Annotated in this window: 42 protein-coding genes; 30 read left to right on the plus strand and 12 right to left on the minus strand. The window is 42.8% G+C overall.

Annotated elements, in window-relative coordinates:
- Positions 1-298 precede the first annotated feature (298 nt).
- Both Q5076_RS11390 and Q5076_RS11395 read left to right on the plus strand, forming a co-directional pair.
- Positions 299-976 carry a response regulator transcription factor gene (locus tag Q5076_RS11390; protein ID WP_303013348.1) on the plus strand — a complete coding sequence of 226 codons (678 nt, stop codon included), beginning with the start codon at positions 299-301 and terminating at the stop codon, positions 974-976.
- 22 nt (positions 977-998) lie between these two features.
- On the plus strand, positions 999-2,270 hold the full coding sequence (locus Q5076_RS11395) for a HAMP domain-containing sensor histidine kinase (RefSeq protein ID WP_303013350.1): 1,272 nt from the start codon (positions 999-1,001) through the stop codon (positions 2,268-2,270).
- 84 nt (positions 2,271-2,354) lie between these two features.
- Here the strand turns inward: Q5076_RS11395 and Q5076_RS11400 are convergent, their stop codons facing one another.
- The 3 genes from Q5076_RS11400 to Q5076_RS11410 are packed head-to-tail and all read right to left on the minus strand — an operon-like array spanning position 2,355 to position 5,202.
- Positions 2,355-3,311, minus strand: coding sequence for an ABC transporter permease (locus Q5076_RS11400; protein WP_303013435.1), 957 nt, complete (start codon positions 3,309-3,311; stop codon positions 2,355-2,357).
- Entirely contained in the window at positions 3,304-4,047 is a 744-nt protein-coding gene (locus Q5076_RS11405; RefSeq protein WP_303013352.1) for an ABC transporter ATP-binding protein, read from the minus strand. Before Q5076_RS11405 ends, Q5076_RS11400 begins: the two co-directional genes overlap by 8 nt.
- Positions 4,048-4,050: 3 nt before the next feature.
- Positions 4,051-5,202: an NEW3 domain-containing protein gene (locus Q5076_RS11410; protein ID WP_303013353.1), complete on the minus strand. Its 1,152-nt coding sequence runs from the start codon at positions 5,200-5,202 to the stop codon at positions 4,051-4,053.
- 229 nt (positions 5,203-5,431) lie between these two features.
- Between Q5076_RS11410 and Q5076_RS11415 the strand changes: the two genes are divergently transcribed.
- Together Q5076_RS11415 and Q5076_RS11420 are read left to right on the plus strand one after the other, a co-directional pair.
- Positions 5,432-5,869 (plus strand): PepSY-like domain-containing protein, encoded by a 438-nt coding sequence (locus Q5076_RS11415; RefSeq protein WP_303013355.1) that lies wholly within the window; start codon positions 5,432-5,434, stop codon positions 5,867-5,869.
- Positions 5,870-5,888: 19 nt separating this feature from the next.
- Positions 5,889-6,794: a PepSY-like domain-containing protein gene (locus tag Q5076_RS11420; RefSeq protein WP_303013358.1), complete on the plus strand. Its 906-nt coding sequence runs from the start codon at positions 5,889-5,891 to the stop codon at positions 6,792-6,794.
- A gap of 215 nt (positions 6,795-7,009) precedes the next feature.
- Here Q5076_RS11420 and Q5076_RS11425 read toward each other — a convergent pair whose 3' ends face one another.
- On the minus strand, positions 7,010-7,609 hold the full coding sequence (locus Q5076_RS11425; protein ID WP_303013360.1) for a hypothetical protein: 600 nt from the start codon (positions 7,607-7,609) through the stop codon (positions 7,010-7,012).
- 234 nt (positions 7,610-7,843) lie between these two features.
- Here Q5076_RS11425 and Q5076_RS11430 point away from each other — a divergent pair, with 234 nt between their 5' ends.
- Genes Q5076_RS11430 through Q5076_RS11440 form a run of 3 tightly spaced genes read left to right on the plus strand, consistent with a single transcriptional unit; the run spans position 7,844 to position 10,069 of the window.
- Positions 7,844-8,758 carry a caspase family protein gene (locus tag Q5076_RS11430; RefSeq protein WP_303013363.1) on the plus strand — a complete coding sequence of 305 codons (915 nt, stop codon included), beginning with the start codon at positions 7,844-7,846 and terminating at the stop codon, positions 8,756-8,758.
- Positions 8,755-9,339, plus strand: coding sequence for an RNA polymerase sigma factor (locus Q5076_RS11435; protein ID WP_303013366.1), 585 nt, complete (start codon positions 8,755-8,757; stop codon positions 9,337-9,339). The genes Q5076_RS11430 and Q5076_RS11435 overlap by 4 nt, the downstream gene beginning before the upstream one ends.
- Complete coding sequence (locus tag Q5076_RS11440; protein WP_303013369.1) at positions 9,332-10,069, plus strand: hypothetical protein; 738 nt, start codon at positions 9,332-9,334, stop codon at positions 10,067-10,069. The genes Q5076_RS11435 and Q5076_RS11440 overlap by 8 nt, the downstream gene beginning before the upstream one ends.
- Positions 10,070-10,150: 81 nt before the next feature.
- Here Q5076_RS11440 and Q5076_RS11445 read toward each other — a convergent pair whose 3' ends face one another.
- The 4 genes from Q5076_RS11445 to Q5076_RS11460 form a co-directional block, all read right to left on the minus strand.
- Positions 10,151-11,047: a hypothetical protein gene (locus Q5076_RS11445; protein WP_303013371.1), complete on the minus strand. Its 897-nt coding sequence runs from the start codon at positions 11,045-11,047 to the stop codon at positions 10,151-10,153.
- Between the two features lie 25 nt (positions 11,048-11,072).
- Positions 11,073-12,446 carry a WG repeat-containing protein gene (locus tag Q5076_RS11450; RefSeq protein WP_303013373.1) on the minus strand — a complete coding sequence of 458 codons (1,374 nt, stop codon included), beginning with the start codon at positions 12,444-12,446 and terminating at the stop codon, positions 11,073-11,075.
- 19 nt (positions 12,447-12,465) lie between these two features.
- A complete protein-coding gene (locus Q5076_RS11455; protein WP_303013375.1) occupies positions 12,466-12,936 on the minus strand; it encodes a hypothetical protein in 471 nt (156 codons plus the stop codon).
- A gap of 106 nt (positions 12,937-13,042) precedes the next feature.
- Positions 13,043-13,759, minus strand: coding sequence for a hypothetical protein (locus Q5076_RS11460; protein WP_303013378.1), 717 nt, complete (start codon positions 13,757-13,759; stop codon positions 13,043-13,045).
- A 192-nt stretch (positions 13,760-13,951) separates the two neighbouring features.
- Here Q5076_RS11460 and Q5076_RS11465 point away from each other — a divergent pair, with 192 nt between their 5' ends.
- Positions 13,952-16,348 carry a CHAT domain-containing protein gene (locus Q5076_RS11465; RefSeq protein ID WP_303013379.1) on the plus strand — a complete coding sequence of 799 codons (2,397 nt, stop codon included), beginning with the start codon at positions 13,952-13,954 and terminating at the stop codon, positions 16,346-16,348.
- Positions 16,349-16,361: 13 nt separating this feature from the next.
- Here Q5076_RS11465 and Q5076_RS11470 read toward each other — a convergent pair whose 3' ends face one another.
- Entirely contained in the window at positions 16,362-20,837 is a 4,476-nt protein-coding gene (locus tag Q5076_RS11470; protein ID WP_303013382.1) for a translocation/assembly module TamB domain-containing protein, read from the minus strand.
- A 201-nt stretch (positions 20,838-21,038) separates the two neighbouring features.
- Between Q5076_RS11470 and tsaD the strand changes: the two genes are divergently transcribed.
- From tsaD to Q5076_RS11565, 19 genes are all read left to right on the plus strand, one after another.
- The gene (gene tsaD / locus Q5076_RS11475) at positions 21,039-22,058 is read left to right on the plus strand and encodes a tRNA (adenosine(37)-N6)-threonylcarbamoyltransferase complex transferase subunit TsaD (protein WP_303013385.1); all 1,020 of its coding nucleotides are present in this window, start codon (positions 21,039-21,041) and stop codon (positions 22,056-22,058) included.
- 225 nt (positions 22,059-22,283) lie between these two features.
- Entirely contained in the window at positions 22,284-23,516 is a 1,233-nt protein-coding gene (locus Q5076_RS11480; protein ID WP_303013387.1) for a competence/damage-inducible protein A, read from the plus strand.
- 122 nt (positions 23,517-23,638) lie between these two features.
- On the plus strand, positions 23,639-23,899 hold the full coding sequence (rpmB, locus tag Q5076_RS11485) for a 50S ribosomal protein L28 (protein WP_004295983.1): 261 nt from the start codon (positions 23,639-23,641) through the stop codon (positions 23,897-23,899).
- Positions 23,900-23,920: 21 nt separating this feature from the next.
- A complete protein-coding gene (gene rpmG / locus Q5076_RS11490) occupies positions 23,921-24,109 on the plus strand; it encodes a 50S ribosomal protein L33 (RefSeq protein WP_002560155.1) in 189 nt (62 codons plus the stop codon).
- A gap of 16 nt (positions 24,110-24,125) precedes the next feature.
- Positions 24,126-24,284 (plus strand): DUF4295 domain-containing protein, encoded by a 159-nt coding sequence (locus Q5076_RS11495; protein WP_004295982.1) that lies wholly within the window; start codon positions 24,126-24,128, stop codon positions 24,282-24,284.
- A gap of 139 nt (positions 24,285-24,423) precedes the next feature.
- Positions 24,424-25,383, plus strand: coding sequence for a signal recognition particle-docking protein FtsY (gene ftsY / locus Q5076_RS11500; protein WP_303013391.1), 960 nt, complete (start codon positions 24,424-24,426; stop codon positions 25,381-25,383).
- Complete coding sequence (gene rimO, locus Q5076_RS11505; RefSeq protein WP_303013393.1) at positions 25,380-26,690, plus strand: 30S ribosomal protein S12 methylthiotransferase RimO; 1,311 nt, start codon at positions 25,380-25,382, stop codon at positions 26,688-26,690. Before ftsY ends, rimO begins: the two co-directional genes overlap by 4 nt.
- Positions 26,683-26,955, plus strand: a complete 273-nt coding sequence (locus Q5076_RS11510; protein WP_303013395.1) for an HU family DNA-binding protein — start codon at positions 26,683-26,685, stop codon at positions 26,953-26,955. The genes rimO and Q5076_RS11510 overlap by 8 nt, the downstream gene beginning before the upstream one ends.
- Positions 26,956-26,967: 12 nt before the next feature.
- Positions 26,968-28,425, plus strand: a complete 1,458-nt coding sequence (locus tag Q5076_RS11515; RefSeq protein ID WP_303013397.1) for an HU family DNA-binding protein — start codon at positions 26,968-26,970, stop codon at positions 28,423-28,425.
- Positions 28,426-28,660: 235 nt separating this feature from the next.
- Positions 28,661-29,656: a MoxR family ATPase gene (locus Q5076_RS11520; protein ID WP_303013399.1), complete on the plus strand. Its 996-nt coding sequence runs from the start codon at positions 28,661-28,663 to the stop codon at positions 29,654-29,656.
- An 84-nt stretch (positions 29,657-29,740) separates the two neighbouring features.
- Positions 29,741-30,610: a DUF58 domain-containing protein gene (locus tag Q5076_RS11525; RefSeq protein ID WP_303013401.1), complete on the plus strand. Its 870-nt coding sequence runs from the start codon at positions 29,741-29,743 to the stop codon at positions 30,608-30,610.
- Positions 30,610-31,698, plus strand: coding sequence for a hypothetical protein (locus Q5076_RS11530; protein ID WP_303013402.1), 1,089 nt, complete (start codon positions 30,610-30,612; stop codon positions 31,696-31,698). Before Q5076_RS11525 ends, Q5076_RS11530 begins: the two co-directional genes overlap by 1 nt.
- 50 nt (positions 31,699-31,748) lie before the next feature.
- The gene (locus Q5076_RS11535) at positions 31,749-32,732 is read left to right on the plus strand and encodes a VWA domain-containing protein (RefSeq protein WP_303013404.1); all 984 of its coding nucleotides are present in this window, start codon (positions 31,749-31,751) and stop codon (positions 32,730-32,732) included.
- Positions 32,733-32,774: 42 nt separating this feature from the next.
- Complete coding sequence (locus Q5076_RS11540; protein ID WP_303013407.1) at positions 32,775-33,803, plus strand: VWA domain-containing protein; 1,029 nt, start codon at positions 32,775-32,777, stop codon at positions 33,801-33,803.
- Between the two features lie 9 nt (positions 33,804-33,812).
- Positions 33,813-34,544 (plus strand): tetratricopeptide repeat protein, encoded by a 732-nt coding sequence (locus Q5076_RS11545; RefSeq protein ID WP_303013409.1) that lies wholly within the window; start codon positions 33,813-33,815, stop codon positions 34,542-34,544.
- Between the two features lie 34 nt (positions 34,545-34,578).
- Positions 34,579-36,405 (plus strand): BatD family protein, encoded by a 1,827-nt coding sequence (locus Q5076_RS11550; protein WP_303013412.1) that lies wholly within the window; start codon positions 34,579-34,581, stop codon positions 36,403-36,405.
- Positions 36,406-36,423: 18 nt separating this feature from the next.
- Positions 36,424-37,257: a tetratricopeptide repeat protein gene (locus Q5076_RS11555; protein ID WP_303013414.1), complete on the plus strand. Its 834-nt coding sequence runs from the start codon at positions 36,424-36,426 to the stop codon at positions 37,255-37,257.
- A 127-nt stretch (positions 37,258-37,384) separates the two neighbouring features.
- Positions 37,385-37,675 (plus strand): DNA-binding protein, encoded by a 291-nt coding sequence (locus tag Q5076_RS11560; protein ID WP_303013416.1) that lies wholly within the window; start codon positions 37,385-37,387, stop codon positions 37,673-37,675.
- A 78-nt stretch (positions 37,676-37,753) separates the two neighbouring features.
- Positions 37,754-38,875 carry a universal stress protein gene (locus tag Q5076_RS11565; RefSeq protein ID WP_303013417.1) on the plus strand — a complete coding sequence of 374 codons (1,122 nt, stop codon included), beginning with the start codon at positions 37,754-37,756 and terminating at the stop codon, positions 38,873-38,875.
- A gap of 345 nt (positions 38,876-39,220) precedes the next feature.
- Here Q5076_RS11565 and Q5076_RS11570 read toward each other — a convergent pair whose 3' ends face one another.
- From Q5076_RS11570 to gyrA, 3 genes are all read right to left on the minus strand, one after another.
- Entirely contained in the window at positions 39,221-39,448 is a 228-nt protein-coding gene (locus tag Q5076_RS11570; RefSeq protein WP_303013420.1) for a hypothetical protein, read from the minus strand.
- A gap of 356 nt (positions 39,449-39,804) precedes the next feature.
- Positions 39,805-41,019: a lipopolysaccharide assembly protein LapB gene (locus Q5076_RS11575; RefSeq protein ID WP_303013422.1), complete on the minus strand. Its 1,215-nt coding sequence runs from the start codon at positions 41,017-41,019 to the stop codon at positions 39,805-39,807.
- 32 nt (positions 41,020-41,051) lie between these two features.
- A complete protein-coding gene (gene gyrA / locus Q5076_RS11580; RefSeq protein WP_303013425.1) occupies positions 41,052-43,631 on the minus strand; it encodes a DNA gyrase subunit A in 2,580 nt (859 codons plus the stop codon).
- 384 nt (positions 43,632-44,015) lie between these two features.
- On the opposite strand from gyrA, the gene Q5076_RS11585 reads away from it, so the two are divergent.
- The 3 genes from Q5076_RS11585 (at position 44,016) to Q5076_RS11595 (ending at position 51,171) form a co-directional block, all read left to right on the plus strand.
- Complete coding sequence (locus Q5076_RS11585) at positions 44,016-46,547, plus strand: ATP-dependent Clp protease ATP-binding subunit (RefSeq protein WP_303013427.1); 2,532 nt, start codon at positions 44,016-44,018, stop codon at positions 46,545-46,547.
- Positions 46,548-46,663: 116 nt separating this feature from the next.
- On the plus strand, positions 46,664-48,709 hold the full coding sequence (gene htpG / locus Q5076_RS11590) for a molecular chaperone HtpG (RefSeq protein ID WP_303013430.1): 2,046 nt from the start codon (positions 46,664-46,666) through the stop codon (positions 48,707-48,709).
- A 167-nt stretch (positions 48,710-48,876) separates the two neighbouring features.
- Complete coding sequence (locus Q5076_RS11595) at positions 48,877-51,171, plus strand: patatin-like phospholipase family protein (protein ID WP_303013432.1); 2,295 nt, start codon at positions 48,877-48,879, stop codon at positions 51,169-51,171.
- Positions 51,172-51,306 lie beyond the last annotated feature (135 nt).

The raw sequence follows: 51,306 nt of genomic DNA on the forward strand, positions 1-51,306 counted from the left end.
TATTACGGGATAATGTTTAACATGTCCAACTTTTTGGGGTCACTTCAAAATAGAAAAACGGGACAGCCTTCCTTATAATCTATAAGCTATAACATAAAAATCCCCGCTATCTTAGCCTTCATTCATCATCATACAAGGCAGAAATAGGGGGATTTTAACTTTTAAAGTTTCAATCCGTAAGCTTTCCGGCTTTCAATTTCCAGTTTGGGACCGCCTCTTTTTTTTATTCATTTCAGTTTTATTTCAGAAATATCCGCTTTCTTTGCAGTATGTAAAAGAAAAAGAGGAGAAGAGCAATATGAAGATATTAATTGTAGAAGACGAACCGTCTTTGCGGGAACTTATCCAGCGTTCGCTTGAGAAAGAGCGCTATGTGGTGGAAACGGCCGGTGACTTCAACGCTGCGCTACGCAAGATTGAAGATTATGATTACGATTGCATCCTGTTGGACATAATGCTTCCTGACGGAAGCGGGCTCGACCTGCTTGAACGCCTGAAAACCCTCCATAAACGGGAGAACGTCATCATCATCTCCGCAAAAGATTCCCTAGAAGACAAAGTATTGGGGCTGGAACTGGGAGCGGATGACTATTTGCCCAAACCTTTCCATCTGGCGGAGTTGAACGCCCGCATAAAAAGCGTTATCCGCCGTAACCAACATGGCGGAGAAATCGATATCCGGCAGGGGAACGTGCGGATAGAGCCGGATAAATACCATGTTTTTGTAAACGGGCAGCCGTTGGAGCTGAACAGGAAAGAATACGATATTTTATTATACTTCATCAACCGTCCCGGCCGTCTGGTCAATAAAAATACGCTGGCGGAATCCGTGTGGGGAGACCACATCGACCAGGTAGACAATTTCGACTTTATTTACGCCCAAATCAAGAACCTGCGTAAGAAATTGAAAGATGCAGGGGCGGATATCGAGATTAAAGCGGTTTACGGATTCGGTTATAAATTGATTGTCGAATGAAAAAGACGGAAAACCATCATCCATGAAATTAATATATTACATCATACTCCGCATCACATTGGCCCTGACCCTTATACTGACAGTATGGGCAATCTTTTTCTATGTGACGATGATTGACGAGGTTAATGATGAAGTAGATGATGCGCTGGAGGACTATTCGGAGACGATTATCATCCGTGCATTGGCGGGAGAGGAGTTACCTGCCAAGAACAACGGGTCCAACAACCAGTATTACCTGACGGAAGTGTCTGAAGAATATGCCGAGAGCCGTGACGATATCCAGTATAAGGACTCTATGGTCTATATCGTGGAAAAAGGGGAAACGGAACCGGCGCGTATCCTGACTACCATCTTTAAAAACGATGAAGACCGCTATTATGAATTGACGGTATCTACGCCGAGCATAGAAAAGAATGATTTGAGAGACGCTATCCAGATATGGATTATTTTCCTATACGTATCTCTCCTGCTTTGCATTGTCATCATATCCGTCTGGGTTTTTTATCGCAATATGCGCCCCTTGTACGTTCTTCTTCACTGGCTGGATAACTATCAGACCGGAAAGAAAAACGAACCGTTGAAAAATAAGACCCGGATTACGGAATTCCGTAAACTGAACGACGCGGCAATACGCTATGCCGAACGTACCGAACAAATGTTCGAACAGCAGAAACAGTTCATCGGCAATGCCTCGCATGAAATACAAACGCCGCTTGCCATCTGCCGGAACCGTCTGGAAATGCTGATGGAAGACGAATCCCTGTCTGAAAGCCAGCTTGAAGAACTGATGAAAACACACCAGACACTGGAATACATCACCAAACTGAACAAATCCCTGTTGTTGCTTTCCAAAATAGATAACGGACAGTTTACAGACACCAGGGAGCTGAACCTGAACGTACTGCTCGGGCAATACCTGGAAGATTATAAAGAAGTTTACGATTACCGCAATATAAAAGTTGACATTGCGGAACATGCCGAGTTCCGTGTCACGATGAATGAATCTTTAGCCGTCGCCCTGCTGACAAACCTTTTGAAGAATGCGTTCGTGCACAATATAGACGAAGGGCATATCCGTATCGTCATTACCTCCGGCAGCATCACTTTCCGGAATTCCGGAATAGACCGGCCGCTGGACAAAGAACATATCTTCGAGCGTTTTTATCAGGGGAACAAGAAAGAAGGGTCTACCGGATTGGGGCTGGCGATAGCCGATTCCATCTGCCGGCTGCAACACCTGAAAATACGGTATTTCTTTGAACAGGAAGAACATTGCTTCGAAATCTCCAAGTGAGAACTTTCCACAGTAAAAAAATAACACTGAATCCTTGTGGAACAAACCAGAAGATTCAGTGTTATTTTATAACGGGAATTTCGGCTACCGGGAACGGATTTCCCTTCTCATGAACATGATATACGAGATTGCGAAACAGATAACCGTTGCCGCAATCAGTCCCGTAAGCTGCGGCCATACCACCAAGAGGCTCTGCCCCAACGGAAGCGGACTCGGAATAGCTCCCTGGACCTGTTCCATCGTAAGCGGTCCCAAGCTTCTGACAGAAGGCATCAGCAATGTCGTAGTGGCTTCATTGAACAGCTCGCTCGGCGCCAGGCGCATCAATCCGAGAATGAACTTCTGGTAGCTGATAATCTGGTAAGGCGAAGCCATTTGCGACGGGCTCAACCCTTTTGCCACCAGATTGACAATCATTGTATAAAATACGCTGAAAAACAGCCAGACGGCAACAGACGCCAATGCGGAAGTTGCAGCCTGACGGAAACGCAGCGAGAATAAAATCGCCAGGTTCAACCAGAAAGCGACGTAAAAGACGCTTGTCACAATGAAGAAAACAATTCGCCAGAATTCCTCGGCCGTAGGGGGGATGCCGATGGCAATCAACCCGAATCCCATGACCAGGAAACCCAATACGAACAGCATGATGCCGATAACAATCAGAGCAGCCACAAATTTTGCATTGATAATGCAGTCACGGTGTATGGGCTGTGACAACATGCGGCTCAACGTTCCTTTATTCTGTTCGGAATTGACCGCATCGAACCCCAAAGCGATTCCCAACAAAGGACCAAGGAAGTTGATGAACAGCACAAACGAAGGAAGTGTCCCGTCCGAAGCCGTGAATAACTTCAAAAAGAGAAACGAGCCGTCCGGATCGTTCGGTTTGACGGCTTCGCCGATATTGGTAAGAGCCGTATATAGCGACCCCATACAAGTCAGTGCGATGATACCGATTAAAATAATGAAACGCCAACTTTTGACATGGTCGGAGATTTCCTTGTTGACGATAACCCAGAAAGGATGATTGACTTTACTCATGCCGTTCTCCTCCTTCCTCAAAATAACGGTTATAGATATCGGACAATTCCTGTTTTTTGTCTTTCAGTTCTGCCATATCGATTAAAGCAAGTAATTTTCCGCCGCTGAACAACCCCACCCGGTCACATACTTTCTGTACCTGGTCTAAATGATGGGAAGAAAAGAGTACGGTAAGCCCTTTCTCTTTGCTCAGCCAATGAATCAGTTCTATAAATTCCTGAACTCCCGCAGGGTCGATGCCGGAAGTAGGCTCGTCCAGAATGATAATCTCCGGATTTTTGACAAGTACATCCGCCAGTCCCAACCGTTGCCTCATTCCGCGGGAATACTTCCCGGTTTTTTTCTTCAACTGGCCTTCGAGTCCTACGCGCTTCAACAGCTCCATCCCTTTCTCTTCGGCCTCCTTATCCGGAATGCCGTTCAACCGTGCTGTATATACCAGATTCTCCAATCCTGTCATATCATCATAGAATCCTACATCTTCGGGCAAATAGCCGATTTTCCTCTTTACTTCGATAGGATGCGTGGTCGAATTGATACCGCATATCTCAACGGAACCCGATGTCGGCTCCGTCAATCCCAGCATCATCAAAATCGTGGTCGACTTTCCGGCACCGTTCGGCCCCAGCAGTCCGAAGATTTCCCCTTTCCGGATATTCAGGCGAATATGATCTACAGCAGTAAAATTACCGTATTGTTTAGTCAAATCGGTAAGTACGATCACTTGTTCGCCCATGATTTACCTCCTTCCATATTTACGGAACAGATAGTAGACAACACCGATGGCAACAGCGATAATCAAAACACCTACCCATCCCCATATCATCGGAGTTTTGACGGCGATTCTGAATTGTGCGTCGGCATTCACCTCAGGCGTTTTCGCCATCATGGTAGTCACGTAATCGCCCGGAAGCGCTTTTTTAGAAGCTTTCAACGTAGCAGTCACCGTTGATGTCTCTCCGGCTTTCAGCGCCTCTATCTTTGAAGGCTCGAAAGTGACTTCCCAGTCTACGGGTTTGTTGGCAGACAACTGAATATCTTTCAGCAGTGACGACCCCGTGTTTTTCACGACCAGTTCAATCCGTTTCACGTCTCCGGCAGTCACGTCGGCGCTCAACAATCCTCTCGGCGTAGTCAATTCCATCTGGTAAGAACCGGTGACAACCACTTCCAGTTCCAACTCCGCCGAAGTGGTTCCCGTAGCGGCACGTACCGGAATCTTATAACTGCCGGCTTCCACATTGGCGGGAGGAGTAATGTCGATACTGACATTCTGGCTGCCGTTGGCTTCCACCTGCGCGGAAGTAGCCTGTTTATAATTAGGTTTGAAAACGACATTCCAGCCTCTCGGCGCGTTAGCCATCAAAGCATACAGTTGCTGGTCGGCTGTCTGGTTTTTCAAAGTAGTGCTAAAAGTAAAAGTAGACTTGGAGTTGCCCTCCATATTGGGCTGGTCGGTTGTGAATTCTGTCTGGTAAGTCCCTTTCTGGGCAACCACGATGTCCAGCGGCAGTTTCGCATCTCCGGCATATACGGTGAAATGATAATTTCCCTTATTCACCTTCAACGGGACCTCGACTTTCAGATTAAATGTCTTTTTTTCTTTGGGAAGCACGGACAACTGGCTAAGGCTCCATCCTCCGGACTTCATCTCATGTTTCCAACTACCGGACAGTCCGCTAACGGAAAGATTGGCGTTTGTCAGTTTGTCGGTGTTGTTGATAAGGTCGATACTGTAATCGATAGATGCTCCCGGCGATACGGAAATTTTGGTGTAAGGAGTGTAGAGAATCACGCTTTCAGGAATGGAATCATTTGCGTGTACGTAGCGCACGGGGATTAGTCCCAATAGAATAGCTAATAATAAAAAACAATTTGTTCTCATAGTCATACAAAAGTTCTGATGGTTATTTAATATGAATATTGTCAAATTCGTGCTTGCAAAAATAAGCGATGCGAATATTAGTAGCTGTTAAAAGAATCAAAAGAATACAACTAGGAAAATTTTTCTTCATTTTTTCCGTTTTTCTCCGAAATTCCCAAATCTTTTCAGATTCTCCCTTCATCTTTGCAATGTGAAATTAATGATAACAGTAAAAACAAGATTAAAAAAGACGATTATGAAAAAGTTAGTATTCTTATTAGTATGCCTATTTACTTTGCAGACAGTAGCACGTGCGGACGACGATAAACCGATTCAGGTCAGCCAGATGCCGCAACCGGCACAACAGTTCATCAAACAGCATTTTGCAGACAGCAAGATTGCTCTGGCAAAAATGGAAAGCGACTTCTTTTATAAAAGCTATGAAGTGATTTTCACCAATGGCGACAAAGTGGAATTCGACAAGAAAGGAAGATGGGAAGAAGTGAACTGCAAATATAGTTCCGTACCCGTCGCCATAATTCCCGCAGCCATCCTGAATTATGTGACGACCAACTATCCTGACGTCAAGGTTCAGAAAATCGAACGTGACAAGAAAGAATATGAAGTAAAGCTTTCCAACCGTACGGAACTGAAATTCGACCTGAAATTCAATTTAATCGATATCGATAACTAAACCTCTAAAAACAATAATTATGAAAACGAAAATCTATACGCTGATACTTGTATTGTGCGCCGCATGGAACCTACAAAGTTGTGACAACGACGATAATGATTCGATTGCTGTTCCCGCCGAACTGCAGAATGCGTTCTCATCCAGGTATCCCAATGCGGCAAATGTGAAATGGGAAGCTAAAGCGGGTTATTACGTAGCGGATTTTTATGACGGCTATGAATCGTCCGCATGGTTCACCCAAAACGGGAAATGGCAGATGACGGAAACGGACATTCCTTACAATGCATTGCCGCAAGCCGTAAAGACCTCTTTTGAAACCGGCGAGTACGCCTCATGGAGAGTAGATGACGTGGACAAGCTGGAACGGGCGGATGTCGAGACCATGTATGTCATTGAGGTAGAAGACCGGAACCGGGAAATCGATTTGTATTATTCCGAAGAAGGGGTACTGGTCAAAAACGTTGTGGATACGGACGGCGACAAGGATGGGGAGTATCTGCCCGAACAGAATGTCCGGCTGACGGAAGCGATGAGAAATTTCATCGATACCCGATATCCCGGAGCCAAACTGATGGAGATAGACATAGAAGATGACGGTCCGAACAGAGGTTTTACGGAAGTGGATATCGTGCATTTCGACAATGACCTCGGACGCAATGTGTCCAAAGAAATCCTTTTCGACAGGAACGGCGAATGGTATTCCACCTCATGGGACGTACGTAAAGGAGAACTGCCTGCAGGTGTATCGGAAACGATAGATACCCAAATCAACACGATATATATAGGATACCGTTTTGACGATGCAGAACGCATTGAGAATGCCGACAGTAAATATTACCGTATCGAACTGGAAGCGAATGACAGGGAGGCCGTCCTGATGATAGCGGACAACGGAGAACTTATTTCCGGCCCGAACCGGAATTAAAAGAATGCAACCCGAACGGGAAACCGGAAGTTGAAAATCTTATGGATGAAAACTTCATTACAGGATAAATCCCCTTGTTCTTGCCCCCTATATTGTGATAAACAGGGCTGAAACAAGGGGATTATTCCGTTTCAACTTATAAGTTATAACTAAAACTGCCTCATTATCTTTATCCGATTCTTTATCTAAAGCTGTTCCGACTCGTTTGCGCCTGTCTATTTCATGACATTTTTCGTTACGAACATCTCCCTTAACTTCTCATTCTTTACATCAACAAATACCCGTTCTATCGGTATCCTGTGTTTTTCTCCCCGTTTGCCGGTAATGCAATATACCTCCATCAGCGAAGCGGGGACCACCACCGAAAGAGTCCTGCGGATTATCGAGCATATCTCATAAATCCGGTTATTGACGGGTTCTACCAGATTCTCCAGGCTACGCCTGATTTTTCCCGCTTCCGTATTTTTCTCCAATGCCACAATCTGATAAATTTCATATAGTTCCTGCACATAATTATACATGCTTTTAAATTCGAGCCCCTCCTCATGAATCAAAAAGAAAATGAATACGGTTTTAGGAAGATAGGGCATCTTCACTTCCACGGATGAATATTCGGGTAAAAAAATCCTTCCCTCTTTATCGATTACAATACGGCTTATTTTCTCTTTGTCATTACTTGTATCATTTGTTTCCTTTTGCACTACCGAACCAAGAATCTTCATAATATCCTCGTCGGTTGAAAAATCATTGTTTTCCAATAACTCCAATAAGATTCTTTTTGCCGTATGGTAGGATATACTCAATTTATCACTCATGTTTCATGTACTTATGTTGGACAAAAATAAGTTAAATAACAGTTATACGTTATCCGACACAAGGTTGTCAGTCAAAATTAACGAACCTTGTTTTGAATCGCTATAACAAACGGTCAACGGCATTCCTCGTAAAAACAAGGTTTGCCTGTTACCTTTTTATACCGGAAAAATGAAAAAGGTAACAAGCCGGAATTAAAAAAAATAATCTATTTTTGCAGAACATACGAAAATGAGATGATTAAACGTTATTCATTACTATTGTTATTCAGCCTTGAAATCATGTCTGCGGCGCGGGCGCAGACGAACCGGGCGCTTGTGGTGACAATCGGACAGTATCCGCGACATAGCGGGTGGGAACGGATTCATGCCGAAAACGATGAGGAGCTGGTGAAACGGATGTTGATGAAATATCAATACCTTCCCCGGCATATCGTCTGCCTTTCCGATTCGGAAGCCACGAAAGAAAACGTAACGGAAGCTATCGCCCGGTTGCATGCCGACGTCTGTCCGGGAGACTACATATACCTGCACTTCTCATGCCACGGACAGCAGATGATGGATGATAACGGCGATGAAGATGACGGACTCGACGAATCTATCGTTTTGTATGACGCTCTTTTCTGGTATATTCCCGGAAAATACGAAGGAGAAAATCATTTACGCGATGACGAACTGGGGGAATGGATAGATAAAATAAGAGAGAAAGCCGGCGAATCCGGACAAGTAATGGTGGTTATAGATGCTTGCCACAGCGGGACAGCCAACAGGGAAAATGAAGAGGAAGACTACATACGCGGGACAAATGCCGTCTTCGCACCTAAAGGATATGTCCCCAAACCCGGCGAACATCAGGAAAGGAGCCGGCTCTTGTTGCCCAAACGGGGATTTTCCCCCGCTATGGTATTCAGCGCTTGCCTGCCGGAAGAAATAAACTATGAATACTACGATATGCGACAAAAGAAATATTTCGGCAAGCTGACCTTTTTCCTGTGGGAGATTATAGAACAGGCGAATAATAACATCGGTATCAATGATTTGACGAGCAGGCTCAAATCAAAAATCTACCATACCCGCAGACGCCAGACCCCTTATATGGAATGCACTTCCGGCAATATGACGGTAAAAACAGGAACGACGAAGAAGCGATGAAAATACTGTTCGGTCACCGGTTTGGAAAAGAGCGTCTTGCCGACGCAAAAGAGATAAGCCGTTTGTATGAATTATACAAATCCCCGTTCATCTCTTTCGCCTTAAAATACTATCCCGTCAAAGAAGAAACGGCGGAAGACATTTATCAGGAAAGCTTTACGATTATGTTCCGGAATGTACGCGACGGCAAATACCGGGACAGGCAGGCGTCTTTGAAAACCTATCTGTTTGAAATCGGAAAACATCGGATATGCACCCACTTAGCCAAAAACAAATTGGAATTTGTCCCGATTCAGACATTGTCGTCCGAATGGGCGGAGGAAAACTACAATACGGAAGAATGGACGGAAGCACAGAATATCGTGAACCAAATGATAGAGGAAGCGGACGATACCTGCAACCGGATACTGAAACTTTTTTATTGGGAACGGCTGAAAATGGAAGAAATAGCCAGGCAGTTGAATTACAAATCGGAACAGGTCGCGAAAAACAAGAAAAGTTCCTGCCTGCGCCGTTTCACTTTTGAACTGAAAAAGAGGTTGGAATTAGTCGGAATTAAATGGAAAGAGAAAAATGGATAAAGAACAGATGGAGATACGGGCAGACCGTTTTATCAATAATGAAATGGAACCTGGCGAACGATATGCGTTTTGCCGGGAAATGGAACAGGACAAGGCGCTCAAAGAATATGTCGCTTACAGGAAACTATTGATAGAAGGAGAATTGATAGCAGCCGAACAGGAGGCCAGAAAAGCGATGGAACAAGCTTTTTCCGGACACGGGAAACTGCGTTGGAAAAGCGTGGCGGCCTGCATCCTCATCCTGTTAATCGCCGGAGGAGGAATATGGGGATATTCATACCGGTATGGTACGGAGGATATCGGCAATGCCTTTTCTTTTATCCCTTCCATCGAGCGTCCTAGGGGTGGCAGCGGACTGTCCGGAGAAGTGTCGGACATAAATGATGCGATTATCGCAGCGTATGACAAAGGGGAGTTTGAAAGCGCCGCCGGTGCTTTTCAGAAGGCTTCTCCTGAAATTGCCGGACAACTACCCGTTTACAGTTCTTTATACGCTGCCGTCTCGTTTATGAAAACCGGCGAGCCGCAAAAAGCAACGGCAGTCCTGTCCCGTTTGCCCGGTTCCGAATATGAAGAGGAAAGGGAATGGTTATTGCTCTGCAGTTACCTGCAGGCGGGCATGCGCGGGAAAGCGGCAGAAACGGCACAGAAGATAGCGGAAGAAAAGGGGAGCTATGCGGACGAAGCGCAGAAGATAGCGAAGGCGTTGAAAGAGAGAAAGTGGTTTTAATATACGGTCAGGCGCCGGTATCGCGATATTATTGGGAGATTGGCAATGAAAACCAAATCATTGCCAATCTTTCGGTAATGTCTAATCATTTCTTCTGACTTTCATTTCCATACCCGATAAAATCATGCTCCAACCCTGGAACACAAACCACAGGGCAACCAAAGAAAGGATTTTTTCTACAATGCCCAACCCCGGTATTATGCCTGTTATGGCGGAAATAAGAAGAATAATCATGCTCGTACGCAGTTTCCCGGCGCCGTTTTGCCCTTCGTCGCCTATTGCCGACGAACCTTTCAGCGCTCCGTATCCCATAAACTCAAAGATGAAAGCGAGAATAGCCAGGATACCTCCCACAATGCCGCCGATTAACGGAATCCATCCTATAACCACACCGGCCAGTCCGAGAATGACAGCTATCTTCAATTTGGAGACACCCTGCTCGCCCGCCGAGTCCAGCGCCGGCTTGATAGTGCCGAGCCCCATCCAATACATGATTAGCCCTATAACAGCGGCTACACCGGTCATGAACGTATCTCCGATACCGTTGTAGACATGCAGCAATATCGCCAGCAGGATGAGGTAAGCTCCCTGTGTCCCCCTGTTTGCCCATTCAATGCCTACGCTGTTTTTGCACAAGTAGACAGCAACCAGCAAAGCAATGAGGGCAATGTAATCCAGCCAGGAAGGTATTCCGGGAATCAATGACAACAAAACCAAAATCATGCCCGCAACTGCCGTCGCCAGAAAAGCCGTAGGAAGCTGTTGCTGTTTGGCTTGTGCTTCCTTATAGAAATAATAGAAAGCCGTTCCGCCGCCGATAAGTCCTATTGCTTTGCAACAGAAGGCCGTAATGTCAAAATTAAACCCGATTAATGCAGAAATAATACTTCCCAGATTAAACTCCGGCAAGACCGTCAGTAACAAGAGCAATAAGCAAAATTGTAGCTGAAGGAATTTTTTTACACTTTTAGTTTCCATAAAATAATAATGTTAAGTCATCAACTTAAAATTCTGATTCTACAAACTCAATGACATATTCCCCTTTACGATTGATATACCCGAAACGGTTATCGTATTCGCAAGGCGCATAATTGCCGTCGAACATGGCACTGACACCATTGAGCAGAGTATCTCCAAGCGGTGACACCCAAGCTGTCTTCCGGGTATATACATCATATACATACAATCCGTTTTCTCCCCAGAGCGCATGGGCATTCTGCGTACTTTTTCCATCCGGGACCGGAGGAACGGGAACCTGGACATCCTCTGCAAACCTCGATACGAACCGCAGTTTTTTATCCATCACATAATAATTCACATGATTATTCGAAGATATGGCAATCCATGCATAACCATCGTGATACTCGGACGCCTTGACAAAAGGCTTGCTTACTATTTTCCCCGTCTTGTCAATATAGAAAAACTCTTCGTTTTTATTCTTTATGGGAGCAAGCCCGTCGCAGAATGACCCCGGACGGATACTGAATATGGGGTCAATCTCGAATTCACCCGCCAAATCGATGTATCCCCACTTTTTCGTACCGTTCTCATCCATGACGGAAACCAGTGCCAGGCTGTCGCTGAACTCGGCGGCGTCTTCAAATTGCTGCGGAATAATGATTCCTCCCGACTCATTGCGGTATCCCCACTTTTTTCTCCGGTAGTCATAAAAAGCGGACAGCCCGTAACGTGACGGACGGACTTCTTTCAGCGATTCCATCGTAGAAGCGCTGGGCAAATCCTTGAAAACCCGTTTCCCTTTCGTGTTGATATAAATGTTGTAATAATCATAACTTTTATATCCGGTCTTGCTCGGATATCCTTTGAGGATTGCGGCTACGCCATCCACAAAATCGGTCACTTTAAGTACTTGAGCCAGTTCACAAACCGTTTCCCCTTTTTTATTAATGATACGGGCGGTATTCTTGGAGTTGTTCAATGAAATGATTACCCCGTGGTTGAATTTCGGAATCGTCCCGTAGCCGACCGGATGATTGAACAGCCTGTTGCCTAAAGTGTCGATGAAAAATCCTCCTTGTTTGCCTCCGGTCTTGACATAAGCGACACCTTCGGAAAAACCGCTCATCACCGGCCTTTTATTTTCGAGCGTAATCAGGCGGGTACTAGCTGTCCGGTGAGGGACAGCCTTACTTGCCGATTCGGTTTTATAGGTGGCTATACGTATCCGGTTGGCAGAGGCGGCCTTTTCCGTCTTCACCTCTGCAGCGGCCCGTGACTCATTGCCGGAAGAAGTCCCCAGCTCTTTGTCCACTTTCTCCAGTACCTTTCCCAGTTTCTTAAAAAACTGCGCATTCGCGTCAGACGGAAAACACCAGACAAGCATAACGGCCCAAACAAATAAAACAAATCTTCTCATACCGTGTTTCCTGTATCGGTTACATATCCGGGCCTACCTGGTCTACAAGCCATTTCCCGTCCTGCTGTTCGAGCAATACTTTCATGTTGTATTTGGAAGGGCTGCTGATATATTTCACCAACTTGCCGCTACTGCCCATTTCACTTACCTGGGAGCGGGTATAGGTCGTGGATTTCAACTGTTCACGCATTTTCCTGATGCCCCGGTCATTTTTCATCTGTTCCTCGATAGCCATGTCTTCGGTCAGGCGTTTATTGCATCTGGCAGTCGTGTACGGCAATAGTTTCCCGCGTTCGTTAGTCCTGAAACACTCTACGGCAAAGTCCGCCAGTTTCAACGGGTCTTCCGTCAGCGAAGCTTCTTCCGCCTGTTTGACATCCGTCACTTCTTCCGTCCCTTCTCCGGTTCCGTTCGTCTTTGATTTTGAAGGCCCGCATGCCACCAGCGATACGGCCAATAAACAATAAGCCAGTTTGATTAATTTATTCATACTGTTTTCTTTAAATTGACAGGCTCTACCATCGGTTTATAATGTCATGCACACCGGGACGAGAGCCTTTTACATCCCGGTACACAACTTGTTTTTTTACAGGTTACTACCTTAGGTGCGACCAGAAACGAACCCTCTGGCTGTATCCGATACCGTTGTCGGTGATGATATACACGCGCCCGTAATAATAGGCCCTCGAATAAGAATTCGGGTCTTGCTGTTCGGCCCTGTATTTTATCGTAAAGCGTGTCATGTCCTGGTTCAGCGAGCTGAAATTGCATACTATCCGTTCGCTGTTCTCTATATCCGGCATGAAATCGTCGCTGATATTCCCCTTGTCGATAATTCTGCAGTAACCTATCTCTTTAATTTCTCCTCCTCCGAGGTCTTTAATCATCACATCAAACTCGTCCTGCATAGTCACTTGAAGGATACTCAGTTCGGGCACTCCGGCAAGCGTGGTGAAAGAGACTGTCTCACCCGTTACCGTAGTCGAACGGTTTTGGGCAAATCCTTTGGCATAATAAGTCGTTCCGCCTTTCAGATTCGTAAGCTCTATCCGGAAATTGCCGTTTATATCACGTTCGGCAATCACCTTTTTATCCGCGTCGGTCGGTTCCCGGTTCGTCTCGCTCCAGTAGATTCCGCACTCCGGGATATCTGTCCCGTCCTCCGTCTCCGGCACGGTTCCATTGATTACAACACTCTTACGCTCGATATCCGATACGGTAATGGTAGGAAGAGCCGTTTCTTCATCTTCCGAACAGGCATACAAAAAAGGCATGGCGCAAAAAGCCCATAAAGCATACATCGTTTTCATCATTATTATATTTATTTTAAAAATATCAGCAAATATACAATCTTCAACAATGGCATTTCATTTCACACAAGGTTGTTCCATCAAAAAACTTTACCTTGTTTTTCCCTTCACTCCTTTAATACGGAAAAATGGGAAAAGGTAACCGGAACAATGAAAAAAAACTTATTTTTGCCGATATAATCAGCCTGCATCACGATGAAATATTTACTGGCCTTTCTATTCGCCCTCACTGCCGTTGCCGAAACAGCGGCGCAATCTCCCGCACAGACCCGGTCATGGACAGAAGAAGGCATGGAACGAATCCGCCGTCTGGAGACCTCAATCGGAGACAGCCTGAAATATGCATCCGAATTATTTTCCACGGCGCAATATTGCAAATCGCTCGGAATGTACCGGCAAAGCAAAGAACTGGCGGAACTTTCCGTACGAATCCTGGAGGAGAAATTAAAGACGACCCCGAAGGAAGCCGCTTATCCCATACATAAAGAGCTGGCGTATGCCTATACGTTTTTAAGCGACCTGTCCGTTTTCCGGAAGAATGTATTGCTGCCCGGAGGAATGTTGGAGAAACTTGCCGCCACAAACCATACGCTTGCCGTCATTTCGGAAAGCATGGGACTGTTAATGAAAGCGATGGACACAAACGATAGCAGGCTGTACCGGCAGGCGGAGAAGATGCAGAAAGACTTGCCGGACAACTGGGATGCGGAATCTGTTTACCATTGGGAACAGAACGACCTCAACTCTGCCGTCAAACTGCTGGAAGAGAGACTGGAAAAACACGAAGATACGCCAGAGACCGCCGCTTCCATAAGGCTTCGCCTGAAAATGCTGTCTCTTCTGAACGACTCCACGCCTGCAGCGGCGGAACAATGCATGGACATAGCGGAAAAGACGTATCGCCCGGCAAGCGTTTCACAAGTGCTCGGTATGCAAAGGCTGCCCGAATGTTTCCTGGTCTTCAGGACCTGCGCGCAAATTTACGCGCAATCCCGGCAACCGGAAAAGGCTTTGGAGACCTACAACAAGATGCTAGAATACCTGTATTCGCTAATGGAAGAAGACCTTCCTTATCTATTCCCTTCCGAACGGAGTGTTTTATGGGACATTGTACAGACATATTATAACGACATGCAACGTTTTGCCTGCCAAAACATGCGGATGCCCGGAATTGCGGAATTCCTGTACGACAGCAATTTATTGAAAAAAGAACTGTTTACGACCGTTCCGCTCCGGCAGCAAGAGCTTTCCATGCCGGAACAGGATAGATACTGCATGGAAATACGGCAAGAGATTGACAGCATCCGCTTTTCGGAAAGCTCTTTCAAAAAAGGAAGGGGCAGAGATTACGTCCGAAGGTTGCGGAACGAGATAACGGTCAGAAACCTGGAACGGGCATTGGGAGCCTATCTGAAAGAGAAACATAAAAACCGGGCTGTCCGGCGTCGCGGGTGGAAAGAAATCGCCGCCTGCCTGTCTCCGGAAGAAGCTGTTGCGGAAATCATCAGCCTGCCCGTCTCACCGGATTTCCTGAATAAGGAATACTGGGCGGTCGTCTTTACCTCTAATGACACGGTTCCCCACATCACCTCATTATGTACATACCTTGAACTGCCTTACCTTATCGTAGACAAACGGGAGGCTTACAACAGACTCTGGACGCCGATAGGAAAACTGGCGGGCGGATGTTCGCACATCTATCTGTCTCTGGACGGGAACCTGAACACGATACCGTTTGCCCGGCTATTTGACGGCAAGCAGTATGTGTGCGAGAAATATGTCCTGCACCACCTGTCTTATACCGGCGACATACCCGCGATAAAGAAACGTCAAGAGAGCCGCAAAGACATTTCCAGGGATATCATCCTTTTCGGGGGAGCGGAATTCAACCTGCCTCCCGACAGCGTCTACGGAGAGAAAAGAGGGCAGGGGTTCGCCTATTTGCCGGGAACGGTTATTGAAATAGACAGCATCAGCCGCCTGCTGTCCGCCTCCAACCGGTGGAATATCCATAAATATACAGGCCGGGAAGCCAATGAAACAGCTTTCAGAAAACTGTCTCGCCGGCCTTTCTCCTCCGCCGTGCTTCACATCGCCACGCACGGGTTCAACCTTCCTTACAATGATACCATCCAAAGCCCCGCAATTGTCTGTAAAGGAGAAAGCGGCCATCAAGACCCGCTTATGCGTACAGGTTTTCTTTTGTCCGGCGCCAACGAAGCCTGGACGGAACATCGCCCTGCCGGCGGAAAGGAAGACGGCATCCTGACGGCGCTGGAAATATCTTCCCTTGACCTTTCCCGCATCGAGCTGGCCGTACTTTCATCCTGCTATTCGGCGGAAGGAGAGATTGAGGAAGCGGAAGGAGTATTCGGATTGCGGCGGGCTTTCCGTCTGGCAGGCGTCGAGTCCATGCTTGTCAGCCTGTGGGAAGTAGGAGATAAAGCCACCGTCGAACTGATGACGGACTTCTACCGGTTCTGGCAGACAGGAATGGGCAAGCAAGAGGCTTTCACCTGCGCCCAGAGAAACATGATACGCAAATACCCCCATAATATCCGGGACTGGAGCGGGTTTATGCTGATAGAATAAACGGGCGGAACCGTTATTGGCGCAACCGCTTTCTTTCTACGGACGGCTGCTGCCAAGTGGTCTCTTCTCCGCCGCTGCCGGGTATGCTGTCTGCCGGTTGTTCTTCCGCTTTCTTTTCAGCTTCTTCCCGCTTGCGTTTATGAAACCACTTGTTCCAGAAGAAAAGCTCGCTCCATTTATTGAAGTCTTTTTTATACATGATACCCACACCCTGGGTTGTAAGGTTGGTTTTCGTATAATAGCGGTCATTGGTTTCGTTATATGCTTTCAGGCGGATATCCCCCGAACGGTTTATCAGCCATTCCGCTTCAAAGTCTCCTACGAAATTGGTGTTTGCCATCGGATTGTCCCGGTAGCCGAAATTCCCGTTAATCAAAAGCCGGTTGTTCAATAACTGGCCGGACAAGATGCCTTCCACCTCCATATCCGTCCACCCTTTCTCACCGGTACTCAGATTCGTCCCGATATTCCAGTTGTTCGTTTCAAAAACCTGCGACAAGGCATTGTTCAACTGTCCGGACAGGGTGGAGGAGAGCACCGACGACATCACATTGGAATTCTGGTTGTTGTTCCGGGCGTCTTCCGTATAGAATTTGCCAATTCCCAGCAAATAAAGAATCTGCATGTTCATCTGTTCCTCCGTACTGATATAGTTGCGCACCAACGTCTGCACTTCATCCCGTTCATTCGGCAGTTCAATCCCCAGTTTGATGGTAGGGCGCACCAGCATTCCGCTCAGGTTCATGATGCAGTTCACCTTCACATTCGGTTGCTGTATGATAGCCGCCGACGCTTCGTCCGGAATTAGGTCATTCAACGAAGCCGAGTTTACCGTATAAGAGGCCTGGATGTCCAGGTTCGCGTCCAGGGGAGCGCCGTTGAAGGTAATCGTACTTCCGTTTTTGATAATAAAGTCTTTACGGATAACTTCCTGCAGGCTGAATTTATATACTCCCTGGTTAATCTGGTAGTTACCGAACATTTTTACGTCTCCCTTATTATAAAATTCCGTGCGGATGTTTCCCGTACCCTTACCGCTGATGTAGTCTCCCGCAATGGGGTCCATGATGATTTTCATCGTCGCGTCGGGAGTGGCGTCAACAAGAATATTCAGGTGTATGTCGGTCTTTTGCTCCTCTTCGGCCTCTTGGCGTTTCTGCTGCAACTGCTCGTAATAGGAAATGACCTGCACGGAATCCTGGATGGTGCGGCGGGGCGTTTTATCGACGAACTTGATAAACTGGTTACTTGTGGCGGACGCGACACTGCCGTTGATATAGGTGAAAGTCGTGTTCCGGTTCGTCGTCATGGCTACGTTTACGTCCAGTCCCTGCACGGCATTTCCGGCAAGCAGCGCATTTCCCGTACCGTACACGGTTCCATAGAAAGGAATGTCCGTCGATTCTTTCGTATTCATCACAAGCATATTGTCTGCCTGTATCTCAAAACGGTAATTCAGATTCTTGAAATGCTGGAAATGCAGATACCCGTTCATCCTCCCCGAATGCCCTTCCATGTCAGAAATATAGATATTATTGAAGGTCAGTCCGGTGGGAGCCAGGCGGATGGTGTCCTTTACGGCAAAATAGGTATTTAAAATATCGAACTTCATCGAGGCGTCCGTCATGACCGCGCCGTCCAGGTTCAATCCTTTAAACTTGCCGTAGAAATGCACCTTTCCGGTTCCCCGTCCTTTAATGTCGTTCGCAATGGACTTCATGTAATGCTCCAGAAACTTCAAGTTCAATTCATTTGCCTCTATATTCAGGTCGAGCCCGCTTTCCGGTTTGAGGGGATAGATGATGCCGGTCACGCGGGAAGGGGCGGGGGCTATATCCTTAATGGAGGCATCCAGGCGAATCCCCCTGTTCTCATTATCCCACTCGCCATAGATATCCAAATCTCCCAAACGGCCTTGATTGAGCGAGAAGTTCTTGATAAACAGGCGGGTATTCATCACGGGCTTTTTCAATACGCCGCATGCGTAAGCCGTCCCCGTCGCATCTCCCTCAAAATTCACGTCATCGGAAATACTTGCGATATCAAACACATATCCCATGTTGATGTCCTTCAAATCAATCTTCACGCTGTCTTCCGGATTGTCGGAAAGACGGCCGTTAATGCGCACATAGCGGTCCTGATGGCTGAAATAGAAGTTGTTCACATCCACCTTGCCCGAGTCCACCACTACCTGCGAAGGGTGTATCTGCCAAAGGGTGTCGTTCAGGATGATGTCCGTCGGCTTCACGTCCACCATCGCTTTCAACAAAGGCTTCTCGCCTTCGGTACGCAGAAATTTGGCCACGGCCGCCAATTGCCCGCTATATGTCACCGCCGCGCTATTTCCCCAGTTCAGCGTCGTACTGACATTGTCTTCCTTCGCCTGTGCATCCAGGGAGAGGTTTACCGTCCCTTTCTTTCTCAAACTAGTCAAACGGACCCGCGCACGGACATAGTCCGACGGAGTCTCGCACAAAACCATGCCCGATTCGATGTAATTGTCCTTATACTGGAAACGGGGGAAATATCCCTCTATCCTCAAACGCCGCAAAGGGTCGTTGAAATATCCCTTTATCGTGGAATGGGTATAGACAGTCAAGGGAATATTAAAGATTGTAGTCAGAATGTCCGTATTGTACAAATTGATGTCGAACTGGAAGTTATTATGCGTCTCTATCGGCTTCTTAGGCGGCAATATCAGAGACGGGACGTATTTTCTCATGGTATTCAGGATGCTGGCAGGCAATGTGTGATACTGGAACTTGCCTTTCACCGTCGCTGTCATGAACTCCGAAACCAGCCTTAACCGGTTTTCATCATCCTGTCTGGTGGCGCGGATATTCATGTTATTCATGAAATACTGCTTGTCCGGAGTCGCAAATTCCAAACTGTCCACATTTATCTCACCAATCATTTCATCCACGGAACCACCCGTGAAATTGGCTCTCAACTTCAAGGAGAATTCCGCATCCGGATACTTCGACGTAAGATTTAAATCGTGCGGCCGTATTTTATGGACGGCAGCCTGGAAATTAAAGGTAGGGATTTCGGAAGAGACATTGACGTCTCCGTTCAAATAGATTGAACCGTTCGGGTCGTCCAATGCCACTTTCCCGTTAAATCCTCCTTGCTTATATTCCCCGTCCAGGGTAATGTTCTCATATTTATACTTGCTGTAATCCACGGAAGATATCAGGCCTTTCAGCTCCACAACGGGAAGCTGGCCGGATACGTGCTGTCCGTGCACATCCAGATTGAAGGTGATTTCCCCCAACCGCCCGTTCGCCAACAGTTCTCCCAGCTTATAGTCGGTTGTTTCGACAGCTCCCGAATAAGCGAACAAGCCTTTGCTTTTGTCCGAACTCAGCTTCAAGTCCATTTTAATGTTCCCCAAATCGGTATGCAACCGGCCGTAGGTTACCAAATCCGTGAAATAACCGGATATGTCTCCCTGGAAACTGACTCCTCCCAGACGTTCGAGAATGGGGGGGACTCCTTTATAGTCGTGGCTCAAATTACGGAGCAGAAAACTGATGCCGGGAGCGCTGGCGGTCAGCTCGGACAGGGTGCCGTACACATACGTATTCTGCGGATGCGACAAATCCTGAAGCGACATGTCGCCTTTCAGACGGAACTGGCGTTCGTCGGCCGTTATCTCCAGGCGCGAACAGGTCAGTTGGTCCACAGTGCCTTTTACCTCCATATCCAGCGTAATCGGCTCTGTGAAATGCGACAACGCCGGCACAAAAGGAGAAATCTCCTTCAACGTGATTTGCGACGGCAACGTGCGGAACGAGAAGCGGACCTGCTCCGTGAAGCGGTTGAAGGCTTTCAGGCTGTCATATGTCAGATGGATTGTGTCCAGCTTCAGCGATGTTTCAGGCAGCTCGACGGTGAAATTATCGACGTTCATCCGCTTGCTGTTCGCAACCAGTTTCAGGCTCATCTTCTTCAAGGAAAAGCCGGACGCCTTCTCGTCGAGACTCAAACGTTTGATGCCCAGGTTCACGGAATCTTTGTTCAACGCCTTCAACGATATGCTGGCTATGATGTTCTGGAGCTGGATATGCCTGGCATTGAACTTTCCCGGTGTCTCCTCTTCGGAAAGCACGTGATATGACATGCGGCCGCGGCGAATCAGGATGGAATTAATCCGCAGGTCTAACGAATTTTCTTTCTTTACCGTATCTTTGGAAGCGAAAGCGTCTAATACGAACTTGAAATTGGGCGGAGAGTCCGGCGTGTCTTTCCGGAGACTGATGTTGAAACCGAATAGCTGGACACTGCTGATGGAAATCTTCCCTTCGAAGAAAGGCATGATGTCGAACGTTGCGGACAGGCGGGTGATTTTGAGCATTTCCCGGCCGCTCCGGTCGTCGAGCAACACATCGTCGATAATGATGCGGTTCAACAGCCCCATATAAATCCTGCCCACCGTGACGCGGGTGTTCAGGGCCTCGGAAAGTTTTTCGGCTACAAATACGCTCATGGCTTGCTGAACATCCGGTATATTCAACAAAACAATAGTCCCGATATATACTCCCAGTACAATACCGACTATCCAGCGTACAGTCTTTTTCAGCGTTCTGATAAGCGATAACTTTTATTTTGCGAACAAAAATATAAAATAGTTCGTTATGAATCGTAGTTTTATGATTACTTTTGCACCGTTTTAAATAGTTTATTACTTATGAGTGCAATAATATTAGGAATCGAGTCTTCCTGTGATGATACGTCGGCAGCCGTTATCAAGGATGGGTATCTGCTGTCGAATGTAGTGTCGAGCCAGGCTGTACATGAGGCATACGGCGGAGTAGTACCGGAACTGGCTTCACGGGCGCATCAGCAAAACATTGTCCCTGTGGTGCATGAAGCGCTGAAACGCGCCGGCGTAACCAAAGAAGAGTTAAGCGCAGTGGCTTTCACGCGTGGGCCGGGCCTGATGGGGTCGTTGCTTGTCGGCGTCTCTTTCGCCAAAGGGTTCGCCCGTTCTCTGAACATTCCGTTGATTGATGTCAACCATCTGAACGGACACGTTTTAGCTCATTTTATTAAAGCGGAAGGAGAAGAGAACAAACAGCCTGTTTTTCCATTCCTGTGCTTGCTGGTGTCCGGTGGCAACTCGCAAATCATCCTGGTGAAAGCCTATAACGACATGGAGATTCTGGGACAGACCATCGACGATGCCGCAGGGGAAGCGATTGACAAATGCTCTAAAGTAATGGGGCTCGGTTATCCGGGCGGACCGATTATCGATAAGCTGGCCCGGCAGGGGAATCCGAAAGCTTTTACATTCAGCAAGCCTCATATCCCCGGACTGGACTACAGTTTCAGCGGATTGAAAACGTCTTTCCTCTACTCGTTGCGTGACTGGCTGAAAGAGGATTCCGATTTCATAGAGCACCATAAAGCGGACTTGGCAGCGTCGCTGGAGGCGACAATCGTGGAAATCCTGATGGACAAGTTGCGGAAAGCGGCTAAAGAATACAAAATCAAGGAAGTGGCCGTAGCGGGAGGAGTCTCTGCCAACAACGGATTGCGCAACGCTTTCCGGGAACACGCCGAAAAATACGGCTGGAACATTTATATCCCTAAATTCAGCTATACTACCGACAACGCCGCGATGATTGCCATCACCGGGTATTTCAAGTATCTGGATAAGGATTTCTGTTCCATCGCTCTTCCGGCTTATTCCCGCGTCACGTTGTAGCCATATCGCGCGCAACGAGCCGTACCGCCGTATGAAACAGGCGGTTTTACCGCACGAAACACTAGTTTCTACTGCACGAAACTTTTGGTTTCACCGTATGAAACTAAATATTCAACAGGTTGAAAATAAAGTTTCGACAGTATGAAACTGATGTATCGTCCGCTCGAAAATACACGGGTTATGCCGAAGCATATACCTTATATATAATAGAAATTCAAAGAAACCATGTTTGCTGAAATTATTACCATCGGCGACGAATTGTTGATTGGACAGGTCGTTGATACCAATTCCGCCTGGATGGGGCAGGAATTGAACAAAATAGGTATTGAGGTTCTCCGCATCGTTTCAATCCGCGACCGGGAAGAGGAGATTACGGAAGCGGTTGACAACGCGATGAAAAGGGTGGATATCGTCCTGGTGACCGGAGGGCTGGGCCCCACCAAAGACGACATTACCAAACAGACGTTATGCAAATACTTTCATACGGGACTGGTATTCAACGAAGAAGTCTTTGAGAACGTGAAGCGGGTATTGGCCGGGAAAATACCGATGAACGCCCTGAACAGGAGCCAGGCGATGGTTCCTGAAGGCTGCACGGTAATCAATAATCCGGTAGGAAGCGCTCCCGTAAGCTGGTTTGAAAGGGAAGGGAAGGTGCTTGTCTCCATGCCGGGGGTTCCGCAGGAGATGAAGGCGGTAATGACGGAATCGGTATTGCCCGGATTACAGAGGAAGTTCCGGACAGATGTCATCATGCACCGGACGTTCCTCGTGCAGCATTATCCGGAATCCGTATTGGCGGAAAAACTGGAGCCGTGGGAAACCGCACTTCCGGAAAGCATAAAACTGGCGTATCTGCCCAAACTGGGGATTATCCGCCTGAGGCTGACGGGACGCGGGCAAGTGAAAGAAGAGGTTGAAGCGCTTCTCGACCGGGAGAAGGCCGGATTGGAAGAAATACTCGGTGAGGACATTTTCTGCGAAGAGGATATTCCGGTCGAAACGATTGTCGGCGAGCTCCTGAAAAAGAAGAATTTAACCGTATCCACCGCAGAAAGCTGCACGGGAGGAAGCATCGCCGCCCGGCTGACTTCCATCGCCGGAAGTTCCGGATATTTCAAAGGAAGCATAGTGGCGTATTCCAATGAGGTAAAAACCGGGCTTCTGCACGTCTCTTCCGAAACATTGGAAAAACACGGGGCGGTGAGCGAAGAAACCGTTGTCGAAATGGTGAAAGGCGCGATGAAAGCGCTGAAAACAGATTGTGCGGTCGCTACCTCAGGAATAGCCGGGCCCGGAGGGGGCAGCCCGGAAAAACCGGTAGGGACAGTTTGGATAGCTGCCGGTTATAAAAACGAAATCCGTACTTACAGGCAGGAAACAAACCGCGGAAGAGCCATGAATATCGAAAGGGCCGGCAATAATGCCTTGCTAATGCTGCGAGATTTGCTCAAATAAGGGAAAATTGGTGTCAGAAAGTGAATTATTTTATGAAATTCTTGTTTTATACGGATAAAAGTGCTTACTTTGCGTCCTGTTTGAAAGAAGTATAGATATAAAACTATAAAAATAAGATAGAAATGTCGAAGATTTGTCAAATTACCGGAAAGAAAGCCATGATTGGCAACAATGTTTCACACTCAAAGAGAAGAACTAAAAGAACCTTTGATTTGAACTTGTTTAACAAAAAGTTCTATTATGTAGAACAAGATTGTTGGATCAGCCTTAGCATTTGTGCTAACGGGTTGCGTATTATCAACAAAAAAGGACTGGATGCTGCGCTGACTGAAGCAGTGGCTAAAGGTTATTGTGATTGGAAAAGCATTAAAGTAATCGGCTAAACGTAGAGGAGAAAACTTACAATGGCAAAGAAAGCAAAAGGTAACAGAGTACAAGTGATTCTGGAATGTACAGAACACAAAGACAGTGGAATGCCGGGAACATCTCGTTATATCACAACTAAGAACAGAAAGAATACTACAGAAAGACTTGAGTTGAAAAAATACAACCCGATTCTGAAGAGAGTAACAGTACACAAGGAAATTAAATAATAAAGTAGTATAACCCATGGCAAAGAAAACAGTAGCAAGTTTGCACGAAGGTTCTAAAGAAGGTCGTGCTTATACCAAGGTTATCAAAATGGTAAAATCTCCGAAAACTGGAGCATACGTTTTTGATGAACAAATGGTTCCTAATGAAAAAGTACAAGACTTTTTCAAAAAATAATCGAAATAGCATATACGCTATAACTGCAAAATCCTCTCATTGGCGAACAATGAGGGGATTTTTTATTGCTTCTTTTTTTACTTTTCCAATCCTTTGTTATATCTTTGTAGCATAATGTATTATACAAACAACTGTTTATATGGGATTTTTTAGTTTTTTTTCAAAGGAAAAGAAGGAAACCTTAGATAGGGGATTATCTAAAACGAAAGAGAGCGTATTCAGCAAAATCGCTCGTGCCGTAGCCGGCAAGTCAAAGGTGGACGACGAAGTATTGGATAATCTGGAAGAGGTATTGATTACCTCGGACGTAGGTGTGGAAACAACCCTGAATATCATCAAGCGCATTGAAAAACGCGCCGCAACAGATAAATATGTAAATACCCAGGAACTGAATCATATCTTACGGGACGAGATAGCCGCTTTGCTGACCGAAAACAATTCGGACGACGTAGCCGACTTCGACGTTCCCGTCCAACGGAAACCTTACGTTATCATGGTGGTAGGAGTCAACGGGGTAGGAAAGACTACGACTATCGGAAAGCTGGCATATCAATTTAAAAAAGCCGGCAAGTCCGTTTATCTGGGAGCCGCCGACACATTCCGCGCCGCTGCCGTGGAACAGTTGATGATTTGGGGCGAACGGGTAGGGGTGCCTGTGGTCAAACAGAAAATGGGGGCGGACCCGGCATCCGTCGCTTATGATACGCTGAGTTCTGCTGTCGCCAATAATGCGGATGTCGTCATTATCGACACGGCGGGGCGTTTGCACAACAAAGTGGGCCTGATGAACGAGCTGACTAAAATAAAGAATGTAATGAAGAAGGTAGTACCTGACGCACCGGACGAGGTTTTGCTGGTATTGGACGGTTCTACCGGACAGAATGCATTCGAGCAGGCCAAACAGTTCACCCTGGCAACGGAAGTCACGGCAATGGCTATCACCAAACTTGACGGAACCGCCAAAGGCGGAGTGGTTATCGGCATCTCCGACCAATTCAAAATTCCCGTTAAATATATCGGCTTAGGCGAAGGCATGGAGGATTTGCAAGTGTTCCGCAAAAATGAATTTGTCGATTCCCTGTTTGGAGAGAATGCATGAAAAGAAAAGGGGTAGATATAATCACTTTAGGATGTTCTAAAAATCTGGTAGACTCGGAACAGTTGATGCGTCAACTGGAGGAAGCGGGATACAGCGTAACGCATGATGCCGAAAACCCGCAAGGGGAAATCGCGGTAATCAACACGTGCGGGTTCATCGGCGATGCCAAGGAGGAGTCTATCAACATGATTCTGGAGTTTGCGGAAAGAAAGGAGGAGGGCGGCCTTAAAAAACTTTTTGTAATGGGGTGTCTTTCCGAGCGTTATCTTAAAGAGCTGGCAATCGAGATTCCGCAGGTAGACAAGTTCTACGGTAAATTCAACTGGAAGGAGCTTTTGCAGGATTTGGGAAAATCGTACCGGGAAGAGTTGTACATCGAACGTACATTAACGACTCCCGGACATTATGCCTATCTGAAGATATCGGAGGGGTGCGACCGCAAATGTTCTTATTGCGCCATTCCTATCATCACGGGACGCCATACGTCCAGACCGATGGAGGAAATCGTGGATGAAGTGCGCTATCTGGTATCGCAGGGCGTGAAAGAATTTCAGGTGATTGCACAGGAATTGACTTATTATGGCGTTGATTTGTATAAGAAACAGATGCTTCCGGAACTTATCGAACGTATCTCGGAAGTGCCGGGAGTGGAATGGATTCGTTTGCATTATGCATATCCGGCGCATTTTCCGGACGATTTGTTCCGTGTGATGCGCGAGCGCGACAATGTATGCAAATACATGGATATCGCCTTGCAGCATATCAGCGACAACATGTTGAAGCTGATGCGGCGCCAGGTAACGAAAGAGGATACATACAGGCTGATAGAGAAATTCCGTAAGGAGGTTCCCGGCATTCATCTGCGGACGACCTTGATGGTGGGGCATCCGGGAGAAACGGAGGAGGATTTTGAGGAGTTGAAAGAGTTTGTGCGGAAAGTGCGTTTCGACAGAATGGGGGCTTTCGCTTATTCGGAAGAGGAAGGCACGTACGCTGCCAAGGCTTACAAGGATTCTATTCCGCAAGATGTAAAACAGGCCAGGCTTGATGAACTGATGGATATCCAGCAGGGTATTTCCGCGGAATTAAGCGCCGGGAAAATCGGCAAACGGATGAGGGTTATCATCGACCGTACGGAAGGCGACTATTATATCGGGCGCACCGAATTCGACTCGCCGGAGGTTGACCCGGAGGTTTTGATTAACCGGCTCGAAAGGAAACTTGAGGCGGGCAGGTTTTACCAGGCGGAGATTGTGGACGCCGACGATTTTGATTTATACGCAAAGATTATAGATGACTATGAATAATAAGGAATTTACATCTGAACTGGCTGAAAGACTGGGATATACCATCAAGGATATGTCTGAACTGATTGCTTCTTTACTGGCTGATATGACGCAGGAACTGGAGGAAGGAAATATTATTGCAATTCAGGGATTCGGCTCTTTCGAAGTAAAAAAGAAGGCGGAGCGTATCTCTATCAATCCGGTAAGCAAGCAACGTACTTTGATTCCTCCCAAACTGGTATTGTCTTATAAACCGAGCAATACACTGAAAGATAAGTTTAAATAAATATTTCCCGTTATGAATGAAAGACTGACAATTCAAGACCTTACTGACTTATTGGCCTCTAAACATAGCATGACCAAGAAGGACGCTGAGGCATTCGTTAAGGAGTTTTTCCTCTTAATCGAACAGGCTTTGGAAAACGAAAAGACTGTAAAAATCAAAGGATTGGGAACTTTCAAACTCATTGATGTGGATAGCCGGGAAAGCGTGAATGTCAACACGGGCGAACGTTTTCAAATCAAGGGACATACCAAGGTCTCATTTTCTCCGGACGCGAGCCTGCGGGATACTATCAACAAGCCTTTCGCACATTTTGAAACTGTCGTATTGAATGAGAATACGATATTGGAGGATACTCCGATAGAGGAATCGGAAGAGGAGGAAACGGGCGAGGAGCTTTCCGAGCCTGTCATGACGGATAACGGGAAAAAGGAGAGGGTGCAGGAAGAGGTTTCCGACGCCATCGTTAAGGAAGAATTTGCTGCGGAAGGGACGTTGCAGGAGGAGAGCCCGGAGGAAGAGGCAACGGGACAGCCTGCCGAGACAGTAGTTGAAGACCCGGTTGAGGAAATTGCCGTGCCGGAATCGATGTCTGCCGAAAAGACGGAGGCGGAACAGCAGCCGAAAGAGCAAGCCGGAACAGACATCGGTATTGAAGAAACGGAAGGCGGGCAATCCGGGAAACAGCAGGCAGATGAAATCAAGGCGGAAAAGAAGACGGAAACGGAAAAAGAAGAAATTCCTCCTGTAACGACCGGGCAATTGCAACCGCAACAGCCTGCCAAAGGGAGAATTACGGCAGAGGAGATTATCGAACGGGAACTTTTAAAGGCGAACCGGAAAACGGAGGTTTCTGCACCGCTGCGGCATAAGGAGATGAAAACGGACAAATCCGCACCGGCTGCCACCGGAAAGGGGGGGAAGGAAAAGAATCCCGATGGAGAGAAATCTCCCGTTCCCTACTTAATCGCCGTTATTGTCATCGTATTATTGCTGTGCGGTGGGGTTGTGCTGTTTATTTATTATCCGGATTTGTTTTCTTCTTCATCCGGCAAGGATACTCTTGACATGCCGGCTGCGACAAGCCAGCCGATTCAACCGGAAATGCAGCTTTCCGACACTATCGCCCGCAAGGATACCGTAGCGGAGGTTTTACCTGCCGCACAGAAAACGGTTGCCGGACCGGTTGCTGAAAAAAAGGAAGCTGTTTCTCCCGTAAAAAATGAAAACAAAACCGCCCGGCAGCAATCTCCGGTCTCCGCCTATTCCGATTCCGCGTCTTACAAGATTACGGGAACCAAAACGAAATATACAATCAAGGAGGGTGAGACATTGACAAGGGTGTCTTTACGTTTTTACGGGACAAAAGCGATGTGGCCATACATCGTGAAACATAATCCGAAGGTTATCAAAAACCCGAATAACGTGCCTTACGGAACTACAATCAAAATACCGGAGCTTACAAAGGAATAGTATGATAATCTTCACCCGGTCAATGCTGGTAATGTGTTGGCCGGGTGAAGTGTTATGCAAGTGCAAAAGCGTATGAAAGTACCTTAATCTAAAGACTTCGCATTGTTTTTTAATAAAAATTAGTTGCAATCGTTAATTATATGGCGTACTTTTGGGAGCAAAATAAGAAGCCCCGCTTGCGCGTTAAGGCTTACATCAAATAAATGGGATTTAAATAATAAAATATTAAGTATTTATGGCTGAATCAATAGATATCCGCGAGTTAAATGAGCGGATTGAAAGACAAAGTGCTTTCGTTACCAATCTTACGACAGGAATGGACCAGATTATCGTTGGTCAGAAACATTTGGTTGAATCACTCCTTATCGGGCTGCTCTCTGACGGTCATGTCCTCCTGGAAGGTGTGCCCGGTCTGGCAAAAACGTTGGCTATCAAAACGCTTGCTTCTCTGATTGACGCCAAATATAGCCGTATTCAGTTTACGCCGGACTTGTTGCCCGCAGACGTTATAGGTACGATGGTTTACAGCCAGAAGGATGAATCTTTCAAGGTGCAAAAGGGACCGATTTTCGCCAACTTTGTATTGGCGGACGAAATTAACCGCGCTCCTGCCAAAGTTCAGAGTGCTTTGCTGGAAGCGATGCAGGAACGTCAGGTCACTATCGGTAAAGAGACATTCGCATTGCCCGAACCTTTCCTGGTACTGGCTACCCAGAATCCTATCGAACAGGAAGGTACGTATCCGCTTCCCGAAGCGCAGGTAGACCGTTTCATGCTGAAAGTGGTCATTGACTATCCGAAACTGGAAGAGGAGAAACTGATTATCCGCCAGAATATCAACGGGGAAAGGGTCAATGTAAGGCCGATTCTGAGAGCGGAAGAAATTATTGAGGCACGCAAGGTGGTCCGTCAGGTATATCTGGATGAGAAAATCGAACGGTATATCGTAGATATCGTGTTTGCGACCCGTTTCCCGGAAAAATACGACCTCAAAGAGCTGAAAGACATGATAGGATTCGGCGGTTCGCCACGTGCGTCTATCAATCTGGCTCTGGCGGCCCGCACATACGCATTCATCAAACGTCGCGGTTACGTGATTCCGGAAGATGTGCGCGCCGTAGCGCATGATGTGCTTCGCCACCGTATCGGACTGACTTATGAAGCGGAAGCTAACAATCTGACTTCGGACGAGATTGTCAGCAAAATCTTAAACAAGGTTGAAGTGCCTTAATCTGTAGTTATGACACAGCCGACAGGTAGCCGGGAACATATCGTGTCGGCTACTTGGCTATTTACTATTTTAACTACTGTATAAATGGAAACAAGTGAAATACTGAAGAAAGTTCGCCAGATTGAAATCAAGACACGGGGATTATCCAACAATATCTTTGCAGGCCAATATCATTCGGCTTTTAAAGGCAGGGGGATGTCTTTCTCGGAAGTCCGTGAATATCAATTCGGCGATGACATACGCGACATTGACTGGAATGTGACGGCACGCTTCAACAAACCTTATGTCAAGGTGTTTGAAGAGGAACGTGAACTGACGGTCATGTTGATGGTCGATGTTTCCGGAAGTTTGGAGTTTGGCACGGTCAAGCAGTTGAAGAAGGATATGGTTACGGAGATTGCCGCAACTCTCGCTTTCTCTGCCATCCAGAATAATGATAAAATCGGCGTGATTTTCTTTTCCGACCGGATTGAGAAGTTTATCCCTCCTAAAAAAGGACGTAAACATATTTTGTACATCATCCGGGAGCTGATTGATTTCCGACCGGAGAGCCGCCGTACCAATATCCGTCTGGCACTGGAATATCTGACGAATGTCATGAAAAGGCGTTGCACAGCATTTATCTTATCCGATTTCATTGACGGGGAGAGTTTCAAAAATGCTTTGACTATCGCTAACCGGAAGCATGATGTGGTAGCATTACAGGTGTATGACAGACGTGTCTGCGAACTTCCTCCGGTGGGATTGATGCGGATAAAGGATGCGGAAACAGGCCATGAACAATGGATAGATACATCTTCCAAAGCGGTGCGCCGGGCACATCGGGACTGGTGGCTGCAGAAACAGGCGGAACTGAATGATACGTTTACCAAGAGTAATGTGGATTCCGTGTCTGTGAGAACCGACCAGGATTACGTAAAGGCATTGTTGAATTTATTTGCCAAACGAAATTAATGGAACCTAAGATGAATAGAAATATTATTCTGATAGCATTGTTATGCCTGCTGTCTATTACTAAAGCAGGGGCGCAATCTGTAACGGTGGAGGCGAAAATCGACTCGTTGCAGATATTGATTGGCGAACAGGCGAAAATACAATTGCAAGTGGCTATGGATGCCGGGCAACGCGCTGTCTTCCCTGTATATACCGATACATTGGTACGGGGGGTGGAAATTATAGAGACTGCCAAACCGGATACGCAATTCCTGAATGACCGCCAACGCATGACGATTATGCAGGAATATACCGTTACTTCTTTTGACTCGGCTTTGTATTATCTGCCTCCAATGCCTGTCACGGTGGACGGAAAAGAATATAAGTCCAGGGCTTTGGCGTTGAAGGTGTATTCAATGCCGGTGGACACGTTACACCCGGACCAGTTCTTTGGACAGAAAACCGTAATGAAGGCGCCTTTTGCATGGGAAGACTGGTATGGATTGATAGCGTGTTCGTTTCTTGCCTTGCCTTTGCTCGGCCTGTTAATCTATCTTGTCATCCGTATCCGGGATAACAAGCCGATTATCCGAAAGATAAAGGTGGAGCCTAAACTGCCGCCGCACCAGGCTGCCATGAAGGAGATAGAGCGTATCAAGAATGAGAAGGTATGGCAGAAAGGACGGTCGAAGGAATATTATACGGAACTGACGGATGCTCTTCGTACTTATATTAAAGACCGTTTCGGGTTTAATGCATTGGAAATGACTTCATCGGAAATCATTGATAAGTTGTTGGAAATGAAGGATAAGGAGGCAATCTCTGACTTGAGGGAGCTCTTCCAGACTGCCGATTTGGTGAAATTCGCCAAACATAGTCCCCAAATGAATGAAAATGATGCCAACCTGATTAATGCTATCGACTTTATTAACGAAACAAAGCAGCCGGAAGAGGAGAACCAGAAGCCGCAGCCGACGGAAATCACAATCATAGAAAAACGTTCTTTGCGTGCTAAGGTACTGCTGATATGCGGAATTACAATTTTGTCCGGTGCATTGATTGGTTGCTTTATTTATATAGGTGTGCAGTTATATAATCTTTTCGCATAGAGGAAGTATAACGTGAATACTAAATAGAAAACCGTTAAATCATAAATAAAATGATTTTTGCCAATATTGAATATCTGTTTTTGCTGTTGTTGCTTATACCTTATATTGTATGGTATATTTTAAAGCAGAAGAAAAGTGAGGCTACTCTCCAGATTTCCGATGCCCGCGTATATGCGCATACACCTAAAAGTTATAAGAATTATCTGTTGCATGTTCCATTTCTGTTGCGTGTCTTTGCCCTGGTATTGGTTATCTTGGTCCTTGCACGCCCGCAGACAACTGACAAATGGCAGAACAGCGAAATAGAGGGAATTGATATCATGCTTGCCATTGACGTATCTACCAGTATGTTGGCTGAGGATTTGAAGCCGAACAGGCTGGAGGCTGCCAAGGATGTGGCTGCCGAGTTTATCAACGGACGTCCTAACGATAACATCGGTATTACTTTATTTGCCGGAGAGAGTTTTACTCAATGCCCGCTCACCGTGGACCATGCCGTATTGCTGGACATGATTCATAACATCAAATGCGGCCTTATCGAGGACGGAACGGCAGTGGGCATGGGGATAGCAAACGCCGTGACCCGGTTAAAGGACAGCAAAGCGAAGTCTAAAGTCATTATCCTTCTGACGGACGGTACGAATAATAAGGGGGATATTTCTCCTCTGACCGCCGCCGAGATAGCAAAGAGTTTCGGTATTCGCGTATATACCATCGGAGTGGGAACCAACGGAATGGCGCCGTATCCGTATCCGGTGGGGAATACTGTACAATATGTGAATATGCCGGTGGAAATCGATGAAAAGACTTTGACTCAAATCGCAGGGACAACGGATGGCAACTATTTCCGGGCTACGAGTAACTCGAAACTGAAGGAGGTATATGAGGAGATTGACAAACTGGAAAAAACGAAACTGAATGTAAAGGAGTATAGCAAACGGGATGAGGAATATCACTGGTTTGCATTGGCTGCTTTCCTCTGTGTACTGGTGGAAGTGTTGTTGCGCAACTCGATACTCAAGAAGATTCCATAATGTTTGTCTGTCGTTATTTGTCAATTGTAAAATAAGAAAAAGATGTTTCGATTTGGAGAACCAACATATTTATATTTATTGTTGCTATTACCGTTTTTAGCAGCTTTCTATTTATATTCTAATTACAGGAGAAGAAAGAATATCCGGCGTTTCGGAGAGCCTGAGTTATTGGCACAGTTAATGCCCGAAGTCTCAAAATACCGCCCGGATATAAAATTCTGGCTTATTTTTGTTGCAATCGGTTTATTCTCCGTATTATTGGCACGCCCTCAATTCGGCTCTAAACTGGAAACCGTGAAGCGTAAAGGGGTGGAGGTTATTATTGCTTTGGATATTTCAAATTCCATGTTGGCACAGGATGTACAGCCAAGCCGTTTGGAAAAGGCTAAAAGGTTAATTTCCAGGTTGGTCGATGAGTTGGATAATGATAAAGTAGGCATGATTGTTTTTGCCGGTGATGCGTTTACCCAACTGCCGATTACCAGTGATTATATTTCGGCTAAAATGTTTTTGGAGTCTATCAATCCTTCTTTAATTTCCAAACAGGGTACGGCAATCGGTGAAGCTATCAATTTGGCTGCGCGGAGTTTTACGCCTCAGGAAGGGGTAGGACGGACTATCATCGTAATCACCGACGGCGAAAATCATGAAGGGGGGGCTGTGGAAGCTGCCAAAGCTGCTGCGGAGAAAGGAATTCAGGTGAATGTCTTAGGGGTCGGTATGCCTGAGGGTGCGCCTATTCCTGTAGACGGCACAAATGATTATCGACGCGACCGGGACGGAAATGTCATTGTCACACGTTTGAATGAGGCGATGTGCCAGGAGATTGCTAAGGAGGGAAACGGTATTTATGTACGTGTGGATAATACTAATTCTGCTCAAAAGGCTATCAACCAGGAGGTAAATAAAATGGCTAAGTCTGATGTTGAGTCGAAGGTATATACTGAGTTTAATGAACAGTTCCAGGCTGTTGCATGGGTTATCTTACTGTTGTTATTGGCTGAATTGCTGATTCTGAACCGTAAGAATCCTTTGTTCAAAAACATTCATCTATTTTCTAACAAGAAATAGTTATGCGTTATGGTAAGAAGTAAATATATCTTATTCGCTATTTTTCTGTTGTCGGCAGCCGGTGTGTCAGCCCAAAAAGCAGAGCGCGACTATATCCGTAAGGGAAACCGCCTGTTCAACGACAGCACGTTCGTAGATGCGGAAGTGAATTATCGGAAGGCTTTGGAAATAAATCCCAAGTCGACGGTATCCATGTATAATCTGGGAAATACACTCTCACAGCAACAAAAGTTCCAGGATGCTATGGAACAATATGTTTCAGCCAGTAAAATTGAAAAGGACAAGATGAAGCTGGCTCATATTTATCATAATATGGGGGTTCTTTTTCAAGCTGGAAAGGATTATGCAAAGGCTGTGGAAGCATATAAGATGTCATTACGCAATAATCCGGCTGACCATGAGACTCGATATAACCTGGCGCTTGCACAGAAGATGCTGAAAGACCAGCAACAAAATCAGCAGAATCAGAATCAGGACCAGGATAAAGACCAGAACAAGGACCAACAACAGAAACAGGACCAAAAGCAGGACCAGAATAAGGATAAACAGAACGACCGGAAACAAGATGAGAAGAAAGACCAGCAACAGCCTCCGAAGTCTGAGAAAAAGGATAATCAGATGTCGAAGGAGAACGCCGAACAACTTCTGAATTCTGTAATGCAGGATGAGAAGAATGTGCAGGATAAGGTTAAAAAACAGCAGAAGGTTATGCAAGGCGGTCGTTTGGAGAAAGATTGGTAATTATATATTAAGTGACGATATAAATTCATAAGCAATGAGAAAATTGATTCTTATATGGATGGCATTGATAGCATATAACACCTTGGCTTTCGCTGATGAGGTGTCATTCACCGCTTCTGCGCCGGATGTAGTGGTGGTAGGCGATCAATTCAGGCTGTCTTATACCATTACTACACAAAAGGTAAAAGATTTTCAGGCTCCCGCTATCAAAGGTTTTGATGTGTTAATGGGACCAAGCCGTTCGCAACAGAGCAGTACGCAGATTGTGAACGGTAATGTTACGTCGACCAGCAGTATTACTTTTACTTATATATTAATGGCAAATACGGCAGGTGATTTTACCATTCCGGGGGCTTCAATCGTGGCTGAGGGTAATCAGATGGTTTCCAATTCTGTGAAGGTCAAAGTATTGCCGCCGGATCAGAATGGTAACGGAGGGGGACAAGGCGGCAGTGCTTCTTCGCAGTCTTCTTCAAACATGAGTGTTTCCAATCAGGATTTGTTTATTAAGGCAATTGCCAGCAAAACAAATGTGTATGAGCAAGAGGCATTCGTATTAACGTACAAAATTTACACCAGGGAGTCTAACTTACAGCTTAATAATGCCAAGTTACCTGACTTTAAGGGATTTCATTCGCAGGAAATTGAAATGACAACGAATGCCAGATGGGTTCCTGAACATTATCAGGGACGTAATTATTATACAACTGTTTATCGTCAGTTCGTACTTTTCCCGCAACAATCGGGCAAGTTGTTTATAGAACCTGCACAATTCCAAATGACTGTAAGCAAACCTGTACAATCGGCTGACCCTTTTGACGCTTTCTTTAATGGAGGCAGCAATGTCATAGAAATCAAAAAGCCTATTGTAACTCCCAAGATAGCAATTAATGTCAGTCCGTTACCGGCAGGTAAACCGGAGAATTTCTCCGGCGGGGTAGGAGATTTCAATATTTCATCTTCTATCAACAGCAAGGAGCTGAAAACGAATGATGCGATTACTATCAAACTGGTAATCTCCGGAACGGGTAACTTGAAGTTGATTTCTAATCCGGAAATTAAATTCCCGGACGATTTTGAAGTGTATGATCCTAAAGTCGACAATCAAGTCAGGCTTACCAGAGACGGGCTTACCGGAAACAGGGTTATCGAATATCTGGCGATTCCCAGACATGCCGGCACATACAAGATTCCGGGAGTGTCTTTCAGTTATTTCGATATCCGTTCCAAATCTTACAAAACGTTGAATACGGAAGAGTATGTGATAAACGTTGAGAAGGGGGCGGGAAATGCCGACCAGGTTATTGCCAACTTTACAAACAAAGAGGATTTGAAAGTATTGGGTGAGGATATTCGTTATATAAAACAAAATAAGGTGACTCTCCAGCCTAAAGGAAGTTTCTTCTATGGCTCTACGACATACTGGCTGTTCTATGTCATTCCTGCTCTTGCCTTTATTATTTTCTTTATGCTTTATCGCAAACAGGCGGCAGAAAATGCGAATGTAGCAAAAATGAGGACGAAGAAGGCTAACAAGGTAGCTGCCAAACGAATGAAATTAGCCGGTAAATTGCTTTCGGAAAATAAAAAGGAGGCTTTCTATGATGAGGTATTGAAAGCGTTGTGGGGATATATAAGCGATAAATTGAATATTCCGGTATCTCGTTTATCTAAAGATAATATCGAGGAAAAATTAAGAAATCACGGAGTGAATGAGGAGTTAATCAAGGATTTCCTGAATGCATTGAACGATTGCGAATTTGCCCGTTTTGCTCCGGGTGATGAAAATCAGGCTATGGATAAGGTTTATTCATCTTCAATAGAAGTGATAAGTAAAATGGAAAATTCAATAAAACGTTAAACCTGAAGAGATTGTGTCATGAAAAAAATATTATTTTTTATATTTTTATCAATATCGGTGACGTGTTTCGGACAAGATTCACTGAATATTGATTCCAAACAAATAAGTGAGATTGATTCTATCCACGCTGCTTCGCATGCGTTTTCTGATAATAATTTGGAAAATGCCACAAAAACGGAAGGTGACTCTGCATATATAAAGGAAGATTATGCTACGGCTATCCAGATATATGAAACTTTGCTGAAAGATGGGGAAGCGGCCGAGGTGTACTATAATTTAGGAAACAGTTATTATAAAACGGGAGAAATTGCAAAGGCTGTACTTAATTATGAACGAGCTTTACTGTTACAACCGGGGAACGGCGATATACGTGCCAACCTGGAAGTGGCACGGGCGAAAACCATAGATAAAGTGGAACCTATTCCTGAGGTTTTCTTTGTTTCATGGACTAAATCGTTAATAAACAGTATGAGTGTGGATGCATGGGCTACATGGGGAATCATTTCTTTCGTTTTGCTAATCGTTGCTCTCTATTTCTTTATATTCTCAAAACAAATCATGCAAAAGAAAATAGGATTTATTTCAGGAATTGTCTTTCTCGTGATTACAGTATGTTCTAATCTTTTTGCTTCGCAACAAAAAGAGAATCTGGTAAACCGGGATGAAGCAATAGTCATGAATCCAAGTGTTACGGTTCGAAGTACGCCGAGTGAAAGTGGTACGAGTTTATTTATTCTCCATGAGGGTCGAAAAGTCGGTATTAAGGACAACTCCATGAAAGAATGGAAAGAAATTCGTTTGGAGGACGGAAAAGTCGGATGGGTACCGGCTTCTGCTATTGAAGTGATATAAAGGCATTAATAGATTTTATCAATTCCAGAAAAAAAGATAAGCAAATAATTTGTTTTATCTTTTTTTTTGCTTAAGTTTATAGCGTGATAAGAGAATCACATAGTATTAACCATTAAATTTATGAGACATGAGAACAATAACATTTAATGAACTTCGTAAGATTAAAGATTCATTGCCTAGCGGTAGCATGCATAGAATAGCAGATGAACTCGGCCTGCACGTAGATACTGTACGTAACTTTTTTGGCGGCCATAATTTTAAGGAAGGAAAAAGTGTCGGAATACATCTCGAGCCCGGTCCGGATGGTGGGCTTGTTATGCTGGATGATACTACTGTCCTTGATCGGGCTTTAAAAATCTTGGATGAGTTGAATATGAATATGCAAAAAGAACAAGCTACCGAATCTGTGCAAATCTAAAATATAATAAAACCGGAATCCCAATTGCTATAAACAATTGGGATTTCTTATTTGTTCACCTTAATAAAAACATCATTTATGGAAGACAAATTAGTAACCCTAGCCATTCTGACATATACAAAAGCGCAGATATTAAAGAATGTCCTTGAAAACGAGGGCATTGAGGCATATATTCATAACGTAAATCAGATACAACCTGTCGTATCTTCAGGGGTACGTCTACGAATTAAAGAAAGTGATTTACCACGAGCACTGAAAATAACAGAAAGTTCTGCATGGTTATCCGAAAGTATAGTGGGAGAGAAGGAACCTAAAATAGAAAGAAAATCAAACAAAATCTTAATTCCGGTTGATTTCTCTAATTATTCAATGAAAGCATGTGAATTTGCTTTTAACTTGGCCAAAGCAGATGATTCAGAGGTTATCTTATTACACGTTTATTTTACTCCTATATATGCATCGTCATTACCATATGGGGATGTATTTAATTATCAAATCGGAGATGAAGAATCTGTAAAGACAATTATCCATAAGGTTCATTCCGACCTTAAAGCTTTATCTGATAAGATAAAAGAAAAAATTGACTCTGCTGAATTCCCCAACATCAAATATAGCTGTATTCTGCGAGAAGGAATTCCAGAAGAAGAAATCTTAAGATACGCCAAGGAACAACGTCCCAAAGTGATTATTATGGGAACAAGAGGAAAAAGCCAAAAAGATATAGACCTTATCGGAAGTGTAACTGCTGAAGTTATTGACCGTAGTCGTACAGCTGTATTAGCTATTCCGGAAAATACCCCTTTCAAGCAGTTTAATGAAGTAAAACGAATTGCCTTTATAACAAACTTTGACCAAAGAGACTTAGTAGCCTTCGACACCTTTTTCAATAGCTGGAAATCATTTCATTTTTCCGTATCTTTAATACATCTTACCGAATCTAATGATACCTGGAATGAAATAAAACTGGCAGGAATAAAAGAATACTTCCATAAACAATATCCAGGACTTGAAATACACTATGATGTTGTAATGAATGATAACTTATTAAAAGGACTTGACCAATATATTAAAGATAATCAGATAGATATAATCACATTAACCTCATATAAAAGAAATATATTTGCACGATTATTCAATCCAAGTATTGCCCGGAAGATGATTTTTCATTCAGATACACCATTATTAGTTATTAAAGACTAATGAAATTATAAATAATGCTATTGTTGTATATGATTATATTTCAAAAAAAAGATATTCAACAATAAAAGACAATTCTAATAGAAGGTGAGTGAATTCATTGTATGAACGTAGGGATATTCATTAAAAATAAAATTAAAGGCAACTACCTTATTGCGAGTTAGTTGCCTTTTTGTATCTTTAAGTATTCCGTACGACAAGAAGTCGTACAAGTACATCACGTAGTTCTTCAGCAACACGGACAGTAGGAAACTCATCAAGCAAGAAACTTGTTACAAATCCTTGGGCTGCACAAAGAAGGACGTTAATAGTCACTTTCAACAAATATTCAGGTTTCCTGTTTAGCCATCAATCAATAATTAAACGGGTAGAACAAATGTAATCACGGGTAGAAGAGATTTTCCTACAAATAGCAGTAGCTTCAAGGACAGAGATACCGAACAGAGAGAAAGAGCCGGCAGGAACAAGAACAGTCTGACGGACACCATTAATAACACGAGGATGAACACGGGCAACAGTAAAATCAAAGTCGCGAGGTTCCTCAAAACGTTCTTTCAGATTTTTACAATTTTTCATATTAAACATTAATTATAGGGATTATCACAATACATCCAATCAACGTTAGAATACTTGTTTTCAAACTTCTTTAGATGTTTCAAGAACTCATTAATAAGCGGCTAAGCCTTCTGTTTTAGTATCATAAGTGATATAAAACCATTGTTTTTTGTGTTTTTCCGTGGCTGGCTTTATTTTTCTATTACAAAGTTAGGAATAATTAATATTATGTTTAATAGAAAATTTGATAATTATCTATTTCAGACTCTTTTCTAGAGTAATATTCAACTTCCCCAATAAATAACATAAAAGAGAGAGGAAGAAAAAATCTTTTTTCTTCCTCTCTCTTTTATGTTTTAAAACATCTAATATTTTTATTATTTCATCATCTTATCAATTTCCTCAAATTCCGGTCCCATATTTAAATTATAGTAAACACGATAGAGTCCTTGTAACCACAAATCTTTCTGATCTGGCTTTAAAGCCCTAGCCTTTTCATAGAATGGCTTTGCCTCTTCATAGAATTTCTTTACTACTGCTTGGGCTTCTGTATACTTAGGATCATTGATATCAGTCGTTGCTTTATCTGCATAATCTTGCGCCTTCATCAAATATACCAAACCAACATTAGAATACGCTTCTGCATATTCTGGGTCAGCAGCAATAGCCTTTTTATAATATTCGATTGCATTATCATATTCTTTCATATTATGATAAAGATATGCCTTTACATACAAATACAACTTATTGTTCGGATCATCAGCCAACATCTTATCTGCAAATTCCATTGCTTTAGAAGCTTGATTAGAACTATTATAATAATCAACTAAATTGGCAAAGAAATAATCATTTCCGGGGAATTTCAAAATACCTTCTTCCAAAGCTTTAATCCAAGCTGCAGTATCTCCTTTAGCTTTATATGCATCAGCCATTAATTGCATGGCAAACTTACCTCCTTCTTTATCAGATAATGCTGTAGGAGCATATTTAATGATTGCATCTTTATCACCTACTCTATCAGCTGCCAATGTTGCATAATATGCTATTTGTGGAAGAAGAGTGTCATTTTTAGCCAATTCTTTATCAGCTAACATTGGATAAGAAGCCGATTCTACATATGTTGCAAAGAACTTCAGTGCTTCTTTATTTTTATCCAAATTGAAATACTGTATACCACCATTAATTAAATTAGGACGTTCAGCTAACATACTGGAAGCGTTCGACTTACGATATTTGTTCTTAATTTTTCCTTTTTCATTAGGTATTTGTGCCAAATCGTCACATTTCGTATAGTATTCATACATTTTCAGAATACTGTTATATACTTTCAATGTGTCATACGATTTCTTCAGAAAAGCATTTTTCATTTGCTCTTCATTAATACGCTTTTGAATAAATCCAGCAACATTCCATGTTTCAGCAAGATCTTTGGTCTCTGGATTCTTCATAGCTTCTTTAATTAGCTGTTCAGCTCGCTTAAAATCAGGTTTTACATCATTGGCAATACTTTTTGCTTCTTTCACACTCTTCATCTGAGCAAATGAGAAGCTAACAGCCATTAATAAAACCATCGAAAATAATACTCTTTTCATGATTGTTGTTTGATTAATTATTAATATTATGTCTATTCCTCAATATCATTATTATTTTCACTTCCATTTACATCTTCTGTTGTATCTTCAACATCCGGAATATCTGTATTCGGTTCACTTACAATTATACCTTCTGATTCTTCCATAGGTACTTCATCTTCAAGACTCTCCGTCATTACTTTACATACTGACCCTATTTGGTCATTACGTTTTTCAAGGTTAATCAGACGAACACCTTGAGTGGCACGCCCCATAATACGGACATCCGCAACTTTCAGACGAATTGTGATACCAGATTTATTGATAATCATCAAATCATTTTCATCTGTTACGGATTTAATCGTTACCAATTTACCAGTCTTCTCAGTAATATTCATTGTTTTGACTCCTTTACCTCCACGATTGGTTTTACGGTAATCTTCAATTTCAGAACGCTTGCCATATCCTTGTTCTGAAACAACCATTACAGATTCAGTTTCCAAATCTTTGATACAAATCATTCCAACCACTTCATCCTGACCATCATCATCTAACGTTATACCACGTACCCCTGTTGCTGTCCGACCCATAACACGTACAGCTGCTTCATGAAAACGAATAGCACGTCCATTACGGTTGGCAATAATTATTTCATTATTACCATTAGTCATACGAACTTCAATTACACTATCATCTTCACGAATTGTAATAGCATTTACACCATTTTGGCGAGGACGAGAGTATTGTTCAAGCAAGGTTTTCTTTATTACACCTCTTTTTGTACAGAATAATACATAATGACTATTAATAAATTCTGAGTCATCTAAATTCTTCACACGCAGATATGCTGTCACATTATCATCCGAATCTATATTTAATAGATTTTGGATAGCACGTCCTTTAGAACTCTTCGTCCCTTCAGGTATTTCATACACTTTCAACCAATAACATTTACCTTTCTGTGTAAAGAACATCATCGTATTATGCATAGTGGCCGGATAAATATGCTCTACAAAGTCTTCATCACGAGTTTCTGTTCCTTTAGAACCTACTCCACCACGATTCTGTGCACGGAATTCAGTCAACGGTGTACGTTTTATATATCCCATGTGAGAAATCGTAATAATCATTTGGTCGTCGGCATAAAAATCTTCCGGGTTAAATTCTTCCGAAGAATAAACAATCTCGGAACGGCGTCCATCCCCATACTTAGCTTTGACTTCCAACAGTTCCTCTTTCATGACTTTGCGACATACCTCGTCGTCAGCTAAAATGCTTTCTAAATATGCAATTTGCTTCATTATCTCTTCATATTCTGCATGAAGCTGATCTTGCATCAGACCTGTTAACTGACGCAAACGCATTTCTACAATTGCACGAGACTGAACTTCTGTCAGGTTGAACCGTTCCATTAAACCTGCTATAGCATCATTAGGAGTTTTAGCTGCACGAATGATACGGATTACTTCATCAATATTATCAGAGGCAATAATCAAACCTTCAAGAATATGGGCCCGTTCCTTTGCTTTGCGAAGATCAAATTCGGTACGGCGAATAACTACCTCGTGTCTATGCTCAATAAAATATTTAATCAGGTCTCTTAAATTCAACGTTTTAGGACGCCCATGTACTAATGCGACATTGTTTACCCCAAAAGACGTTTGCAAGGCTGTCATTTTATAAAGTTTATTCAGCACTACACTTGCGTTTGCATCACGTTTCACATCAATGACAATGCGCATACCTTCACGGTCTGATTCATCATTTGCATTAGAAATACCTTCAATCCTTTTATCATTAACAAGGTCTGCTATGTACTTGATTAATTCAGCTTTGTTGACATTGTAAGGAATTTCAGTGATTACAATCTTATCATGTGTCTGCCCTGTTTCAATTTCAGCTTTGGCACGCATAATTACACGCCCACGTCCTGTCAAATATGCTTCACGTACTCCACTTATGCCATATATGTATCCACCTGTAGGGAAATCCGGTGCTTTAACGAAGTTCATTAACTCCTCGACTGTAATTTCCGGATTATCAATATATGCATCACATGCATCAATTACTTCTGAAAGATTATGAGGAGGCATATTCGTAGCCATACCTACTGCGATACCAGACGCTCCGTTCACCAAAAGATTTGGGATACGGGTAGGCATAACTTTAGGCTCTACCAAAGTATTATCAAAATTTGGTTCAAAATCGACAGTTTCTTTGTATAAATCATCCATCATTGCCTCACCTAATTTATTAAGACGAGCCTCTGTATAACGCATAGCAGCCGGACTGTCACCATCTACAGAACCAAAATTACCTTGACCGTCTACTAATGGATAACGCATCGCCCATTCTTGAGCCATACGCACCATTGCAAAATAAACAGAGGAGTCTCCATGAGGATGGTACTTACCTAGTACTTCACCTACGATTCTGGCTGATTTTTTATAAGGTTTATCTGAAGTATTACCTAATTCCATCATTCCGTATAAAATTCTACGGTGAACAGGTTTAAATCCGTCTCTAACATCTGGAAGGGCACGTGAAACAATGACCGACATGGAGTAGTCAATGTATGATGACTTCATTTCCTCCTCGATGTTAATCTTTATAATTCTGTCTTGTTCAAGCATTTAAAATGATTATTAATTATACATTCTACGGTTTGTGAAAAACCACGCTAAAGTACTACTTTTCCTTGATATACGAAAGTTTTTAAGAAGAAAGTTTTATTCATAAAAACGACATTCTAACGTTTTCTCTACGCCATTCCTTCATAAGTTATATGAAAGCAAATCTTTGAATCCTGCCTTCATTAATAATAATAAATATAAGCCATACCATAAACATGAGAAAATAACTAGAAATTTGTTTCACCTTAATATATATAATACAAATATATTAATTTTATGGCACACCATTTGTAGATATAAGAAATAAAGCAGATATTGCATCGTAAACTTGATTAAATGCGTATATTTGCGAGTCAATAACCCTTATAAGAAAAAAGGAAAAGTATGAATAATCAATTCTCACAAAGAGTTTCCGACATTATTGTCTATAGCAAGGAAGAAGCTAATCGGTTGAGAAGTCGGTATATAGGTCCAGAGCACCTACTTTTAGGAATACTCCGTGACGGCGAAGGAAAAGCTATTGAAATATTGTCTAAACTCAATACTAATTTAGCCGTAATAAAACAGCAAATTGAAGTTCAACTTAAGGCAGAAGCAGATGATATGCTATTGCCAGACGCGGAAATACCATTATCTAATGATACGGCAAAAATATTAAAGATGTGCATACTAGAAGCACGCGGAATGAAAAATAGTATCGCTGATACAGAACACGTTTTATTAGCAATTTTAAGAGAAAAAAACAATATGGCAGCTTCCATACTTGAAGCAAACAATGTAAGTTATATGAAAGTCTTGGAACAAGTTACATTACAACCAGACATTAATTCCGGCATGGGATTTACAGAGGATGATGATGACGAGGAAATGTCTTCTCCCCGTTCTTCCGGCCGGGGTAATGCAGAAGAGCATCAACAACAAGCACAAACTACTTCAAAAAAGACATCTAACGACACTCCAGTGTTGGACAATTTCGGTACTGACATGACAAAAGCGGCAGAAGAAGGGAAATTAGACCCAGTTGTCGGAAGAGAAAAAGAAATTGAACGTTTAGCTCAAATATTAAGTCGTCGTAAAAAGAATAACCCAATCTTAATTGGAGAACCAGGTGTAGGGAAATCTGCAATTGTTGAAGGACTTGCTTTAAGAATTATCCAAAAAAAGGTTTCACGTATTCTTTTTGATAAAAGAGTTGTAGCACTTGACATGACTGCCGTTGTAGCAGGAACAAAATATCGAGGCCAATTTGAAGAACGTATCCGTTCTATACTTAATGAATTACAAAGAAATCCGAATGTAATTCTATTTATTGACGAAATCCATACTATTGTAGGAGCTGGTTCTGCTGCAGGCTCTATGGATGCTGCAAATATGTTGAAACCGGCATTAGCAAGAGGCGAAATACAGTGTATCGGTGCTACTACTCTTGATGAGTATCGTAAGAATATAGAAAAAGATGGTGCATTGGAACGCCGTTTCCAAAAAGTGATGGTAGAACCCACCACTGCTGCGGAAACTCTTCAAATATTATGTAATATCAAGGATAAATACGAGGACCATCACAATGTATATTACACAGACGAGGCTTTGGAGGCTTGCGTCAAGTTGACAGACCGTTACATCACAGATAGAAATTTTCCGGATAAAGCCATTGATGCTCTAGATGAAGCAGGGTCTCGAGTTCATCTTACAAACATCAGTGTTCCTAAAGAAATTGAAGAACAGGAGAAAATGATAGAGGAAGCCAAAAATAAAAAAAATGAGGCAGTAAAATCCCAAAATTTTGAACTTGCGGCAAGTTTTCGTGATAAGGAAAAAGAGTTTTCTTCCCAACTAGATGAAATGAAAAAGGAATGGGAAGCTAGTTTAAAAGAAAATAAACAGACTGTTGATGCAGAAGAAATTGCCAACGTAATTTCGATGATGTCCGGCATTCCTGTACAACGTATGGCTCAAGCTGAAGGTATAAAATTGGCAGGAATGAAAGAAGACTTACAGTCAAAAGTCATTGCACAAGATACAGCTATAGAAAAACTTGTCAAAGCTATTCTTAGAAGCCGCGTAGGCTTAAAGGACCCAAACAAACCTATTGGAACATTTATGTTTTTAGGACCGACAGGAGTTGGTAAAACTCATTTAGCCAAAGAATTGGCCCAATATATGTTTGGTTCTTCGGATGCATTGATTCGCATAGATATGAGTGAATATATGGAAAAATTCACAGTATCTCGTTTAGTTGGAGCACCTCCGGGATATGTAGGATATGAAGAAGGCGGACAATTAACCGAAAAAGTAAGACGTAAGCCATATTCTATTGTTCTACTTGACGAAATAGAGAAAGCACATCCTGATGTATTTAATCTTCTTCTTCAAGTGATGGATGAAGGTCGTCTAACTGATAGTTATGGTAGGATGGTCGATTTTAAAAACACTGTTATTATCATGACTTCTAATATCGGAACTCGTCAGTTAAAAGACTTTGGACGTGGTGTTGGATTTGCAACGCAAAGCCGTCTAGACGATAAAGAGTTCTCACGAAGTGTTATACAAAAGGCTTTGAATAAATCATTCGCGCCTGAATTTCTTAACCGTGTAGATGAAATCATAACATTCGACCAACTTTCTTTGGAAGCAATTACAAAGATTATTAATATTGAACTAAAAGGATTATATAACAGAATAGAAGCTCTTGGCTACAAACTTGTTGTTGATGATAAGGCAAAGGAATTTATTGCAAGTAAAGGATATGATATTCAGTACGGTGCACGTCCATTAAAACGGGCAATTCAAACCTATTTGGAAGATGGATTATCTGAGCTCATTATATCTTCTTCCTTAAAAGAAAAAGACACAATTTCGGTCTCTCTCAATAAGGAAAAAGGTGAATTAGAAATGAAAATACTTCCTTCTCAATAGATTTTAGAAGTATATATGCCATAATGTCAGACTCTAGGGTCTGGCATTTTTTTTGCTTCTTACTAAGCAAAAATCTGATAAAATTAATCAATTGATAAACTAAAAATATACGTATTATGCAAAAAGGTAATATTGGGGTTACAACAGAAAACATTTTCCCTATCATTAAAAAATTCTTATACAGTGACCATGAAATTTTTCTTCGTGAATTAGTATCCAATGCAGTAGATGCCACTCAGAAATTGAATACTCTTGCTTCTATTGGGGAATTCAAAGGTGAATTGGGGAACTTGACAATCCACGTTGAATTAGGTAAAAATACTATTACCATTTCTGACCGTGGGATTGGTTTAACCGCAGAAGAAATTGAGAAATATATCAATCAAATTGCATTCTCAGGAGCAAATGATTTTCTGGAAAAATACAAAAATGACGCTAATGCTATCATTGGTCATTTTGGACTTGGATTTTATTCCGCATTCATGGTTGCGAAAAAAGTTGAGATTATCACAAAGTCATATAAAGATGATGCACAGGCAGTAAAATGGACTTGTGATGGTAGTCCTGAATTCACGATTGAAGAAGTTGAAAAAGCTGACCGTGGTTCAGATATCATCCTATATGTTGACGACGACTGTAAAGAGTTCCTTGAAGAAGCACGTATTTCTGAACTTTTAAAAAAATATTGTAGTTTCCTTCCCGTTCCTATTGCATTTGGGAAAAAGAAAGAGTGGAAAGATGGCAAGCAAGTAGAAACAGACGAAGACAATATTATCAATGATACGACTCCCCTATGGACACGTAAACCGAGTGAACTCTCAGATGAAGACTATAAATCATTTTATAGTAAATTATATCCCATGTCAGACGAACCTCTTTTCTGGATTCATCTGAATGTAGATTATCCATTCCATTTAACAGGTATTCTTTACTTCCCTAAAGTAAAAAGTAACATTGAATTAAATAAAAACAAAATTCAGCTTTATTGCAATCAAGTATATGTAACAGACTCCGTTGAAGGTATTGTTCCGGATTTCTTAACTTTACTACACGGAGTCATAGATTCTCCGGATATTCCACTTAACGTCTCTCGTTCATACTTACAGAGTGATTCAAATGTGAAAAAGATTTCAACTTATATCACAAAGAAAGTCTCCGACCGCCTGCAATCCATCTTTAAAAATGACCGTAAACAGTTTGAAGAAAAGTGGAATGATTTGAAAATATTTATCAATTATGGTATGCTGACTCAAGAAGATTTTTACGAGAAAGCACAAAAATTCGCCCTTTTCACCGATACAAACAGTAAACATTATACATTTGAAGAATATCAAACTCTTATTAAAGATAATCAGACAGACAAAGATGGAAATCTAATCTATCTATATGCAAACAACAAGGATGAACAATACAGCTATATCGAAACGGCCGTCAATAAAGGATATAATGTGTTATTAATGAATGGTCAGCTAGACGTAGCCATGGTAAGCATGTTAGAACAGAAATTCGAAAAATCTCGTTTTACTCGTGTGGATAGTGATGTCGTCGATAATCTAATTGTTAAGGAGGATAAGAAGGATGAGATATTGGAAACAAGTAAGCAAGACGCAATTACAATTGCTTTTAAAAGCCAATTACCTCGAATGGATAAAGTTGAATTTAATGTAATGACACAGGCTTTAGGAGAAAATTCTGCTCCTGTAATGATTACCCAAAGTGAATATATGCGTCGTATGAAAGAAATGGCAAATATTCAAGCAGGAATGAGTTTTTATGGAGAAATGCCTGATATGTTTAACCTAATATTGAATTCTGACCATAAATTAATAAAAGAAGTACTTAAAGAAGAAGAAAATATTTGTCAGGCTGATGTAACCCCGATACAGTCAGAAATGGACAGTATCAACAAACAACGTAATGAATTAAAGGATAAGCATAAAAATAAGAAAGATGAAGATATTCCAACATCAGAGAAAGACGAATTAAATAATTTGGATAAAAAATGGGATGATTTGAAGAACAAAAAAGAAACAATCTTCATTAATTATGCCAACAATAACAAGATAATCCGCCAACTCATAGATTTAGCTCTATTACAAAATAATATGTTAAAAGGTGAAGCCTTAAGTAATTTTGTAAAACGTAGTATTGAACTAATCTAATTGCCCCTTTATTCATTTATATACTTCAGGAAAGAGCATTCGACGTCAAATACAGTCGTAATGCTCTTTTTCAATTTAAAACAGTTGAAAATATATCGATTAATTAAAAAGGATTGCATATATTTGAATATTTAATAGACAAAAGTTCAACTGTTTGATTTTGGGTTATGAGAAAGATTCTTCTTGTGTTTGTTATTTTATGGCTTATCACACCGATTTCCTATGCTCAAAAAGTGGGTCTCGTATTGAGTGGCGGTGGCGCTAAAGGATTAACACATATTGGAATTATCCGTGCCTTAGAAGAAAACAATATTCCCATTGATTATATTACAGGTACCTCTATGGGAGCTATCATCGGTTCTCTATATGCTATGGGATATTCTCCTGACGACATGGTAGAACTTATAAAATCTGAAGATTTTAAAAGATGGTATTCTGGAGAGGTAGAAGAGAAATATGTATATCATTTTAAGAAAAACCTTCCTACTCCTGAATTTTTCAATATTCGTTTCTCATTTAAAGATTCTTTAAAGAATCTGAAACCTCAATTTTTACCTGCTAGTGTTGTAAATCCGATTCAGATGAATTTAGTTTTCGTTGATTTATATGCACGTGCAACTGCAGCGTGTAAAGGTGATTTTGATAAACTTTTTGTTCCTTTCCGTTGCATTGCTTCTGATGTGTACAATAAAAAACAATTGGTAATGAGAGATGGAGACTTAGGAGATGCTGTCCGGGCATCAATGAGTTTCCCATTTATGTTTAAACCTATAGAAATTGATAATGTATTAGCCTATGATGGAGGAATTTATAATAATTTCCCTACAGATGTCATGAGAGATGATTTTCATCCAGATATCATTATTGGAAGTGTCGTTTCAACCAATCCGACCAAGCCTAAAGAGAATGACCTTATGAGCCAAATAGAAAATATGGTAATGCAAAAAACAGACTACTCTATTCCAGACTCAATAGGAATTCTGATGACATTCAAATATGATAATGTCAACCTTATGGACTTTCAGCGTATTGACGAATTGCATAATATAGGATATAATCGGACAATGAGTATGATGGATTCAATAAAAAGTCGTATAAACCGACGTATAAATCGCGATAATATCCATTTAAGAAGAATGGTATATCGAAGCAATCTACCCGAATTACGTTTTAAGAATATTATCATTGACGGAGCTAATACCCAACAACAAGCCTATATTAAAAAAGAATTTCATAAATCAGATAATAAAGAATTCAGCTATGAAGATTTGAAACAAGGATATTTCCGTCTACTTTCAGATAATATGATTTCTGAAATAATTCCTCATGCAGTCTACAATCCCGATGATGATACTTATGATTTATATTTAAAAGTTAAATTAGAAAATAATTTTGCAGTAAGATTAGGAGGTAATATATCCACTTCCAATTCTAATCAAATTTATTTAGGACTTAGTTACCAAGATTTAAATTATTATGCCAAAGAATTTGTATTTGACGGGCAACTTGGTAAAGTCTACAACAACGCTCAGTTTATGGCAAAAATAGACTTCTCAACAGCTATTCCAACTTCATATCGCTTTATTGCATCTATTAGTACCTTTGATTATTTCAAGAAAGACAAACTTTTTTCAAGAAATAACAAACCAGCATTCAATCAAAAAGATGAACGGTTTCTTAAATTACAAGTTGGATTACCTTTTCTTTCAAGTAAACGGGCAGAATTCGGAATAGGAATTGCCAGAATAGAAGATAAATATTTTCAAAAAAGTATCATAGATTTTGGAAATGACAAATTTGATAGAAGCCGTTATGATTTATTAGGAGGTTCTATCAGTTTTAATGGAAGTACACTCAATTCGCGGCAATATCCGACCCGTGGCTATAGAGAAGCTCTTATAGCTCAAATTTTCATAGGAAGAGAAAAATTCTACCCGGGAGAAGGTACTATTGAAAATAATAAGAACCACCACTCCTGGTTACAATTATCTTATATGAAAGAAAAATACCATAATATGAATGAACATTGGGTTTTAGGGTGGTATTTAAAAGCATTATATGCTTCTAAAAATTTCTCCGAGAATTACACGGCGACAATGATGCAGGCAGGTGAGTTTTCTCCTACTCAACATAGTAAACTTACTTACAACGAAGCTTTCCGTGCCAACCAGTTTGTTGGTGCCGGTATTCGGCCTATCTACCGATTAAATCAAATGTTTCATCTCCGGGGAGAATTTTATGGTTTTATGCCTATTTACCCAATCGAAAGAAATTCACTTAACAAAGCATATTATGGAAAAGCTTTTTCAAAATTCGAATATTTAGGGGAAATTTCCGTAGTATGCCAATTACCATTTGGAGATATTTCTGCGTATGTAAATCATTATAGCTCACCCAAAAGAGAATGGAATGTGGGTTTAAGTATCGGATGGCAATTATTTAATTACCGATTTATCGAATAATTTTTTTATAAAAAAGTTACTGAAAGACTTGTTAATTCGGGAAAAGTACGTATCTTTGCACCCGTTAAAACGAAAATAATGGTCGCGTAGCTCAACTGAATAGAGTAGCTGACTACGGATCAGCCGGTTACAGGT

This window comes from uncultured Bacteroides sp. (assembly GCF_958445495.1).
GTDB lineage: Bacteria > Bacteroidota > Bacteroidia > Bacteroidales > Bacteroidaceae > Bacteroides.

What these genes read in the sequence shown, in the direction of transcription:
- Q5076_RS11390 (WP_303013348.1), top strand. Translation starts at nt 299, where the DNA reads ATGAAGATATTAATTGTAGAAGACGAACCGTCTTTGCGGGAACTTATC.
- Q5076_RS11395 (WP_303013350.1), top strand. Translation starts at nt 999, where the DNA reads ATGAAATTAATATATTACATCATACTCCGCATCACATTGGCCCTGACC.
- Q5076_RS11400 (WP_303013435.1), bottom strand. Translation starts at nt 3,311, where the DNA reads ATGAGTAAAGTCAATCATCCTTTCTGGGTTATCGTCAACAAGGAAATC.
- Q5076_RS11405 (WP_303013352.1), bottom strand. Translation starts at nt 4,047, where the DNA reads ATGGGCGAACAAGTGATCGTACTTACCGATTTGACTAAACAATACGGT.
- Q5076_RS11410 (WP_303013353.1), bottom strand. Translation starts at nt 5,202, where the DNA reads ATGACTATGAGAACAAATTGTTTTTTATTATTAGCTATTCTATTGGGA.
- Q5076_RS11415 (WP_303013355.1), top strand. Translation starts at nt 5,432, where the DNA reads ATGAAAAAGTTAGTATTCTTATTAGTATGCCTATTTACTTTGCAGACA.
- Q5076_RS11420 (WP_303013358.1), top strand. Translation starts at nt 5,889, where the DNA reads ATGAAAACGAAAATCTATACGCTGATACTTGTATTGTGCGCCGCATGG.
- Q5076_RS11425 (WP_303013360.1), bottom strand. Translation starts at nt 7,609, where the DNA reads ATGAGTGATAAATTGAGTATATCCTACCATACGGCAAAAAGAATCTTA.
- Q5076_RS11430 (WP_303013363.1), top strand. Translation starts at nt 7,844, where the DNA reads ATGATTAAACGTTATTCATTACTATTGTTATTCAGCCTTGAAATCATG.
- Q5076_RS11435 (WP_303013366.1), top strand. Translation starts at nt 8,755, where the DNA reads ATGAAAATACTGTTCGGTCACCGGTTTGGAAAAGAGCGTCTTGCCGAC.
- Q5076_RS11440 (WP_303013369.1), top strand. Translation starts at nt 9,332, where the DNA reads ATGGATAAAGAACAGATGGAGATACGGGCAGACCGTTTTATCAATAAT.
- Q5076_RS11445 (WP_303013371.1), bottom strand. Translation starts at nt 11,047, where the DNA reads ATGGAAACTAAAAGTGTAAAAAAATTCCTTCAGCTACAATTTTGCTTA.
- Q5076_RS11450 (WP_303013373.1), bottom strand. Translation starts at nt 12,446, where the DNA reads ATGAGAAGATTTGTTTTATTTGTTTGGGCCGTTATGCTTGTCTGGTGT.
- Q5076_RS11455 (WP_303013375.1), bottom strand. Translation starts at nt 12,936, where the DNA reads ATGAATAAATTAATCAAACTGGCTTATTGTTTATTGGCCGTATCGCTG.
- Q5076_RS11460 (WP_303013378.1), bottom strand. Translation starts at nt 13,759, where the DNA reads ATGATGAAAACGATGTATGCTTTATGGGCTTTTTGCGCCATGCCTTTT.
- Q5076_RS11465 (WP_303013379.1), top strand. Translation starts at nt 13,952, where the DNA reads ATGAAATATTTACTGGCCTTTCTATTCGCCCTCACTGCCGTTGCCGAA.
- Q5076_RS11470 (WP_303013382.1), bottom strand. Translation starts at nt 20,837, where the DNA reads ATGAGCGTATTTGTAGCCGAAAAACTTTCCGAGGCCCTGAACACCCGC.
- tsaD (WP_303013385.1), top strand. Translation starts at nt 21,039, where the DNA reads ATGAGTGCAATAATATTAGGAATCGAGTCTTCCTGTGATGATACGTCG.
- Q5076_RS11480 (WP_303013387.1), top strand. Translation starts at nt 22,284, where the DNA reads ATGTTTGCTGAAATTATTACCATCGGCGACGAATTGTTGATTGGACAG.
- rpmB (WP_004295983.1), top strand. Translation starts at nt 23,639, where the DNA reads ATGTCGAAGATTTGTCAAATTACCGGAAAGAAAGCCATGATTGGCAAC.
- rpmG (WP_002560155.1), top strand. Translation starts at nt 23,921, where the DNA reads ATGGCAAAGAAAGCAAAAGGTAACAGAGTACAAGTGATTCTGGAATGT.
- Q5076_RS11495 (WP_004295982.1), top strand. Translation starts at nt 24,126, where the DNA reads ATGGCAAAGAAAACAGTAGCAAGTTTGCACGAAGGTTCTAAAGAAGGT.
- ftsY (WP_303013391.1), top strand. Translation starts at nt 24,424, where the DNA reads ATGGGATTTTTTAGTTTTTTTTCAAAGGAAAAGAAGGAAACCTTAGAT.
- rimO (WP_303013393.1), top strand. Translation starts at nt 25,380, where the DNA reads ATGAAAAGAAAAGGGGTAGATATAATCACTTTAGGATGTTCTAAAAAT.
- Q5076_RS11510 (WP_303013395.1), top strand. Translation starts at nt 26,683, where the DNA reads ATGAATAATAAGGAATTTACATCTGAACTGGCTGAAAGACTGGGATAT.
- Q5076_RS11515 (WP_303013397.1), top strand. Translation starts at nt 26,968, where the DNA reads ATGAATGAAAGACTGACAATTCAAGACCTTACTGACTTATTGGCCTCT.
- Q5076_RS11520 (WP_303013399.1), top strand. Translation starts at nt 28,661, where the DNA reads ATGGCTGAATCAATAGATATCCGCGAGTTAAATGAGCGGATTGAAAGA.
- Q5076_RS11525 (WP_303013401.1), top strand. Translation starts at nt 29,741, where the DNA reads ATGGAAACAAGTGAAATACTGAAGAAAGTTCGCCAGATTGAAATCAAG.
- Q5076_RS11530 (WP_303013402.1), top strand. Translation starts at nt 30,610, where the DNA reads ATGGAACCTAAGATGAATAGAAATATTATTCTGATAGCATTGTTATGC.
- Q5076_RS11535 (WP_303013404.1), top strand. Translation starts at nt 31,749, where the DNA reads ATGATTTTTGCCAATATTGAATATCTGTTTTTGCTGTTGTTGCTTATA.
- Q5076_RS11540 (WP_303013407.1), top strand. Translation starts at nt 32,775, where the DNA reads ATGTTTCGATTTGGAGAACCAACATATTTATATTTATTGTTGCTATTA.
- Q5076_RS11545 (WP_303013409.1), top strand. Translation starts at nt 33,813, where the DNA reads ATGGTAAGAAGTAAATATATCTTATTCGCTATTTTTCTGTTGTCGGCA.
- Q5076_RS11550 (WP_303013412.1), top strand. Translation starts at nt 34,579, where the DNA reads ATGAGAAAATTGATTCTTATATGGATGGCATTGATAGCATATAACACC.
- Q5076_RS11555 (WP_303013414.1), top strand. Translation starts at nt 36,424, where the DNA reads ATGAAAAAAATATTATTTTTTATATTTTTATCAATATCGGTGACGTGT.
- Q5076_RS11560 (WP_303013416.1), top strand. Translation starts at nt 37,385, where the DNA reads ATGAGAACAATAACATTTAATGAACTTCGTAAGATTAAAGATTCATTG.
- Q5076_RS11565 (WP_303013417.1), top strand. Translation starts at nt 37,754, where the DNA reads ATGGAAGACAAATTAGTAACCCTAGCCATTCTGACATATACAAAAGCG.
- Q5076_RS11570 (WP_303013420.1), bottom strand. Translation starts at nt 39,448, where the DNA reads ATGAAAAATTGTAAAAATCTGAAAGAACGTTTTGAGGAACCTCGCGAC.
- Q5076_RS11575 (WP_303013422.1), bottom strand. Translation starts at nt 41,019, where the DNA reads ATGAAAAGAGTATTATTTTCGATGGTTTTATTAATGGCTGTTAGCTTC.
- gyrA (WP_303013425.1), bottom strand. Translation starts at nt 43,631, where the DNA reads ATGCTTGAACAAGACAGAATTATAAAGATTAACATCGAGGAGGAAATG.
- Q5076_RS11585 (WP_303013427.1), top strand. Translation starts at nt 44,016, where the DNA reads ATGAATAATCAATTCTCACAAAGAGTTTCCGACATTATTGTCTATAGC.
- htpG (WP_303013430.1), top strand. Translation starts at nt 46,664, where the DNA reads ATGCAAAAAGGTAATATTGGGGTTACAACAGAAAACATTTTCCCTATC.
- Q5076_RS11595 (WP_303013432.1), top strand. Translation starts at nt 48,877, where the DNA reads ATGAGAAAGATTCTTCTTGTGTTTGTTATTTTATGGCTTATCACACCG.